Raw genomic sequence first — 57,671 nt, forward strand, 5'->3', positions numbered from 1 at the left:
ACTGACCAGGGTGAAAATCGCCCCGATTTTGACCAACTTTCGGACATTTCTTCTGCATTATGAAATTCGTACCGTTTGTGTTGTTTCGGTCAGTTTTCAAAGCACCTTGATCAGATGTTCCTTCAGGGCGTCGATCTTCACGTGCACCCGGGCGAAATCGTAAGCCTGCTGGGTCGTAATGGGGTCGGCCGATCGACGACCGTCAGAGCGGTCATGGGCTTGGTGCGGTCAACCGGCTCGGTGGTGTTCGACGGCGCCGAGATAAACGGAAAGAGGACCTATGAAATTGCTCTGCGGGGCTTGGGATACGTGCCGGAAAGCCGCGATATCTTCCCATCGCTGACCGTCGAGCAAAACTTGATACTGGGGCAGCAGCGCGGGAAACAGTCGCAATGGAGCATGGACGACATGTACGACATATTCCCGCGTCTGAAAGAGCGCAGACACACGCTGGCCGGGGTCATGTCGGGCGGCGAACAGCAAATGCTGACGCTGTGCCGTTCGTTGATTGGCGACCCCAAGCTCATCATGATCGACGAGCCTACGGAAGGGCTTGCGCCGCAGATTGTCGAGCAGGTTGCCCAGTACCTCGACACGCTTCGTCAGCGTGGCATTGCAGTTTTGCTAGTTGAACAAAAACTGGCTATAGCACTCGATATTTCCCAGAGGCTTTATGTCATGGGCCGCGGAACTATCGTATTTGAAGGAACTCCCGACGACCTGCGCGAGGCACAGCAAATACGCAGGGACTGGCTGGAGGTCTAGCACTGGCACTTGTAATCAATACAGGAGACATCATGAAGCACAAAGCACAACTCAAACTAAGCGCCTTGGCATTGACTATGAGCCTGTTCGCAGGCGTTGCTCATGCTGAAAACGTAAAAATCGCGGTGATAGATCCATTGTCTGGATCGTTCGCGGCATTGGGCGAGAACCAGCTCCGTACATGGCAGTTTGTGGGCGATTTGGCCAACGAAGAAAAATGGGCCGGCGAGCATACACTCGAATTCGTGGGCTTCGACAACAAGGCTGGGGTGCAGGACAGCCTCAGCCAGCTCAAGCGAGCCATAGACCAAGGCTACCGTTATGTTGCCCAGGCCAATGGTTCCGGGGTCGCGTTCGGTCTGGTAGACGCCGTCAACAAACACAACGCGCGCAATCCTGGCAAAGAGGTCTTGTATATCAACCATGGCGCAATAGACCCGGAGCTGACCAACGGGAAATGCAGCTTCTGGCAATTCAGCGTCGATTCCAACGTCGACATGAAAATGCAGGCGCTGGTCAATCACCTGGCCAAAAACAAGGACGTCAAGAAAGTCTACATAATCGGCCAGAACTATGCCTTTGGGCGTGCCGTCAGCAAAGCGGCCAAAGAAATGCTGGCGGAAAAGCGTCCCGACGTAGAAATCGTCGGCGATGACTTGCACCCGATAGGTGAAGTGAAGGATTTCTCGCCCTACGTAGCGAAAATCATAGCGTCCGGCGCCGATACCATCATCACCGGCAACTGGGGCTCCGACCTGGCGCTCCTGATCAAATCCGCGCGCGCTTCCGGGCTAGACGCGGATTTCTATACCTACTATGCCGTACTGAAAGGCTCGCCGACGGCCATGGGCGAAAGCGGCCTCGAGCGTGTCAAATACGTAGGTGTATGGAACGTCAACAACGAAGAGTACAAGGGCAAGGACCTGGTCGAAGGGTTCAAGCAAAAATATGACGATGATTTGACCTGGCTACAGGCTTATTCCGCTGTGGCGCTTCTTTCGAAAGCCATGAAAGAAACAGGTTCCGTAGATCCGACTGACGTTGCATTTGCCCTTGAAGGCATGGAGCTGGACAACCTCAACGGCAAAATAAAAATGCGCGCGTCGGACCACCAATTGCAGCAGGCTCTGTATGTGGCAACATGGTCCAAGACCAACGACACCACCGTCCAGCTTGAACAGGAAGGGACAGGCTTTGGCTGGCGCACGGAAGAGGTCATTCCGGCCTCCGAGGCAGAGTTGCCGACCATTTGCGAAATGAAACGGCCCAAACGCTGATATTCTGGCAGCACGACAGGCCCCGGGCCTGTCGTGCAACAGACCTCCGGTTAAATCGTGCGGAGAGAGCAAACCATGCCTGAGCCACACATCATTCGTCCCTGGTCGAGTATCATGCCGGTGCCGGCTCACGGGCCAAAACCATTTAGAGCACGCTTTACCGACGTATTGAGCTTGTTTCGATACGCGGTGCGAAACGCAGCGCACAAGCCCGCGATATATTATTTCGACCGCAGCATGAGCTACGCGGAGCTGGACGAATATGCCAACAAGTTCGCGCTGGAATTACTGAGATTGGGGGTCCAAAAGGGGGACAGAGTTGCCTTGTATATGCAAAGCATCCCTCAATTCATTATTTGCTCCCTGGGCATATGGAAGGCGGGAGCCGTCGGGGTAACCATCAACCCCATGAACCGCGCTCGGGAGCTGAAGCTGCTTTTGCAAGATAGTAAAAGCCGAGTGGTGGTGCTGCAAAATGGGCTTTACAACGGTGTTGCGCGCCATGTTCTACCAGAGTTGCCGGGCGTTGTTCCGATAGTCACCAGCGCGCGCGAATTCCAAGGCAGAAATGACAGCAGGGTCATGAACGCTGACGACGATGCCCCATGCGATGGCGCAATGTCACTATCCGACGCCTTGGGCCGTGATTTGCCCGACGGGTGCATCTCTTGCTTGCAAGACAGCGCACAGCCCGATGCTGCGGCGATGCTGGTCTACACGTCGGGCACCACTGGCGCTCCCAAAGGCGCGATCGTAACCCATGCGAACATGGCCATCGACGCCGAAATCTTCAGAGAATGGGCGGGCGTGAACGACGGTTGCGCCATCTTGGGAATCGCGCCGCTGTTTCATATTACCGGTCTGATCGGGCACGTGATTATTTCGTTTGCTTGTTTGGCGGCAGCCATATTGAGCTGCCGGTTCCACGCCGAGGTCGTCGCCGAGGCGGCCGACAAGCACAAGCCCGAGTTCGTCGTCGGCGCAATCACCGCATTTATCGCGCTTATGAACAATGACAATGTAAGCGCCAGCCAGCTTCAATCTCTTAAAAGAATATATACAGGCGGCGCCCCGGTTCCGGCTGCGGTCGCCGCGCAGTTTGAAGGAAGGTTTGGTCTGCCCATGCGCAATTGCTATGGTCTGACCGAAAGTACTGCCTTGGCTTTGGCCGTTCCGCCTGCCATGGCCACGCCGGTGGACGCCGACGGGGCGTTCTCAGTCGGTATCCCGGTATTCGATACGGACGCCTACATCGCGGATGATGACGGTTCAGTATTGCCACCGGGCGAAATTGGCGAAATCATGCTGCGTGGCCCGCAGATCGTGCCAGGCTACTGGGACAAGCCAGGGCACAGCGAAGCGGCTTTCCGAGACGGCTACCTTCGGACAGGCGACGTTGGATACATGGACGCGCAGGGGTGGTTTTTCCTGGTGGATCGCAAGAAAGACATGATCAATGCGTCAGGCTACAAGGTTTGGCCGAAAGAGGTCGAAGACGTTATATACAGCCATCCGGCCGTGCGTGAGGCCGCGGTCGTGGGCGTGCCAGATACGTACCGTGGAGAGACAGTCAAGGCGGTAGTAAGCCTGAAGCCGGGCTATGGTCTGAAAGGTACGGACCTGATTCTTTTCTGCAAAGAGCGCCTGGCGGCATACAAGTATCCGCGCATAGTAGAGATCGTGGATGAGTTGCCCAAAACCGCTACTGGAAAAATTTTGCGCAGATTCTTGCGCTAGCAGCTCGGCCACATACGACGCTCGCCGAGCTTCAGAGTATGGTCAGTACATGTGTTGGCCACCGTTCATGGCAACGTTGCTACCGGTCATGAAGGCCGCAGCATCGCTCACGATGAATGTCACCAGCGCGGCAATCTCATCGGGCTGTCCAAGGCGGCCGACTGGAATCGCGTTGATGATCTTCTGCCGTATATCCTCGCGCACTGCCATCACCATCTCGGTCGCCAGATAACCAGGTGAGACGGTGTTCACGGTCACGCCCTTGCGCGCCACTTCTTGTGCCAGCGCCTTGGTGAAGCCATGAACACCGGCCTTGGCAGCCGAATAATTGGTCTGTCCGAACTGGCCCTTGCTGCCATTGAACTTCGAGTCCAGATTGGTGCGCAGCACGGCGTCCCAGCTGACTTTGTCAAGCTTGCGCAGCGTGGCGTTGCCTGGTGTATGCGTAATGATCACACGATGGCCAGCGTCGTGCAGAGCGCGGGCGATGGCGGCACCCAACCCCCGATTGCCTCCTGTGATCAGTGCCGTTCGTCGAGGGGGATTCATGGTGTATTCCTCAGCAAGTCGGGAATCGCACCGGAGGCAAGTCCGGCATCGGGCTTATCAGGGGCAGTACCGTCCCGATCACGCCATAGGCGTTTGCTTGACGCTGATCTTGCGCAGCAGCGGCAGCCATGATCGGGCGTTGACGACCAGCAGGCCCGCCAGAACCAGTGTGGCCCCCACGAGGAACCCATACGTCAGCTGCTCGCCCAGCAATATCACGCCCAAGACGACGCCGATCAGCGGTGTCATGAACGACAGCACACCCAAGGGTGCGGCCAGATAGTGGCGCAGCAGCCAGAACCAGGTCAGGTAGCTGGCGAAGGACACCAGCAGCGCCTGGAATCCCAGGCTGGCCCAAACCAGCGGGGTGCTATGGAATTGTGTCTGCCCGGACACCAACATGACCGGCAGCAGCAACACGGCGGCGCCCGCCAGCTGGTAAAACAGGGTTTGCGTCGCCGGCGCTTCACTCAGGCGGCTGGTGCGCACGGCCACGGTGGTCAAGCCCCAACCCAGGCCCGCACACAAGCCCATCAGGTCGCCCAGCAGCCAGTTGGTGTCCGCGCCGGCCGGGTCACTTTTTTCCGGCGCCAGAAAAGTGACCAGGATACCGATGAAGGCCATGCCGATGCCTGTCCATTGCAGTCGGCTCAGGCGTTCCTCGGGCAGGCGCAGATGCAAGCCGACGGCTGCGAACATGGGGCCGGTGTAGAGGAAAACGGCCATGTGCGATGCGCTCGTCCAGCGCAGCCCTTCGGCCACGAACAGAAATTCGCCCGCGAACAGCGCGCCCACGACCAGTCCCGAACGCAATCCTACGCCCCGCAGCCAACGCTCGCGCAGGACGAGGTGACCGACCAGCCAAACGAGTAACGCCCCCACACCCGAGCGCAGCACGACTTGCAGCAAGGGCGGCACGTCGCCCGCCACGGCCTTGATGGCAACCTGCTGCATGCCCCATGCCAGGCACAGCGCCATCATGAACGCTGTGGCCTGGCCATCCACGGGTTTTCTCATCGAATAGCCTTCCAAAACATGATTCCGGTTCAAATCCACAGAGCGCAGAGGGCGATGCCGATGCCAGCCTCGCGACAGATCTCGACCATCATCGAGAAAGCCCTGAAATTCTAACTGCGATTGTCGACCGGATGGATTGGAACGGCGCCTGCGCACCTGCCCCCGCTTGCGCACCCGCCCGCTATCGTCGCCATGACCCGTGAGGCAATTCAACGTCGCGTTCGGCTGCGGCAAGTGCCGTCGCCAGGCCCGCGCGGTCGAGGGGAATGCAGTAGGCTGGCTTCGCCCGTTCGAAGCGCCAACTGTCCTTGAGGGGTCCGGCGTCTACCGTATCGAATCCGAACTCGTCCTGCAGTTTTTCGACCCAGCGCTTTGCGTTGGCGTCATCGCCCGCAATGGGCAATGCCCGCCGTTGCCCCGATGCGGGTTGCGCTGTGGGGGTTTTTAGATCTGTCGCCAGGATCGCATTGAACGCTTTGACGATCGTCGATCTAGAGAAGTGCTTCGCCACCATGCTGCTGGTCGTCGTCTGGTACGTGTCGAGCTCGGCGAACCGGCCATCCCGATCAGGATAATAGTTGTTGGTGTCGATGAGGATCTTTCCAGCCAACGGTTGGGGGTCGATTTGAAACAATTTTGCAAATGGAACGGTGACGACCACGACCGGGCCGAACCCTGCGGCCTCTTGCGCGGTGCCCGCTAAGCAGCCGATCTGCTCGACGATGTCGCTCAGCGTGTCTGGGGTGCGTGAGTTGCTGATTTTCACTTCATGGCCACAGCGTACGGCGAGGCGTGCGATTGCTTGGCCGATATGCCCCGCTCCGATGATGCCGATTTTCATCGCAATACTCCTGAATATGGAAATAAATTATTCTGAACTGGACAGATCGACCGCTTTAAGACCATTGTTCAGGCGGTTGATGAAATGCACAAACGAAACTTTGTCGTCGAACCGGAATCCTTTCATTGACTGCCGGTAGAATTCGTAGATTTTCGGTTGAAGGCCTGACCAGAATGCACTCCCCTGGGAAGTCAGCAATACGAGCTTGACCCTACGGTCGCAGGGGTCGGGAATCCGGCGTACGTGCTCGTCACGCTCCAGACGCTTGAGTACGCCATCCAGATTCTGCCGGCTGACGACGAGATATTCGGCAAGTTCCGAAAACGGCATCCCATTGCTGGCTTCGGCGCGTGATAGGGCGCCCAGTACGGACCATTGAATGGTGGTGATTCCTAATTCTTTGGCCGCCTGGCGTTCGAGTGTATTGGCAACCTGAAATACGCGGAAGAAGAGGCGGTTGTGCACGGCCGATACTTCTTGATCATATTCAGATAGAGAATGCGTATTCATGCCGCTACGTTGCGTTCGATTGTTTTATATGCGAGGAATGGGCTCATTGTACGTCAAGCCCGTAAATTGCCGACGTGGGCTCTGGAGGCGAAGCATGCAACGGATCGGTACCTCGGTGCCACGTCTCGCTCAGCCGGACTGCCTTTGGTTGCCGAGGCGCGAGGCGCGAGGCGCGAGGCGTACTAGTGCAAACCCTGATAACTATCTATCAGTTGATATATTAAGCTTGCTTAGCCTGGATCAATTCCATGAAATACATGATTTTTAATAATAATTATGTATCAATCAATTGATACGTAAGTCCATGTGATGCCGGTCCAAAGCGTCAATTGCACTTATGGGAGATCGATCTTGAAGACCTACCCCCATCTGCTTTCACCTTTAACCGTTGCCGGTGTCACGCTGCCAAACCGAATGGTAATGGGCGCCATGCACACCCGCATCGAAACCATGGATCGCCCGCTTGAGCGGCTGGCGGCATTCTATGCGCGCCGGGCTGAAGGTGAAATCAGCATGATCCTGACGGGGGGGTATTCGCCGACTCCCGAGGGCGTCCTGGAAGAAGGCGGGCTGTATCTGAACAGCGAAAATCAGCTCGCAGATCACGCGCCCATTATATCGGCCATCCGTAACGCGGGTGGGCGTATTGTTTTGCAGATTCTGCATGCCGGCCGATATGCCAGAATAAATACTTGTGTGGCGCCCTCTGCGGTCAAGGCGCGGATCAACCGGTTTACGCCGCGTGCGCTATTAATCGATGAAATCTGGAACCTGATCGAACACTATGCCCATACGGCCGAGCTGGCAAAAAAAGCGGGTTATTCCGGTGTCGAGATCATGGGTTCAGAAGGCTATTTGATCAATGAATTTACGTCGGCCATTACGAATCACCGGGAAGACGAGTTTGGCGGTCGCTATGAAAATAGAATCCGCTTTCCTGTCGAAATAGTGAAAGCGGTCAAGCATCGGGTCGGCGAAGAATTCATGGTGATCTACCGCATTTCAGCGATTGAGCTGATGGACGGCGGCATGACGGGCACCGAGGTGGCCGAACTGGCACGGCGCATCGAAGCGGCGGGTGCGGATCTGATCAATACCGGTATTGGCTGGCATGAATCCAGCGTGCCGACCATCGCCGCAAGCGTCCCACGTGCAGCATGGCGGCAGGCCATTGCCAACGTCAAACAGGCCGTATCCATCCCGGTGATGGCATCCAACCGCATCAACGTACCCGCTGTGGCCGAAGACATCATCGCCAGTGGCGTGGCAGATCTGGTGTCCATGGCGCGCCCATTGCTGGCGGATCCTGATTTTGCCCAAAAGGTGCGCCATGGCAATGTCGAGGAAATCATACCGTGCGTCGCCTGTAACCAGGCCTGCCTCGACCGGATTTTCACCGATAGCACGGCCAGCTGCATGACCAATCCGCGGGCGGGCCACGAAATCGAGTTTCCAAAGGGCAAGGCCGCATCCAGCAAAAAGGTGGCGGTCATTGGCGGCGGGCCGGCCGGGATGGCGTTTGCGGTCAGCGCCGCCGAACGGGGCCACCAGGTGATCCTGTATGAAGCAACGCCCATGCTGGGCGGGCAGATCAACCTGGCAAGACAGGTACCCGGAAAAAGTGAATTCAATGAATTGCTTCGCTATTTCCAAGTGATGCTAACGAAGCTGCAGGTCCCGACCCACCTGAACAAGGCGCCGTCCGTCGAAGAACTCAAGGCAGAAAAGTTCGACGACATCGTCGTCGCGACCGGTATCGTGCCTCGCCGGCCCGAGATCCCAGGGGTCGATCACGCCAAGGTCCTGAGCTACGTCGATGTGCTGAAGGGCAGCAAACCGGTCGGCCAGTCTGTGGCGATTCTAGGCGCGGGCGGTATCGGATTTGATGTGGCCGAATTTCTTGTAGGCGATACCGAAGAAGCATTGCAAACGGATGCATTCTATGACGCCTGGGGTGTCTCTACGGATCCAGGCGCATCCGGTGGCCTCACCGCCGCCGCTCGGCCGCATCCCGCACGTGCCGTACACATGTTTCAGCGGAAGAATGAACCCCTGGGAAGAAACCTGGGCAAAACAACAGGCTGGATCCTCAAGTCGAAATTGAAAAGAAACAACGTGTCCATGACGTCCGGCGTGACCTATGAGCGCATCGACGATCATGGCCTGCACTACAGCCTGGATGGTGAATCGCACGTGCTGGACGTGGACAACATCGTCCTCTGTACGGGTCAGATTTCCGAAAAGCGTTTGGCCGACGCGCTTTCGGAAGCAGGCCTGGCGTGCCACGTCATCGGTGGCGCAGATTATGCAGAAGAACTTGACGCCGTCCGTGCAATCGACCAGGCGACCCGTTTGGCGGTGAATATCTGAAGAGAGGCGGATATGAACATGTATAACGTCGATCTGGACAAGTGCGAGGCAAATTACCAGCCTTTGACACCGATCCAGTTTTTACATCGATCGGCGGATGTTTTTCCTGAGCGCACGGCCGTGATCTACAGAGATCGAAAATATACTTGGTCTGAGTACTCCGAACGGTGCCACAAGCTGGCAAGAGCACTGATTGCAACAGGGATCGGCCGTGGCGATACCGTATCGATCATGGCGGCCAATATCCCGGCGATGGCTGAGGCGGCATTTGGCGTTCCCATGAGCGGTGCGGTCCTGAATTGCATCAATATCCGCCTGGATGCAGCCAGCGTTGCATTCATCCTTAAACATTCAGAAGCCAAGGTGTTTTTTGTCGATCAACAGTTTGCCAGCGTTGCAAAAGCCGCGATTGCGCAAGCGGGCCTCGAGGACGTGCGCGTCATCGATATCGCAGACCCGTTGATTCAATGCCCCGAGATGGTTGGCGACATCGAATACGAAGACTACATTGCCGCTGCGCCTGGCGATATCGCCATTGTATATCCAGAGGACGAGTGGGATGCGATCGCGCTGAACTATACGTCGGGTACAACGGGCGATCCCAAGGGGGTCGTTTATCATCATCGTGGTGCCTATTTGAATGCACTGGGTCAAGTGATCAACGCGAACTTTCTGGGTAAAGTACCGGTATATCTCTGGACGTTGCCCTTGTTTCACTGCAATGGGTGGTGTTTTGCATGGGCGGTGGCGGCAATCGGCGGAACGAACGTCTGTCTTCGGAAAGCGGCGGCCGAAGACATCTTCGAGGCGATTGCCGCGCATCAGGTCACGCATTTTTGCTGTGCGCCAACGATCCTGGATTTTATGATCGCGGGCAAGCCCGACGGCTGGAAAAACCCCGCCGAGCCGGTCAAGGTGTTGTGTGCGGGGGCTTCGCCCCCTGTGGCCACCCTGAAAAAATCGATGGCGATCGGCCTCGACGTCGTGCACGTGTACGGCATGACAGAGCAGCATGGGGTTGCGACGATTTGCGAGCCGCAAGCGTCCTGGGCCGAGCTGGATCCTGAGCAACAGATCAGGCAAATCGGACGCCAGGGGGTGCGCTCTGTCGTGACGGATCAGATGGCCGTTTGCTCACCCGACACGTATGAAGAGGTCCCGCGGGATGGCTCGACCATCGGCGAGGTCATGATTCGCGGCAATATTGCCATGAAGGGATACCTCAAGAACCCGAAGGCCACGCAAGCGGCTTTCAGGAACGGCTGGTATCACACGGGCGATCTTGCGGTGGTTCATGAAGACGGCTATATCGAAATCAAGGACAGGTCGAAAGACTTGATCATTTCTGGCGGGGAGAATATTTCCTCGATCGAGGTAGAGGATGTCTTGTATGCCTATCCCGGGGTCGTTGGCGCTGCGGTGGTGGCCGTGCCCGATGAAAAATGGGGTGAAGTGCCATGCGCGGTGGTCGAACTGAGCCCCGCACACCAGGCTGTGGTCACCGAACAGGACATCATCGAGCATTGCCGGGCGCATCTGGCCGGTTTCAAAACGCCCAAGCACGTCATTTTCGAACCATTGATCCGGACTGCAACGGGGAAACTGCAGAAATTCAAGCTGCGCACCCATGCCACAGACGTCGTCAGCAGCAGAGGCAAACCAAGGTAACACAATAATTTAATGTGCCGACATGTCGGCGATTCCAGAGGAGACGTTCCAATGAAATCTCGTTGTATATCCATCGCGGTCTCGGCGCTGGCCGGGCTGATGATTACCGCCCCTGCTTTCGGAAACGAACGGGAAGTCAACATCGCCGGATTCGGTGCCAAGTCTGGCGTGATCCGGCTCTTTGGCATGAACAGCGAAGCGGCCATGAAGGCGGCTGTCAAGGCCATCAACGATAGCGGGGGGGTCAAGCTGGGCGACGGCGCGACAGGAAAGCTCAAGCTCACGTACTACGATGACCGTTGTAACGCAGAAGAGGGTATTTCAGTGGTCCGTCGGATTGCCACCACCGAGGCCATCGTCGGTGTGGGGCCCAGTTGCTCGAACGTGGGCGAGTCGGTGTTCGGGATCTTGCAGAAAAAAGTGGGCGACGACAGCGACAGCGGTCTTCAGTTTCCCATTTTTGGTGATGTGGCCGCAAAAGTCGGGCTCGCGAGTATTTCGGAATGGTCTTTCAGAAATATCCCGAATGAAATGGAGATGTACAAGGATTTATTCACCTGGGCGCAAAAAAACCATCCAGAGCTGAAGACCGTGTACGGTGGGGTCGAAGTGGACTTTGCCCACTCCAAATCCACATTCGAAGCCATGAAGGCACAAGCCAAGGCGCATGGCTACGAGCTTGTGGGGGAAAGCGAGTGGCTGCTGAACGACACGACTTTTTCCAACCAGGTACGCGACATGCGTCGGTCGAATGCGGACATTGTGCTCATCTCGGCGCATCCGGTAACGACATGCGGCGCACTGAATGAAATGGCGCGCCAGAATGTCAAACCCAAGCTTTTGATTGGCCTGACCAGTTCATCCACTGTTGAAACATTGAATGGCTGCGGGAAGCAGGCCGAGGGCATGATTATTCCGACAGGCTTTGCACCGATCAATGACCGGGCCCGGCAGGCGTCCGACCAGATCTCCGAACAGGGTGGAAGTGCGGACCTGCACAGTGCCGCGTCCTATGAGAACATTTTTATTCTTAAAGATGTGATCGAGTCGCAAGGCGTCATGGCCAAGCCGGACACTGTTTCCGAAGACCGTCAAAAAATCCGCCAGGGGCTTGCGCAGCTGCCAGAAACGGAAGGCTTGCTTGGCGTCGCGGCGCGTACGGATGATCGCGAGGCAGTAAAACCCTATGTGTTCGTGCAGGCCCAAAACGGCAGCTGGGAGATGATTTACAACCCGGCCGACGAAAAATAACGGGCTGAACACATTCGCATAGTTCACATAAGGGGGTGAAGCGTGGATCCGTATTTTCTGATCGATACGGCACAGTCTTTGATGAGCGGGATGCTCTATGGCTCGACGTATGCCTTGATTGGCCTCGGGTTCACCCTCATTTTCGGTGTCATGCACAAGATCGACCTCACGTACGCCGCAACATCGATTGGCGGTGCGTATGCCAGTATTCTAGTACTGCAGTCGGTATCCGCACCGGCCATCGTCGTTTTCTTGCTGGCGGCGTGTGCCGGCGGGCTGATTGGGCTTTTGGTCTATTTTGCGTGTTTTCACTTCATTTCGTCCAAGCACCCTTTGGCCATGCTGATGGCTACGCTGGGCATGCTCTTGTTCATCGAAGAGGTGATCATACAGGCGACCGACGGTGTGCCGATTTCCTTTCCAGTGCTTGTCGAACACTCGATCATGCTGGGTGAATTCTACATTCGCGGGGATCTGATCGCCGTATTCCTGGTTGCCTGCGTCTGCATGGCGGGGCTGCTGTGGCTGTTGCATCGGACCCGGCTGGGTCTGGGTACGCGTGCCGTGGCACAGCAGCCAACGGCCGCCATGCTGTGTGGCATCAATCTGGCCGTCGTGAATTCGCAGCTTTTCATCATTACCGGATTGTTGGGCGGCGTGGCAGGGGCCATGATAGGTTCGGCCGTGGGGGCATTGTCTCCTCTGCTGACTTTGCCGCTGACGGTCAAAGGCCTGGTCGTTACAGTGATTGGCGGGCTGGGCAGCATACCGGGCGCCATCATCGCCGGGTTGTTCGTGGGCGGGCTGGAAAACGTCTTCCAGCACCTGCGTGGCGTCAGCGAGCGCGATCTGTACGTGATGCTGTTGTTGTTCATATTCTTGGTCGTACGGCCCAATGGCCTGTTCGGCTCGGTTTCAGCACGGGATTGAGGCGGTCGCACCATGAATTTTTATTTCAGTCTGATCCAGGTTATCGGAATCCATACCTTGCTTGGCCTGTCGTCCTACTGGATCTTGCTGAGCGGGCAGGTCAGTCTTGCGCAGGCCGCCTTTTTTGGTATTGGGGCCTATCTGGCAGGGATGCTGACCACGCTGTGGGGTTGGCCACTGGTGCCCGCCATCCTGATGGCGGCCCTGGTGTCCGGTACGGTTGCGTTTGTAGTGGGGTTTCCGGCATTGCGTGTCCGGGGCCTGATTCTGGTGGTCGCCACGCTCGCATTTGGCGAGATGGTCAGGGTGGTCTTGTTCAACCTGAATTACCGCATTGTGGTGGATGGGGTCGAAGTGGGCCCTGCCGGTGGCCAAGGTTTTTCGCATATCCGGTATTTTCCGATCAACGGCTGGACAGTCTTCGACGTCATGATCTTCATCTGGGTGGTGGTGGCCATCGTCATGGCGGGGCTCTGGTGGCTGGATCGCTGTCGTATCGGCGCCGTATTGCGGGCGGTTGGCGAGGATGAGGTGGCGGCCCAGGCAACGGGCATCAACATCACCGCGATCAAGGTGCTGGCAATGACGGTCAGCGGCGCGCTCGCAGGCCTCGGAGGGGGGGTATTTGCGCATTACACGACCCACATCGAGCACGTCCAGTTTGGCATCGTGCTCGCTGCGTTTGCCATTTCTTATCCGATATTGGGGGGGCTTTCCAGCGTTTTTGGTACGCTGCTCGCGGTGATTTTCATCCAGGGGTTCTTGATCGAGGGGCTTCGTTTTATCGGCGACTGGCGCAGCCTGGTGTTCGGCTTGTTTATCGTCCTGGTCATGAATCTTCGCCCCGAAGGCTTGCTGCATCCGTTTTCCAAACGGCCGGTCGCCCGCTCGGGCAAGGCAGGAGGCTGACATGTTGCACGTTCGAGCCCTGAGCAAAAATTTCGGCGGCATTCGCGCGCTGGACGATCTTAGCTTTCATATCCAACCGGGCGAGATTCATGGCTTGATCGGCCCGAATGGTTCCGGAAAAAGCACGACCGTCAATCTCATATCGGGTCTGTATACGGCGTCGTCCGGCACGATCGAGTTCCTGGGGAAAGACATTACGTCATTGCCGCTGCATCATCGCCCGATGCTGGGCATCAGCCGTACTTTTCAGAACATACGCTTGTTTGGCAGGCTGAGCGTCTGGAAGAATCTCTGGATTGCGCAGCGGCAAAACGGCCAGAAACCCGTCGGCTTTCTCCATAAATGGATCGGTGGCGAAGGGGCCGCTCGGGATGAAATCGATGAGATTCTCGAGTTTTCTGCATTGCACCACAGGAAGGACGTGCTGGCCGCAAACCTTTCGTTTGGCGAGCAGCGGCGCCTGGAACTCGCGCGGGCCATTGCGTGCAAACCCAAGCTCATTTTGATGGACGAGCCTGCTGCGGGCATGAACCTCGAAGAAATCAGCAATCTCGAAGACCGGATCGTGAACCTGAAGCAGCGCGGCATGACCGTCTTGCTGATCGAGCATCACATGAATCTGGTCATGTCGGTCAGCGATCGCATCACCGTCTTGAATTTTGGACGAAAAATCGCAGAAGGGACGGCACAATCGGTTCAGTCGGACCCTGCTGTGCAAGAGGCCTATCTCGGAGTGCCTGCATGAGTGTTCTGTTACGTATATCCGACCTGGCAACCTCTTACGGCCGGATAGAAGTTCTTCGTGCCGTTTCCCTTCAGGCCGAGAAAGGCAAGATTACCTGCCTGTTGGGGCCCAACGGGGCAGGAAAGACGACGCTGATGATGACCGTGGCGGGGGTGCTCAAGCCCCAATCCGGGCATATTCATTTTCTCGATCGAGACATCGCGGGTACGTCACCCAGTACCATCGTGCGTTCAGGCATTGCGCTCGTGCCCGAGAACCGGCTGGTTTTCAAGGACATGAGCGTCCTGGATAACCTGAATGCGGGTGCCATTACGCGCAAGGACCATGAACAAATCCATAAAGACCGTGAACGGCTGCTGGATCGTTTTCCCCGCCTGCGCGAACGCTCGTCCCAGCTGGCCGGCACCTTGTCGGGGGGTGAACAGCAGATGCTGGCGATCGCACGCGCCTTGATGTCGAATCCGCGCCTGCTGCTGATGGACGAGCCCTCTGTGGGGCTTGCCCCGCTGGTCGTCCAAGAGATCTTCACGATTATCTCAGAGCTCAAGCAGGATGGCGTGTCGATTTTTCTTGTAGAACAGAATGTACGCATGTCATTGAAGATCGCAGACCATTTTTATCTGATGGATCATGGGCGTATCGTTTTTGACGGCGCCCCCGATGAGTTCGCGGAAGACGAAGTCATCAGTCGCGCCTACCTTGGAGAGCGCCGCTGACGTTTTACCGAACGCCGTGTTGGTTGATCCCCAGGCGGCGCGCCGGCGCATGGCCTATGCGTGTGGCGTATTTTTGAGGACACAATGTTTGTCGACATTGTTCAGAACACGATTGAAGGCCTGGCTCACGGCGCGGCATATGGGTTGATCGCCCTGGGTTTTACATTGATGTTCGGCGTGATGGGCCGGCTGAATCTGGCGTACGGTTCGATCATCATGATTGGCCTGTATGCGGGTATTTTTGTACAGTCACGCTGGCATGTGCATTGGATGGTCGTCGCAGGCACTGTCATGGCTTGTTCCGTCATTGCGGGGATTTACGTAGAACGTTTATGTTTTGCACCGATGCGTGACGGAGCGGCAATGGCCTCGCTGGTTGCCAGTTTTGCCATCTGGATGCAGCTCGAAGAAGCGGCGATGCTGGTGTTGCCGCGGCATTCCTATCCATTTCCGGCACCTACCGATCAGGTGGTCATCGAGCTGGGCCCGTTCTTGTTGAGGGGGGATCATCTCGTCACGCTGGGCACGGCTGCCCTGATCATGATCATCCTCGAGAGACTGGTGCAGAACAGCCGCTTTGGCCTGGGTTTGCGGGCGATTGCGGAAAGTCCGCGCGCAGCGGGCTTCGTCGGGCAGCATGTACGACGCTCGCTTTTTTTGGTTTTCATTATTGCGTCCATGGTGGGCGGTGTGGCGGGCTGGTTGATTGCTTCCACGAACCACCAGGTTTCCGCCATGTTTGGCATGTGGGCGACGTATAAAGGGCTGGTTGCCGCCATGCTGGGCGGGTTGGGTTCCATGCGTGGCGCGCTGGCCGGCGGTTTGCTGTTGGGTTTGGTTGAAGCGTACTCGCTCTGGGCGTTCGGGCCCCAGATCCGGGATCTATCAGCCAGTTTGATATTGTTCCTTTTGATTGTCATGCGTCCTGGTGGCCTTTTTGGCCAAAAGCAGGCCATGCTGGGTGCTGCTGCACGTACAAGGCTGTGATCGATCCTTTCTTAATCGGGGTGCTCTCCAATATTGGCATGATGTCCTTGCTGGCGCTGTCGGCCTATTTATTGCTTCTGGTCGGCGAAGTCTCTTTCGGGCAGCAGGCTTTTTTCGGCGTGGGCGCCTATGCGGGGGGTATTGCCACGGCGCTTTGGGGGTGTTCGCTGGGCGTCGCCCTGCTTTTCGCGGCGTTGATGGGGGCAGCCGCCCAATTGCTTGTTGCGTTGCCGACGCTGCGCCTGCGGGGCTTTTATTTTTCCGTCGCCACCCTGGCCTTTGCCGAGGCCGTGCGAATACTGTTTGGCCTGTTTCACTACAGGCGGGATGTGGATGGCCGGATGATGGGGCCGGATGGCGAGAATGGGTTTCGTGATGTACGGTACATCTATGACCACAATATGGGTGGGCAAGACTACATGTTGATCGTTTGGGCGCTGGTCGTGGCGGTACTGCTCATTTTCATGCTGCTCGAATTCAGCCGCTATGGCCCCCGCCTGCGCATGATCGGTGAAGACGACATCATGGCGGGGCTCAACGGCATCCATGTAACCCGCTATAAGCTCGCGACCTCAGTGGCCGCGGGCGCGCTGGCCGGGCTTTCTGGCGGGCTGTATATTCACGCCGTCACATATGTCGAGCCTGGGGTTTTTGGCATGATGCTGGGCGTGCATACCTTGGCGTATGGCCTGATAGGCGGGTTGGGGACGGCGTTGGGGCCCTTGATTGGGGTTTTGATCGATATTGGATTCCTGGAATCCTTCCATGGCCTGTCGCAATACCGTATGGTGATTTTCGGCGGAATCGTCGTGTTGCTTCTGATTTTCCGCCCAAGGGGGTTATTGGATGAGGTGTTGGTCAACCGCCTGAACCGGCTGTTCTGGAGGGGGCGGTGATGCTTGTGCTGGAAAATGCAAGCTTGCGCCTGGGCGGTGTGACGATACTGGACACGATCAATATGCGGGTCGGTCGCCGCGAAACGCTCGGCCTGATCGGCCCGAATGGCTCGGGAAAATCCAGCCTGCTGAACGTCATTACCGGTATTTACCCGCTGACCGAAGGGCGCATCCTGTTCTGCGGTCAAGATGTGGCCCATCTGGCGCCCCACCAGATTGTTGCAAGAGGCGTGGCGCGTACGGCGCAGACCACCCGTCTGTTCGAACGCTTGTCCGTCCTGGACAATGTCCGTGCAGTGCAAGGGGGTACCCGCGCCGCCGCCCAGGCTTTGCTTGAGCAGGTTGGTTTGCTTGAGCAGCGTTTTATGCTCGCCGGAGCGCTGAGCTTCGCACAGCGCCGCCGGCTGGATCTGGCCCGTGCGTTGATGCTGAATCCATCGTTGCTGTTGCTGGATGAGCCGGCCGCCTCTCTGACCGCCAGTGAGACAGAGGACATGGCCGAATTGTTGGCAGAGGTAGCAGTACCTGGGCGCGCGCTGGTCGTGATCGAGCACAAGATCCGTCTGATCGCCGCGCTATGTCCACGGGTCGTCGTCCTGCATATGGGGCGGCAGATCGCCGAGGGGTCGCCCGAGCAGGTCATCGCTCATGAAACGGTTCAATCCGTCTATTTTGGCGCAGAAGGAGCGGGGCGTGCTTGAGGTTCGTGACCTGACCGTGCGCTACGGGAAGGTCACCGCCGTTCGTGGCGTGTCATTCGAGCTTCGAGCGGGCCAGCTGGTGGCCTTGGTGGGGGCCAATGGAGCCGGTAAATCGTCCGTGCTGGAAGCCATTTCTGGGATGAAAAGGCCGGTTGAAGGACAAATCAGATTCCTCGGGGAGCGGATCGATTCATTGCCCGCACATCGAGTGATGGCGCGCGGCATTGCTCATGTACCGGAAGGCCGGCTGATTTTCAACCAGTTGACAGTCGCTGAGAACCTGGATGTCGTCATGCCTGCGGCTCGGAGCCGGTCTCGCGCCCGGGCGCGCCGCGACGCTGTTTTGCTCCGTCTGCCCGAGCTGGCCGATTGCCTGGACAAGCCGGCATCGGCCCTATCGGGCGGGCAGCAGCAATTGCTCGCCGTCGGGCGGGGCCTGATGGCCGCGCCCCGGTTGCTGATCCTGGACGAGCCGACGCTGGGGCTATCGCCTGTGGCGACGGCACGCATGTTCGGCTTGGTGGAGGCGCTTGCCGCCGATGGAATGACCATTCTTCTGGTCGATCAGAATGTGAATCGAGTTTTGCAGTGTGTCAATGAAGTGCACGTCATCGATCACGGTGAAATCATCCTGGCTGGACCGGCCAGCACCGTATCGACAGATGCACGTATAACCGAAGCCTTTCTTGGTCGTGCAGGATAGGCGCTCTCTAGAGGGGGAATATCGTGAGGAAATCGATTATGGCCTTATTGCTGGCATCGGCGCTGCCGTTTATGGCGGCACCGGCTTTGGCGGGTGGCAGCCTGGCTGCCCAGCTGGCTTGCGTGCCGGCGCAAGCGCGGCTGGCCTATGATTGCCTGATCCACGTAACGGACCAGCCGTCGGGCGATCCCGTTGATGGCCTTGCCATACAGGCCAAGGCAGACATGCCTTCCATGCCGTTGGCGCATAACATACCGCCGGTCAGGGCACAATCTACAGGCGAGCCCGGTGTTTATCAATTTTCGATTACGCTGGACATGTATGGCCGTTGGGCATTTTCCATGACCATCATGGGGGCTCGACAGGATATGCTGGTCGAGGTGCTGGACTTTGTGGCGCCGGATGGCGAAGACGATGCGCATGGGCATCATCATGATCAGGATCATGATGACCATTCGCATGGCCATGATGCTCACGCATCACACTAACCCGATGGGCCCGGATCCGATAGGCCCGATCCGATAGGCCCGATCCGATAGGCCCGATCCGATAGGCCCGATCCGATAGGCCCGGATCATTTGCTGAATGGGGCTCCCGGCCCATGGTTCATTAAAAGGGCCGGGATGTGGCCCGGCCCTGAAGCGCGTTGGTGCTGGTTTTTGTTTCAGCTTATGTTGCGCAGATCGACCCGCCGGATTTTCCCACTGGGCGTTTTGGGCAGGCTGTCGACAATGTGAATGTGCCGCGGATAGCCGTGCCGGCCATATCGCACGCGCACGAGGTCTTGCAATCGCTCTACCAGGCCGTCGGTGGCCGCATCCGAAGCCAGTGTAATGAAGGCTTCGATCACTTCGCCGCTGACGGAGTCTGCATATCGCCGCCCGACGACTGCCGCTTCGGATACCGCGGGGTCGAGCGCCAGGATGCTTTCGATGTCGAATGGTGAAATGCGATAGCCTGACGCGATGATGACGTCATCTGCACGTGCGGCAAAGAATACGTCGGTACCATCGTGACGGCCGGCATCGCCGCTTAAATACCAGAGTTTGTCTTTTGTGTAGCGCTCTTGTGTCTGGCGGGCATCGTTTGCGTAACCAGTGAACCACATCAATGGGCTATTGGGAACGGACAGCGCGATGGTATCGCCAACGGTTCCGACGACGAACCCCGGCATGGCCTGGCCCATGGAACCCGCCTTGGGTTCACGTAGCAGACGGGGGTCCCAGGCGTTGATGACGCCCATGCCTTGCTCGGTCTGGCCCCAGTGGTCTCGGACGAGACAGCCGAGTGCTTTGGGGGCCCAGTCGGTGATTTCGGGGGTGAGCGGTTCGCCGGCGGATGAGGCGACCCGCAAGGGCGTGTTGAACCGAATGCCATCTTTTCTGAGCGCCCGGTATACGGTGGGCGCTGAAGCGAAATTGGTGACACGCAGCGCGTCGACCACTTGCTTTGTGATGGCGGTGGTGAATGGCGCGGCCAGCAAGACATTGGCTCGCCCGGTCGCCATGGGGCCGACGACAGAGTAAAAAAGGCCATAGGCCCAGCCGGGATCGGCGCCGTTCCATAATACGTCGTTGGCCTGTAGATCGAAGCCATAGCGCATATAGGCGATGAAGGACGCAATGGCGTAGGCAGGCACGCGTACGCCTTTCGGCGCCCCGGTTGTCCCGGATGTATAGAGCTCGATGAACGTGCCGCTTTGGCCAATGCGTTCATTATGTTCGAGAGGGGGGTGTGATTCGATCAGGGTGTCCAGGTTTGCCCCGGTTTTCAGGACCGGGATGTCGATGCCCACAAGTTTTGGACATTGATCTGGGTCGGCTATGATCAGGCGCGCCTGTGCCGCATTGACGCGCGAGGCGATGGCTTCATTGCCGAACGCAGTGAACAGCGGGACATGGACTGCACCTAAACGCCACAGCGCAAGCAGCACGATAGGCAGTTGCCGGGTTTTGGCCATGAGGACGCCGACGCGCGAACCGACCCCTATGCCTTGTTCGGACAGCGCGCTGGCCAGGCATTTTGAACGCTGCGCCAGTTCGCCGAAAGAGAGGCGTTCGATATCGAGATTTCCGTTGACCAGTATGAATGCGGTGTCGTCTGCGGGCTTGCTGTCACACAGAATGTCGGCGACACAAAGATCGGCAGCGGAAAATCTGTTTTTCAGTTCCTGTACTTCGGCCACGATGTCCGGGATGTCCAGCCAGGGGGCATGGGCAACGGATACGACGTCTGATTCCTGATTTTGTTGGCTTGGATCTTGTGCGGTCATCGCGTCTCCTCCTGTGTGGCTGTCTGGAATACTGTGACAGGCACCTGTCTGATTGGCCGAACCCCTCTGTTGGAGGTTGTCCGTTCAATAGTAACGCGGTTTGATTATTTTGCAATGTGTGACACAGTCGACGATGGGGTTGTACGCGGGTGGTGAACCCGCCGCAACCCCAGCGGAAACAGGGTGGAACGTCGGTTGGCGCTTCAGGGGTCGGACTTCGATGGCGCGTGCGCCCACGCGGGGATAGTCTCCCAGGCCGTGCGCAGGCGCTGGCGCAGTGAGTCGCTGTGCGGCTGGACGCGCCGCAAAAGCTGCCAGAAGCGCGCTGAATGGTTCAGCTCGTGCAGGTGGCACAATTCGTGCCAAAGTACATAATCGACCAAGTCAGGCGGCAGGAACAGCAGCTTGCAGTTCAGGCTGATGTGTCCGCGGGCGGAGCAGCTGCCCCAGCGGCTCCGCTGGTTGCGGATTGCCACCTGCGCATAGGACCATCCCGCCGAAGCGGCCAGGCGATCCAGCCAGGGTGGCAGGGTTTTTCGGGCGCGTTCGACCAACCAGCCCCGCAAGGCTGCGTGCGCGCCGGCGGCCGGTTCTTTGGGCCCGAGAACAAGAATCTGAGCCGTTCCGCTGGTGCGGGCCCGCACCGTGTGGCTACTTGAGGGCAGGTACTGGACGCGCCACGATTCCCCCAGCGCGGGCAGCCTGATCGAGCCTGGATGGCACGCCCGTTCTGCAACGGACTGGGCATGCCGTGTGGCTTGCCGCGCCATGTGCCGTGCGACCCACGACGCCTTGCCGGCCACCAGGGCTGTCACAGCGTCCAGACTGACCCCTTGGGGCGCCACGACCATCAGCCCGTCTCGGGGGCCCAGGGTCAGGCGTATGTTGCGGGCGCGCGCCGAGCGCCGGATGGCGTAGCGGACCACCTCGCCATTGGGCAATTCCAGCTGCTGTTTCATCATGTGTTGCCAGGACCCCGCTGACGCATGACAGTATTGACATGGTGTAGGCCGACAGTGATGCCCAGCGCGAGCAAGCCTGCAAGCAGCACGCTGCCGGCGCTGGCATCCAGGCGTTCAAACCATTGCGTATATAGATTCAGGGCGGCGAAAACGGCCACGGCATTCAGGGCCCAGCGGTGGTTGCGGCGCCAGGCCCAGACACCGGTGGCCAATAGCGCCAGGGCCCAGGCGATGGCGAAGACGGGGGCGCTGAGGTAGGGGCTGGCCAGGTACTGAAAGAGGCCCTGGCCGTGACGGCTGGGGTCGTCTTCCCACAGAGACCCCACCCAAAAGGCGAAGTTCACCAGGAAGAGGGCGGTTCTGGCCGCCGCCGCTGCCGGCCTTGCGTAGCGCTCGGGCAGCCGGATCGCGGCATGGTGCAGCCCGGCCGCGGCCAATGACAGCAAGAGAATGATGTAGACGGGGTTTTCGATCGTGAAGGCGTAGCTGACGTGCGGCTGTGTCGTGTCGACGCAAATGCTGCCACCCAGCAGCAAGGTGGCCAGCACCGCCATCAGGCTGCTGCGGGTCAGTGCCGCGACGCCGGCGCAGCCCGCGGTCGCCACGAGCAAGGAAACCCGGTTGCCTTCGCCAAGCGCAACGATGCCGCCGGCAGCGAGCAGGGCCCCGATCAGGGTGCAGATATTGGCGAGCAGGCGCCATTGTGTCGGCCGCGATGGGTTCAGGATCAGCCCGGCCAGGAGGACGACGGCGCCTATGAGGATTGCGCTGAGCGCTGTGGGAACCAGAGCCAGCGCGGCCAGCGCGACAGTCACGACGCCAAAGCCGATGAACAGGCTGAATGCCAGGGCGTCCGTCGAGGATGCCGCCAGGCGCCTGAGCTTTTCGTACTCGGCGTCGGTGATGTCTTTGTTGCGCAGCAGCGACTCTAGATCCAGCGTGACCTTCACCGTGCTCCCCTTGATACGGTTGTACCGGAATGGTGATCTTACCGTGATTGCTTGTAAATATTATTTAGAAATAAAGATATGGTAATTTAATATTTAAAGTTATAAGACTTGGGCCCTAGAATGGCAACTCTGCCGTCGTCGCTGACGGTCATCGTATTACTGGAACGAGGCAATTGTGAAAGCTTCTACTCTTGAACGTCGTAGGGTCGTCATCGTCGGTGCGGGTACGGCCGGTATTGCGGTCGCGGCGGGTCTGAAACGCAGTGGGCCAAGTCTCGACGTTGTGCTCATCGATCCCGCACAATACCACTACTACCAGCCTGCCTGGACGCTGGTGGGTGGTGGGGCCTATCGCGTGTCCCGGACCCGCCGGGTGCTGGCGCGCTGCGTGCCCAAAGGGGTGCGGCTGATCTCGCAGGCCGTTCGTGCGTTGGATCCCGAGGCCGGACACGTCGAACTGGATGATGGCCAGCACGTGGCCTACGACTGCCTGGTGGTGGCTGCGGGAATCCAGCTCAACTGGGGCCAGATCAAGGGCCTGGAACAGGCCTTGGGCAAGAATGGCGTCTGCAGCAATTATCGCTACGATCTCGCCCCGTATACCTGGGAGCTCGTGCGCGAGTTCCGTGGCGGGACCGCGATCTTCACCCAGCCGGCCGGCGCGGTGAAATGCCCCGGCGCGCCGCAGAAGGCGCTGTATCTGGCAGCTGATCGCTTCAGGCGCCAGGGGGTGCACGCCGACAGCCTGCAGTTTCGCAGCGGCGCGGCTTCGATCTTCGGGGTGGGCTACTATGCCGAACCGCTGGGTCGGATCATGGATTCCTATCAGGCGCAGGCCCATTACGACAATCATCTGGTCGAGGTGCGGGGCGAAGACCGCGTGGCCGTGTTCGAATCTTCCCGCAACGGCCAGGTGACGCGCGAAGAGGTCGCCTACGACCTGTTGCACGTGGTGCCGCCGCAAGGCGCGCCAGACTTCATCCGCTCCAGCCCGCTCGCCAATGAGGCGGGTTGGCTGGATGTGGATAAGAATACGCTGCGCCACACCCGTCATGCCAACGTGTTCGGGCTGGGGGATTGCATATCGGCGCCCAACAGCAAAACCGCTGCAGCCGTCAAGAACCAGACGCCAGTGGTCGTTGCCAATGTGCTGAGCACGCTCGAGGGTCTGGCGTCCACCCACACATATGACGGCTATGCCGGATGCCCGGTGACCACGTCGGTAGGCAAGGTGTTGCTGGCCGAGTTCACGTACGGCGGTGTGCCAACGCCCACTTTTCCGTTGGATCCCCGGGTGCCGCGCCGCAGTTTCTGGTGGCTGAAGCGCAGTTTTCTACCATGGTTCTATTGGAATATGCTGCTCAAAGGTCGGAACCTGCCGCAGTGGCACAAAAAGCGTGATTTTCCGGCCGGTGTGCCGTCGGTGCAGCGGTGAGCTTGGCACGTTCTTCGGGCTGACCCAGGCGTTTTTGGGGATTGATCGCTTTCAGGGCAGTTCATCGACGAAACGCGTAAATTCGTGGACGGGTTCGCGTTCGGTCGGGAAATTGTTTTCGGGCGCCGTCATGTCTGCATAGCCAAGTGCTATCGCCATGATCAGCTGGCGGTGCGCTGGGATCCCCAACCGTTGGCTGATCAGTCGGTGATAGCGGCAGAACGCGGCCTGAGGGCAGGTATCCAACCCCAGGCCGCGCGCTGCAATCATGATGTTCTGCGCAAACATGCCCAGATCGAGCCAACTGCCTTGTTCCATGTCGCGATCCATTGTCAAGAACAGGCCGACCGGCGCATCGAAGAAGCAATAATTGCGCCGATGCTGTGCCGCCATGCGGTCAGATTGGCCGCGCTGGATCCCCAGACTGCCGTATAGTGCCCAGCCTACGGTGCGCCGGCGCGCCAGGTAGGGCTCGCGCCATTGACGCGGATAATAGGCATATTCAGCCTCGCCCGCATCGCCAGACAGGGCGGCGGCCTCGATTTCCTGGCTGAGAGCTTGGCGTGCGCTGCCAGTCAAGACGACCACCTGCCAGGGCTGGATGTTGGAGCCTGATGGCGCGCGCGCGGCGGTCTCGAGGATCTGTTCAATGGTGCATTGCGGTACTGGATTGGGTAAAAAGGCTCGAATCGAGCGGCGTGAACGGATTGCCTCCGATGCGGGCATGCAGGGCTCGGTGATGTGCGTCGTGGTGTCCATTGGCTTGATGTTCCAGGCAATTTTGCCGGTGATCTCCTATCTAGATTGGCCAGTGTCACCGGCGCGTCGATGCGTATCGTGGCCTATTGGTGGCTGATTGGCAAGGGAGGCGTGCTACCCGATGGCGCTGGCTTGGCCTGCTGCTTCATAGCCAGAGCGCTGCAGTGGCAAACTACGCTTCTATACTGGCACGGCTATGAGAATATGCTACGGTTACGCTCTGATTCTGGTTCAGGAGACGAAACGTGGACGAAGCGGTGGCCCGGCAGGCGTTTGATCAGGCAATCAAGACACACAAGCCGGTATTCGAGGAATTTTTCCTGGCGCGCCTGATGGGGCTCGAGTTCGAGTATCCCGATGGCCAGTGTGTCGTCACCTTCGAGCCCAAGGACTTCATGTTCAACCCCCAGGGGTCCTTGCATGGCGGCATCATCGCCAGCGTCATGGACATCTCGATGGGGCATTTGCTCAAGCGCGTCCAGGGCCCTGGCACCACGCTCGAGATCAAGGTTCAGTACGTCAAGGCCGCCCGCCATGGGCGCCTGCGGTCAGTGGGCGAATTCATCCGGCAAGGGCGTGGGATCTCATATATGCGCTCGACCATGACCGATGCGCAAGGTGACGTCGTCGCTTTTGCCACCGCAACCTGGAAGCGGCTGAAGCCGGCGGCCCCCTGAGATCCGATCGGGCCGCGGTTTGGGGGGCCGGCCCATGGGGCCGGCTGGCTCAGGCCGGCTGTCGGCTGCAGCGGCATGCCAGGCGCCACCCGGCCACGGTGTAGAACAGAATGGCCGTCCCTACCAGGCCCAGGAAAAACACCAGCGCAATCAGCAGCCAGTCGATGGGGCCGCCTGCATCGGCAAACCCCGAGGATGACACCTGAGCCATCAGCACCAGGGCCAGTATGCCGCCCAGGACACCGATGGCTTGCGCCCATACCAGGCGGTTGGCCACCAGGCGCCGCTCGCGCACGAGCAGCGCTGCGAAAGCCAGCGTGCCCAGGAGCACGACGGCCAGCAAGACCCACAGCAGGGGCCCGAGCATTTCCTGGAAGACAGCCAGCAAGACCAGAGGATCGAGTTCATTCATGGGGGTTCTCCTTAGGCGCGACCGCGCAGCATGCTGAGATAGGTGGGTTTGAGCCCCATGGTTTCCATGACCCAAGTCACCCACAATTCTTCGAGCGGGGCGATGACGCCGGGAAACGATGGGACCAGATTGTTCTCGTAGTCGAATTCAACCAACATGGCCCGCCCCAGGCGGGTGATCATGGGGCACGATGTATATCCTGTGTACACGGCATCCGACGTCGTGCCCGCCAGTTCCGCGAGCAGGTGTTCGACGGCGATGGGCACCTGCCATTTCACGCTGGCGGCCGTCTTGCCTTTTGGTACCCCGGCGATGTCACCGACCGCGAACACATTCGGGTAACGGGGATGGCGCAAGGTGGCCTTGTCGGCCTCGACCCAGCCCTCGGCCACCCACGGCCCGCTTTGCCAGGGCAAGGGGCTGTTGAGGATGGCCGTCGGCGCCTGCATGGGCGGGATGACGTGAATGAAGTCGTAGCCCTGTTCCTCGGTGCCTTCCGGGGTACGGAAGGTCGCTATCCGGCGACCCGGATCGATCGCCTGAAGCACCCGGTCGTACCGTGTCTGTATGCCGCGGTCGTGGAACAGCATGCGCACTTTCTCGGACACGATAGGCACCCCGAACAACGTGTTGTTGTGCGCGTTGTAGACGAGTTCTGCCTTGCCCCGGTTGCCGCGCCGCCTGAGGTAGTCGTCCGTGATGAAAGCGTATTTAAGGGGCGCCCCGGCGCATTTCATTTCTGTGGGCGGACGCAGGAAGAGGCCACGGCCGCCCTGGTCGGCGAAGGCCGACATCGCCTGCCAGGTGGCCAGGGCGGCTTCAGGGCCCTGGTAGATGCTGCCGATGCCTTCCTTGCCGATCAGATGGGTGTCCATGCCTTCGATCTGCCCATACCGCAACGCCATGCCTGTGGCGACGATGAGAAAATCGTAGGGGATGGCCTGGCCGGTGCCGGTCACCACCTTGTTGGCTTCAGGATCGAATTCCGCCACTTCGGCCTGGATCCATTCGACCCCGGCGGGGATGTATTCCGTCGTCTCGGAGATGACATAGTTGGCGGGCTCGATGCCGGCGCCGATCAAGGTGTAGCCCGGCTGGTAGTAGTGTTGCCGGCGTGCATCGATCAGGGTGATCTTGGCGCCGTCCAGCGCTCGGGCCAGACGCGACGCAGCGGTCAGCCCGGCCGCACCCGCCCCGGCGATGACGATGTGCGCCGGGCTGCGCAGCGGCTGCCGGGCCTGCGCGGCGTTTGGATGCCAGGCCGCGGCCGCGACCGAGGCGGCGCCCAGTGCCAGAAACTGCCGGCGACTCAGCGGGCTGCGCAAGGTGGCGTCGATCTGGGTGGATCGTCGGTGGATGGATAGTCGGCGGTCGTCTTTCATAGGTAGGCCCCCTGGGTCAATGAAGAGGACAATCAATGCGGATACATGCAGGCTGCAGTGGGCTGCGGTTCCTGCAGGAGCCGCTCATGCCAGGCTTTCAGGCGCCAGCGCCTGGATGGCCTGATAATGCGTCAAGAACACCCGGCCGCTCAGCTGCCGGAAGAATGCGGTGCCACAGAGGCGGTCCATGACCGGCCCCTTGACTTCCGAAAGATGCAGTTTGATGCCAGCCCCCGCCAGCCTGGCTTCGATGGCCTCGAGGCTTTCGAGTGCGCTGGCGTCGATATGGTTGACCGCCGAGCACAGCAGCACCACATGATGCAAGGCGGGCCGGGCTGCCACGGCCTGGTTGATGCAGTCTTCGAGGTAGCGGGCGTTGGCGAAATAGAGGCTCTCATCCACACGCAGCCCCAGTACGTGGGGGCTGGTTTGTACCGGATGGCGCTGCTCGTTGCGAAAGTGCTCGGTGCCGGGCACCTGGCCGATGACGGCGATGTGCGGGCGGCTGCTGCGGTACAGATACAGGGCGATGGACAGGCCGATGCCGGCGATCAGCCCGGTCTCGACGCCCGCGAGCAAGGTCAGCGCCAGGGTGGCTGCGACAACTGAAAAGTCGAAGCGCGAGTAGTGCCACGTGCGCTTCAATATGCCGAAGTCGACCAGCGACAGCACAGCCACGATGATGGTGGCCGCCAGGGTGGCTTGGGGAAGATAGTGCAGAAAAGGCGTGAGCAGCAGCGTGGCGACGGCGATCCCGCCTGCCGTGTATACGCCTGCGGCCGGCGTCTGTGCGCCGGCGTCGAAATTGACGATCGAACGCGAGAAGCCCCCCGTGACGGGCAGGCCGCTGCTCAGGGCCGCGGTGATGTTGCTGGCGCCCAGCGCGAGCAGTTCTTGGTTGGGTTCCACGCGCTGCCGGCGCATGGCTGCAAGTGTCTGGCCCACGGAGATGGACTCGACGAACCCGACCACACTCAGCAGCAGGGCCGGCACGGCCAGTTCAGCCCACAACGATGGGTTCCAGCCGGGCAGCGTCAGTGCTGGCAGGCCTTGTGGGATGTCACCGATCACATGAACCCCATGGCGGGTCAGATCCCCCAGCCATACGGCAACCGTGGTGACGACAATGGCGGTGACTGGGCCGGCCTTGGCCAGGCCGTCGGCCAGGCGGGGCCCGAGCCCCAGCCGCAGGAGCAGCGGCTTGAGCCGGCGGCGTGACCACCACAGGAACGCCAGTGCAAACAGCCCCAGGGCGAGCGTAATCAGGTTGGTGTGCGGCAGGCCGCGCCATAAAGAAGGAAGCAGGTCGGGCAGGGTGTCGCCGCTGGCCGCGATGCCCAATACGTGTTTTGCCTGGCTGAGCGCGATCAGCAGGCCGGAGGCCGAGATAAAGCCCGAAATGACGGGATGGCTCAGGAAATTGGCCAGGAACCCCAGCCTGAATACGCCCATGACCGCCAGCATGAGGCCAGACAGGAGCGTGAGCACCAGCGTGGCGTCCCAGAAAGCGCTGGGATCGGCGGCCACCACCTGTCCGACTGCGGCAGCGCTCATGAGGGATGTGATGGCTGCCGGCCCAACGGCCAGCGTACGGCTGCTGCCGAATACGGCGTAGGCGAGCAGCGGCAGCATGCTGGCGTACAGGCCCGCCTGTGGCGGCACGCCCGCCAACAAGGCATAGGCCAGGCTTTGCGGTATGAGCATCAATGTCACGATGCCGGCGGCGAGCAGGTCGCCCGTGAGCTGCTGGGTGTCGTAGGCACGACCCCAGCCCAGGACCGGAAACCAGTGCGAAAGGCCAGCGGGCTTGTTCAATGGATGGCAACCCGAATCACATGCGTTGTTTATATTTTATAATAATTTTAATTGATAGTCCAAACAGAAAGAACGTGTGTCGGCGATATGCACACATGAAGCAATGCATGAAGCAATGCACGAAGCAAGGCACCGAAGGGTGGCGGCAGGCCCGGGATTGCCATCCAGACGACGGGGCGGCTTCAGGCGCCTTCGGGTGATGATGGTGGCGGGGTATTCAGGGGGCGGGGCGCAGCAGGATCTGGGTGATTTCTGACGGCCGCCCCAGGCGCAGCGCCAGCCCGTTCCACAGGCCGGCGCCGTTGCTGACATACAGGGTCATGTCGCCCACGTGGTACAGGCCGGAAACGAACCCGGCGTTGGCCAGCTGCGTGAGCCAGTGGCCGCCCAGGATCTGGCCGCCATGCGTGTGTCCGGACAGCTGCACGGCCACGCCCGCTTCGGCGTGTTCCCGCGCTTTCTCGGGGCGGTGGTCGAGCAGGATGACCGGCACGCCTTTGGGAATGCCTTGCAGCGCGGCCTGCAGATCGGGGGCGGGTTGGCCGAACTGGATGGCCTGGCGGTCGGTCAGGCCCGCAATGGCCAGGGTGTCGTCGCCCCGCCGGATCAGTACGTGCTCGTTTTCAAGCATGTTCAGCCCCAGCGCCTTGTATGCCGCCATCCAATCGACGTAGTCGGAATAGTACTCGTGGTTGCCAGGGATGGACAGCACGCCATCGGGCGCGTGCAGTTCCTGCAAGGGGGCGACATCCCGCGCCCTTGCGGTGGTGGAGCCATCGGCCAGGTCTCCCGTGATGACGATCAGGTCCGGGTGCAGTGAATTGGCGCGGCGTACGACCGCTTCTTGCCAGTATTCAGGCAGCAGGCGGCTGGCGTGCGTGTCGGTCAGTTGCACGATGCGATAGCGGTCGAAGCTGGCAGGCAAGCCGGGGACCGTGATCGCCAGGGTTTCGATGTGCGGGATGCGGATGGCGTTCCACACGCCGATCGCCGACAGTACGACGGCCGCGAGCCCGATCAGCACGGTGAGCGGTGGGCTCGTCAGCAGCATCCGGCCGCCCCAGCGCCAGGGAAGGTACAGCAACAGGCCCAGCACGTCGCGCACCAGGGACAGCATGGCCAGCAGCAAAAGCACCCCGAATGCCCAGGCCAGTGCGATAAGGGCTTCTTGGGGCAGTTCGGGTGATGCAATCGAACCAAAGAACGCGCGCACCAGCCAGTGGTACTGGGCGATCAGCAGAAGCAGCAGTGCCAGCCCGATCCGGGTGCCCGCCGCAAGGGGCAAAGGCCATACGAAGCGCCACAGAACGAACAGCCAGATGGTTCCGGTGATGAGCGGCAGAAAGAATCCCATGATTTGAGTTGGACAGATCCAGCAAGAAATTGATTGCGGTTGGCGGCCTGTTCTGGCGCGCCGGCGCAAGTGAACCGGTACGGTGCCGCACGGGCTGCTGACCTGTATCTTAACAAGCCGGCGCGTACGGCGCGGCGCATCGCGCCGCAGCCCGGAAGCGTGTGGGCGGATGAACCGCCTGAACGGAAGATGAACGAGGCCTTCAGAAAGGATTCAGTGGCGGGTCCGCATACTGCGTGCATGGCTGAATGTAGCCCTTTCCAAGGTAGGACAAGATCATGAAGACACGCCATTTCCTTATTCTTTTTCTCGGGTTGATTGGCCTGGCCTGGGCCTGGGATGCGCTCGTCGTGCATCCCATGGCCGGCGATGCGGCGTGGGTGGTCCGCAAGCAGCTGATTTATTTTACGGGCGTCGCGTCCATGGGGCTGATGTCCTTGGTGATGGTGCTGGCCACCCGGCCGGTCTGGCTGGAATCATGGCTCGGGGGGATGGACCGGATCTTCCAACTGCACAAGAGGGCAGGCATTCTGGCTATCAGCCTGGGGGTTGCCCACTGGCTCGTCAAGATCAGCAAGGGCGCCCTGATCAGCGTGTTGGGCGCCATCGTGGACAAGCCGGCCTCCCTGCCTTTGCTGGAGGCGTTTCAGTCCAGCAAGGGCTTGGCCAAAGACGTGGGCGAGTGGGTGATCTACGCCCTGATCCTCACCCTCGTGCTCACCCTGTGGAAGGTCGTGCCATACAAGGCCTGGCGCCTGGTGCACAAGGTCATGCCGGTGCTGTATCTGGCGCTGGTGTTTCATGCCGTGGTGCTTATGCCGGCCGTCTGGTGGACGCAGCCTCTGGGCCTGCTGATGGGGGGCCTTCTGGTTGCAGGCAGTCTGGCCGCCGTATCCGCCTTGCGTCAACGTATCGGTCATCGCCGGCGCCATGCGGGTGTCGTCGAATCGGTGACCCGGCAGGCTTCGGGGGTGACCGAGGTGCGCTGCGTCATGGCGGCCGACTGGCCCGGCCACGTGGCCGGTCAGTTTGCCTTCGTGCAGTTTGATCGCTCCGAGGGGTTTCACCCCTTCACGATCGCCGACGCCGATCGGGGCGCCGCACGGCGCCTGACCTTCCAGATCAAGGCGCTGGGCGACTATACGAGTCGCCTGGCGCAACAGCTGCATCCGGGGCAGCATGTGCTGGTCGAAGGACCTTATGGCCGCTTCGATCATACGCGGGGCGACCGGGAACAGATCTGGGTGGCTGGCGGCATCGGCATCACACCGTTTGTGGCCTGGCTGGAATCCCTGCAGGATACGCCAGACAAGGCGCCGCAGGCCCATCTGCACTATTGCATACGCGACGCGGCGCAGGATCCATTCGTTCCCAGGTTGCGCGCACTGTGTGCCCGGCTGCCGCAGATTCGGCTGCAGATCCATGAGGCCCGGGCGGGCCAGCGGCTTGATGCCGGTACGTTGCGGGCCGATTGGAAGGCGGGCGGGGGCGTCATGCCCGAGATCTGGTTCTGCGGGCCGGTCGGACTGGCGCGCCACCTTGAAGACGGATTGCGCGCACTGGGCCTGGACAGGGTGCGTTGGCACCGTGAGGCCTTCGACATGCGCTGATTCATGCAGCTGATATCGTATATAATGGCGAGCTTGGCCGGGTTGTCCGGCCATCGACGTCACCGGCGCAATGGCAGAGTGGTGATGCAGCGGACTGCAAATCCGTGTACGTCGGTTCGATTCCGGCTTGCGCCTCCAGATGGATCATGCAAACCTTCCAACCCGATTTGTTCTCAGGTCGATACGCTCTGGTGGCGGGCGGTACGCGCGGCATCGGCGCCGCAGTGGCCAATCACCTGGCTGCCCTGGGGGCCACGGTCGTGGCGGGGGGGCTCGACGACACCGACGGCTCGCTGGCCAGCGGCATACGGGTCGTGCACCTCGATGTGGCCGATGGCGCGTCGGTGCAAAAGGCATTTTCCTCTCTGGATCGCCTCGATATCCTGGTCAATTGTGCCGGCATCATACGGCGCAGCGACGAACACCAACCCGAAGTCTTCGAGCGCGTACTGGCCATCAATCTTACCGGCAGCATGCGCACCTGCACGGCAGCGCGTGCGCTACTGAAGGAAACCGGCGGGTCCATCGTCAACACGGCATCGATGCTCAGTTTCTTTGGGGGCGGCCTGGTGCCGGGCTATGCCGCCAGCAAGGGCGGGGTGGCCCAACTCACCAAGTCTTTGGCCCTGGCCTATGCGGCCGACGGCATACGGGTCAATGCCATTGCCCCGGGCTGGATCGCAACCGCGCTGACCCAAAACCTCCAGGACGACGACGCGCGCTCGCAGGCGATTCTCGCCCGCACGCCGCTGGGCCGCTGGGGCTCGCCCGCCGATCTCGGCGGGGCCGTGGCCTTTCTGTGTTCACCGGCTGCGTCTTTCATGACCGGCGTCATCCTGCCGGTCGATGGCGGCTATCTGATCGCCTGACTGCCCGGGCCCGGCGCGCTGCCAGCCAGGCCGGCAGCGGCGCGATGATCTAGCCCGCCTGGCGGGCATCCTCGAGAATCATCTCTGACGCCTTTTCGGCCACCATCATCACGGCGCCCTGGATATTGCCCGACACCATCGAGGGCATGACCGAGGCGTCTGCCACACGCAGGCCCGGCAGCCCGTGCATGCGCAGGCGCGGATCCACCACTGCCGTGGCGTCGGTGCCCATGCGGCAGGTCCCGATGGGATGATAGATGGTTTGCCCGACCTGCCGGACGTAGTCCAGCCATTGTTCACGCCCTTGCACGTCTTGCCCCGGGTTTTTTTCGTGGTCGACGTAGCGCGCCATGGCGGGCTGCGCCATGATGTTCCGGGCCACCTGCATGCCGCCGATGAGGCTGTCCTGGTCGGCCGTACTGGCCAGGTAGTTGGGATGGATGGCCGGTGGATCATCGGGGTTGGCGCTGCGGATGTGGATGCTGCCCCTGGATTCGGGCCGCATCTGTGAAATGGCCAGCGTCATGCCGGGCGGATGTTCGAGTTCGCGCGCCACCTGGTTGGCGTAGCTGGCATTCATGAAGAAATATTGCACGTCGGCGCTGGGCAGATCGGGGCGGCTTTTGACGAAACCGAACGCCAGGCCGGTACCCAGCGTGAGGATGCCCGTACGGCGGGCGAAGTATTGTGCAACGGCCAGTGCCAGGCGCCAGCCGTAGCGCTGCTGGTTGACCGACAGCGCCCCCTTGACCCGCCAGTCCATCCGGGCGCAGTAGTGGTCGATGTAGTTTTCACCCAGGCCCTGCAAGGCATGCCGCACGGCGATGCCGGCGTCTTGCAGGACGTCGGGGCGCCCGATGCCGGAGAGTTCGAGGATCTGCGGTGTCTGGATGGCCCCCGCGGCCATGATGACTTCGCCGGCGCGCGCCTGATGGGTTTGGTTGCCCCTGCGGTAGGTGACCCCGACACAGCGTCCGCCGTCGATGTCGGCCTTGAGCACATGGGCGTTGGCCAGCACGTGCAGGTTGGCGCGTGAGCGCGCCGGCTTGAGGTAGCCGTCGACGACGCTCCAGCGCCGCCCGCGGTGTTGAAGCACTTGATAATAGCCAAAACCATCCTGGATCGGCCCGTTGTAATCCGGGTTGAGCGCGTGCCCCGCCTCTTGGGCTGCGGCCAGCAGGGCATCGGACAGCACGTAGCGCTCGGTGACTTCGTGCACGTGCATGGGGCCATCATGGCCGCGGCTGCTGTCGCCTTTGGGATAGCACTCGAGCTTGCGAAACTGGGGCGCCACGTCGGCCCAGCCCCAGCCTTCGGCCCCGAGCGCTGCCCAGCGATCATAATCTGCCGCCTGGCCGCGCACGTAGATCATGCCGTTGATCAGGGTCGAGCCACCCAGCCCCTTGCCGCGCGGCACGGCGATTTTGCGCCCACGGGTCATGTCTTCGGGTTCGGTCTGGAACAGCCAGTTGTAGCGCGGATCCGTGATGAGTTTGCCAAAGCCTGCAGGGATCGGAATCCAGATGCTGCGTCCTTCGTCTCCGGCCTCGAGCAGCAGGACGGAATGCCGCCCCGAAGCCGTCAGCCGATTGGCCAGGATGCAACCGGCCGCGCCTGCACCGACGATGATGTAGTCGTAGTGGTCTTTCATCAGGCACCTGCGGCTTCGCCCAGCATGAAACGCGCCATTTGATCGATCTGCGCCTGCAGCATGTGGCGTCCGATGTGAATGCGGCAGCCCCGGTTGCGGGCCTGCTCGAGCCAGGGTGTGATTTCGGGTTTGGTGATGATCTCGATCGCCGTCATGGCGGGTTCGAGCAGGGTGGTGTCGAGCGGCAGCGTATCGCCGGGCTTCATGCCCTGCGAGGTGGCATTGACGACCATGTCGTGGCCGCGCGGGTCGGGCTGGCCGACCTCGATCCGGACCTCGGGGTGGGCCGCCTGCACACAGGCTTTGAGTGCGTCGGCCTTGCTGCGCGTGCGGTTGGCCACGGTGAGTGCGCCAGCCCCCGATTCTGCCAGCGCCAGCGCGATGGCAGTGGCGGCGCCGCCCGCACCCAACAGCAGGATGCGCTGCCCGCGGGGGTCGATGCCTTGGCTTTTCAGGCCAGCCACGAAGCCATGGCCGTCGAACATGTCGCCGACCAGCCGCCCGTCGGGCGTGCGCCGTACCGTATTGACCGAACCGATGGCGCGCGCAGCTGGGCCGATGTCGTCGCACAGGGCCGCCATGGCCGTCTTGTGGGGCATGGTGATGACCAGACCGTCCAGATTGTGCAGGGCTCGCAGCCCCTGCACGACGGCGTCGAGGTCGTCGAGGTGGACGTGCAAGGGCACGAACACCCCATCGACATCGTGCGCTTCGAACCACGCGTTGAGCATCTGGGGGGCCTGGACATGGCCAACCGGGTCGGCCAGTATGGCAAATAAGCGGGTAGTGCCTGTGATCATGGTGTACTCCAAACTGAAACGGACCGGTCGCATGGGGCCGACTGGCCACATCGTTATTCTGCCAGCATCTGCAACATCTCGCGCGCGTGGGCCCGGGTGGCCTGGGTCAGGCGCAGCCCCCCCAGCATGCGGGCGATTTCCTCGACGCGCTGGCGGGCCCCGAGTATCTGAAGCTGCGAAAGCGTCTGGCCGTCGCCGGAATGTTTGGTCACCAGCCAGTGCTGGCGTGCGCACGCAGCGACTTGCGGCAGGTGCGTCACGCACAGGACCTGGTGGCGTTCGCCCAGCTGATGCAGCAGGCGGCCCACGACTTCGGCCACCGCGCCGCCAATGCCGGCATCGACTTCATCGAAGATCAAGGTCGGGACCCGTGCGGCCTGGCTCGCGATGACCGATAGGGCCAGCGCGATGCGGGCCAGCTCGCCCCCCGACGCCACTTTGGCCAGCGGGCGCAAGGCGACGCCATCGTGCCCGGCCACCAGAAATTCGACCGAGTCCAGGCCGTGCGGCCCGGGTTTTGCCGCCTGCACTTGCACACTGAACCGGCCGCCCTCCATGGCCAGGCCCTGCATGGCCTGGGTGACCTGGTCCGACAACTGTACGGCTGTGTCACGCCGCGCCTGCCCGAGGGTGCGGGCCTGTTGGTGGTAGTGTGCTTCGGCTTGTTGGCAGGCGGTTTCCAGGGCTTCGATATCGTGCCCGGCCTGCGTCTGGTGCAGGCGTTCGAGCAGGGCCGCGTGGTGCTGCGCCAGTGCTTCCGGGTCCACGGAAAAGCGGCGGCCGGCCTCGAACAGCCGGCTCATGCGCGCTTCGACCTGGGCGAGCGCATCGGGGTCGGGCTCGATGCGGTCCGCATAGGCATTGAGGGCCGAAACCGCTTCTGTACACAGGATGCGCGCCGATTCGAGGGTCTGGGCGTGCGGTTCGAGCGATGGGTCGTGGCGCATCATGCCCTGCAACGCGTGCAGGGCGGTGTGCAGGGCCTGCAAGGCCGATCCGGATTCCCCATCGAGCGCTTCGACGGTCTGCCCGGCACCCATCAGCAGGGTCTGGGCATGCGCCAGGCGGGATTGCCGGGCGCAGAGCCCGGGCCATTCGCCTTCAGTGGGGGCAAGCTCATCGAGCCAGGCCACTTGCGCCCTGAGGGTGTCGAGCTCGGCTGCGCGCGCCTGGGCGTCTTGTTGCGCAGCCAGCAGCGCCATATGCGCGCTGCGCCATTGGTTCCAGGCTTGTGAGACGCCCGCTGCCAGCGCGGCATGGCCGCCGTGCGCATCGAGGAGGTCGCGTTGCCGGGCGGGCTGCAGGAGGCTCTGGTGGGCGTGCTGGCCGTGGATGTCCACCAACAGGGCGCCCAGTTCGCGCAGCTGGCCGAGTGGGGCCGGAATGCCGTTGATGTAGGCTTTGCTGCGGCCTTGGGCATCGATGACCCGGCGCACGATGAGTTCGGTGGCATCCATGGACTGGCGGGTGAGCCAATCGCATGCGGTGCCGGGCGGCTCGAACACCGCGGTGATGTCGGTGCGCGGGCAGCCTTCGCGTACCAGTGAGGCTTCGCCGCGCCCGCCCAACGCCAGAGAGAGGGCGTCGATCAGGATGGATTTGCCTGCCCCGGTTTCGCCGGAAAACACCGTGAAACCCGCTTCGAAGGAAAGTTCGGCCTGCTCCACGATGACGAAGTCCCGGATGTGGAGGGCGCGCAGCATCAGTCGGCCTCGTCCCAGGGGTGCACCATGCGGTTCCAGTTGAGCTTGCTGCGCAAGGTGGAAAAATAACTGTAGCCCTTGGGGTGCAGGAAACGCACCCGGTGTGGGCTGCGCCGCACGTCGATGCGATCGCCTTCCTGGCAATCGGACAGCGCCTGCATGTCGAAGTGCACGCTCGCGCCGGACTCTACCCGGCCGAGGGCCGTGATGGTGATGGTCAGCACGCTGTCTTCGGGCAGGGCGATCGGACGGTTCGAGAGGGTTTGCGGCGCGACGGGCACCAGCACCAGCGCACTGACCTGCGGGTGCAGGATGGGCCCGCCCGCCGACAGTGCATACGCCGTGGACCCAGTGGGGGTGGCGATGATCAGGCCGTCGGCCCGCTGGCTGTGCATGAATTTGCCGTTGCATTCGACCCGCAGTTCGATCATGCCGCCGCGCCCGGCCCGGTTGATGATCACGTCGTTCAGGGCCAGGCCGGAAAACATGGGCTGGTTGCCGCGCATGACGCGGCCTTCGAGCAGCAGGCGTTCGTCTTGTACGTAGGCGCCGTTGAGAATGGCCGTGATGGCCTGGTCGGCGTTGCCCAGCGGGATGTCGGTGATGAAGCCCAGGCGCCCGTGGTTGATGCCGATGAGCGGCACGCCGGTGGTGGCCAGTTCGCGGGCCGCCGCGAGCATGGTGCCGTCGCCCCCCATGATGATGGCCAGGTTCGCCTGGGCCCCGATTTCAGCGAAGGAGGCCCGCGTGAATTCATCCACCCCTGTATTGCGCCCGGTTTCGGCTTCGATCAGGACCGAGCAGCCAGCGCCCTGCAGTACCCGACCCAGGCGGCGCAAGGGCGTATCCAGCCCGCTGTCCTGATAACGGCCCACCAGGGCCACTGTCTTGAAGTCCATGGGCAGCACACCCCGATTTGATGAAATAATGCAAGTATCCGATTATAGGAGGACAGGGCACTATTGCCGAAGCTTCCGTGTCAGGAAAATCTCTCATGCAGGGTCAGAATACCAAAATGGATGAACGGGCCAGGTCTTTGCTCAAGGCACTGGTCGAGCGCTACATCGCCGAGGGCCAGCCTGTCGGCTCCCGGACGCTGTCCAAGGTCTTCGATCTCTCGCCGGCCACCATACGCAATGTCATGGCAGACCTCGAAGATCTGGGCCTCATCCACAGTCCACATACCTCGGCGGGCCGCGTGCCCACGCCACGGGGTTATCGCATCTTCGTCGACAGCCTGATCGCGGCCCAGCCCTACGAGCCGGTGCTGGATCTGCACATCGTCGACCACCTGCCGGCGGCCGAGCCGGGTCGTGCCGTCAATGCGGCCGCCACGCTGTTGTCCAATCTGTCGCGTTTTGCCGGGGTGGTGCTGGCACCCAAGCGCACCCAAGTGTTTCGCCACATCGAGTTCATCCGGCTGTCCGATCGTCGCGTCCTGCTGATCATCGTCACGCCGCAGGGCGACGTCCAGAACCGCATCCTGTTCGTCCCGCGCGAGTACTCCGAGGCCGAGCTCCTCGAGGCCTCCAATTTCTTCAACCATCATTTTTCCGGCAAGTCCTTCCACGAGGTGCGCCAGTCGTTGGCCCGCGAACTGGCCACCCTGCGCAGCGACATCTCGCGCCTGATGCAGCAGGCGGTCGAGGCCGGGTTCGACAACCCCGACACGATCGACGACGCCGTGGTGATCTCGGGCGAAGGCAAGCTGCTCGATGTCACCGAAATGACGGCCGACATGGATCGCCTGCGGCGCCTGTTCGAACTGTTCGAACAGAAAACCGACCTGCTGCACTTGCTGGATGTCTCCAGCCGGGCCCAGGGCGTGCAGATCTACATCGGCGGAGACTCGCATCTGGTGCCACTCGAAGACGTGTCCATCATCACCGCGCCGTATGGGGTCGACGGCGAAGTCATCGGTACGTTGGGGGTCATCGGGCCCAGCCGCATGGCCTACGACAGGGTGATTCCAATCGTCGACATCACGGCGCGCATGCTGTCCAACGCACTGGGCCAGGCCCATGCCTGAGGCGCCCGCCCCCAAGGGCGGTGCGGTCGGCATATTGCTCATCAATCTGGGTACGCCGGATGCGCCCACGCCCGCGGCGATACGGCGCTATCTGCGCGAGTTCCTGTCCGATCCCCGGGTAGTCGAACTGCCGGCCGCGCTCTGGCAGCCGATTCTGCGGCTCTTCGTGCTCACCCGCCGGCCCGCCGCCATCGCCCCCAAATATGCGCAAGTCTGGCTCGAGCGCGGCTCGCCCCTGCTGGTCTACGGCCAAGATCTGGCCGCCGGGGTACAGCACACCCTGCAGGCCCGTGGCCTGCCGGTGCAGGTCGCCCTGGCCATGCGCTATGGCAACCCAGGGCTGGATCCGGCGCTCGAAGCCTTGCGGGCCGCCAGCTGCCGGCGCATCCTGGTGGCGCCGCTGTATCCGCAGTATGCCGCCAGCACGACGGCGACCGCGGTGGATGCCGTCAATGACCGGCTGGCCCGCTGGCGGCATCAACCGACGCTGCGCTACCTGGACCGCTTCCATGACGCGCCTGCCTACCTCGATGCCCTGCAGGCGGCCGTGCTCGGCCATTGGGCCCGGGCCGGCAAGGCGGATCGCCTGCTGCTCAGCTTCCATGGCCTGCCCAGTCGGCCGTGGATCGGGGCGATCCTTACCAAGACGATTGCCACCGGACCGCGCAGGCGCTGCGCGGGCGCCTCGGAGCCGATGGCGAGCGGGTGCACGTCGCCTTCCAGAGCCGCTTCGGGGCGGCCCCATGGTTGCAGCCGTATACCCAACCCACGCTCGAATCCTGGGCGCGCGAAGGGGTGCGCAGCGTGGATGTCTTGTGTCCGGGCTTCGTCGCGGATTGTCTTGAAACCCTCGAAGAAATCAACCTGGGGTGTCGCGAGGCCTTTTTGCAGGCCGGTGGGCAGGACTTCCGCTATATCCCCTGCCTGAATGCCGAGGTTGGCTGGGTGCAGGGCTTTGCCGATCTGCTGGCCGCGAATCTGTCCGGCTGGGTCTGATGGGCGGGCCGGCAAAAATTTTCGCAAGATGGTCTTGAATTCAAACGGGTGCGCCCTCAGCTAGTTCACGTCCCCGTATTCATCGTTTTTGGAGATTCAACATGTCGGCACCCCAGGAAGACCAGGCCCCGCATCCGGGGCCTCATGACCAGGGCGAAGACCTGGCCCAGCCCGCTGCCCGGGCCGCTTCCGAAGACCCCGCCCAGTGGGCCGGCGAGGCCGGTGGCGAGGACCTGGCCACCCTGCTGGCCGAAGCCCAGGAAAAGATCGGCGATTATCACGATCAGCTCCTGCGGGCGCACGCCGAGGTTGAAAACGTGCGCCGCCGGGCCCAGGAAGACGTCGCCAAGGCGCGCAAATTCGGTACCGAGGCCTTCGCAGAAAGCCTGATCCCGGTCCGCGACAGCCTGGAAGCGGCCCTGGCCCAGGAAAACCAGACGGCCGAGCACTGGCGGGCAGGGGTCGAATCCACCCTGCGTCAGCTCAATACGGCGTTCGAGCGCAACCAGATGCATGAAATCGCCCCGCAGCCGGGCGATGTCTTCGATCCGCACCGCCATCAGGCCATTTCCAGCGTGCCATCCGAATACCCCCAGGGTGCGGTGGCGCAGACCCTGCAGAAAGGCTACCTGATTGCCGACCGGGTATTGCGTCCGGCGCTGGTCATGGTCTCTGGCGGGCCGGCGGCATAGGTCTCGGCCGGGGGCTTGAAAAGCACCGGCCTGGCCCAATATTCAATGCATTGGCGGTCGCATGCCGCCCTCCTGTCACCAACCTGGAAACAATCATGAGCAAGATTATCGGGATCGACCTGGGTACCACCAACAGCTGCGTTGCCGTGCTGGATGGCACCAAGGTCAAGATCATTGAAAATGCCGAGGGCACCCGCACCACGCCGTCCATCGTGGCCTACATGCAGGATGGCGAGATTCTGGTGGGCGCGCCGGCCAAACGCCAGGCAGTCACCAACCCCAAGAACACCATTTTTGCCGTCAAGCGCCTGATCGGCCGCAAGTTCGATGAAAAAGCCGTGCAAAAAGACATCGATCTGATGCCCTATAAGATCATCAAGGCCGACAACGGCGACGCCTGGGTCGAGGCGCAAGACAAAAAGCTCGCGCCGCCCCAAGTGTCGGCCGACATCCTGCGCAAGATGAAAAAGACCGCCGAAGACTACCTGGGCGAAGAGGTCACCGAGGCCGTCATCACCGTGCCCGCATATTTCAACGACAGCCAGCGCCAGGCCACCAAGGATGCCGGGCGCATTGCCGGGCTCGAAGTCAAGCGCATCATCAACGAGCCCACGGCGGCCGCTCTGGCGTTCGGGCTGGACAAGTCCGAACGCGGGGATCGCAAGATCGTGGTCTATGACCTGGGCGGCGGTACCTTCGACGTCTCCATCATCGAAATCGCCGACGTCGATGGCGAAAAGCAGTTCGAGGTGCTGTCCACCAACGGCGATACCTTCCTGGGGGGCGAAGACTTCGATCAGCGCATCATCGGCTACGTGATCGATGAATTCAAGAAGGAATCGGGCGTCGATCTGTCCAAGGACGTACTGGCCCTGCAGCGGCTCAAGGAAGCCGCGGAAAAGGCCAAGATCGAGCTTTCCTCGACCCAGCAGACCGAAATCAACCTGCCGTACATCACGGCCGATGCCTCCGGGCCCAAGCACCTGAATCTGAAGATCACCCGCTCCAAGCTCGAGGCGCTGGTCGAAGAACTGATCGAACGCACCATGGAGCCGTGTCGCACCGCCATCAAGGATGCCGGCATCAAGGCCTCCGATATCGACGACGTGATCCTGGTGGGCGGCATGACGCGCATGCCCAAGGTCCAGGAGAAGGTGCAGGAATTCTTCGGCCGCGATCCGCGCAAGGACGTCAACCCCGACGAAGCCGTGGCGGCGGGCGCGGCCATCCAGGGTTCGGTGCTGTCGGGCGACCGCAAAGACGTCCTGCTGCTGGACGTCACGCCGCTGTCCCTGGGCATCGAGACCCTGGGTGGCGTGATGACCAAGATGATTAAAAAGAACACGACGATCCCGACGCGTTTCTCGCAGGTGTTCTCCACGGCCGACGACAATCAGCCGGCGGTGACCATCAAGGTCTATCAGGGCGAACGCGAAGTCGCGGCCGGCAACAAGGCGCTGGGCGAATTCAACCTCGAGGGCATTCCACCCGCAGCGCGCGGTCTGCCGCAGATCGAAGTCACTTTCGACATCGATGCCAACGGCATCCTGCACGTGTCGGCCAAAGACAAGGGCACCGGCAAGGAAAACAAGATCACGATCAAGGCCAGCTCGGGGCTGACCGAAGACGAGATCGAACGCATGGTGAAAGACGCCGAGCTCAATGCCGAAGAAGACCACCGCATTGCCGAACTTGCCCAGGCCCGCAACCAGGCGGATGGCCTGGTGCATGCCACGCGCAAGTCGCTGGCCGAGCATGGCGACAAGCTCGAGGCCTCTGAAAAAGAAGCCATCGAGGCGGCCATCAAGACGCTCGAAGATGCGGTCAAGGGTGACGACAAGGCGGCCATCGATGCGGGAACCGAAGCGTTGGCCACGGCCTCGCAGAAGCTGGGCGAGAAAATGTACGCCGACATGCAGGCCGGGCAGGCCGCCGCAGAGGCCGAAGAGGCCAGGCCGGGCGCCGATGACGTGGTGGATGCGGACTTCAAGGAAGTCAAGCGCGACTGATCACTCGAGCGCCGCGGTATTTCCGTGTTGACCCGGTGGCCGCCTCAGGGCGGCCCCGGGCATTGTTTCTGACACCGGTACCCGGTGCTGCAGGCAGGACTCATGGCAAAACGAGACTATTACGAAGTATTGGGGGTGGCCAAGAACGCCTCGGATGACGAAATCCGCAAGGCATATCGCAAGTTGGCCATGAAATACCACCCGGACCGCAATCCGGACAGCAAAGAGGCCGAAGACAAGTTCAAAGAAGTCAAGGAAGCCTACGAGATTCTGTCCGAGCCCGAAAAGCGCGGCGCCTATGATCGCTTTGGCCACGCGGGGGTCGACCCCAATGCGGCCGGTGGCATGGGTGGGGCCGGCGGCTTCGCGGATGCCTTCGGCGACATATTCGGCGAAATATTCGGCGGCGGGGGCGGGCGGCGCGGTGGGCCGCAGGTATACCGCGGTTCAGACCTTCAGTACAACCTGGAGATCACGCTCGAGCAGGCGGCCAACGGCTTCGATACCGAAATCCGCATCCCCAGCTGGGATCCCTGCGAGACGTGCGATGGCTCGGGCGCCAAGCCGGGTACGGCGCCGCGCACCTGTCACACCTGTGGCGGCAATGGCGCCGTGCGCATGCAGCAAGGGTTTTTCAGCGTCCAGCAAACGTGCCCGACCTGCCACGGCAGCGGCAAGGAAATCACAGACCCATGCCCCGCGTGCGACGGCGTAGGCCGCATCCGGCGACACAAGACGCTGCAGGTGGGCATCCCGGCAGGGATCGACGATGGCATGCGCATCCGCTCATCGGGCAATGGCGAACCAGGCCTCAACGGCGGGCCGCCGGGCGACCTGTATGTGCAGATCCACCTCAAGAAGCACGGCATCTTCCAGCGCGATGGCGAAGACCTGCACTGCGAACTCACCATCCCCTTCACCAAGGCCGCACTGGGCGGCGATCTCGAAGTGCCCACGCTCAATGGCCGGGGCGAGATCACCATCCCCGAAGGCACCCAAACCGGCAAGACCTTCCGTCTGCGCGGCAAGGGCATCAAGGGGCTGCGTTCCAGCTATCCGGGCGACCTCTATTGCCATGTGGTGGTCGAGACCCCGGTGCGCCTGAACGACGAGCAAAAAGAATTGCTGCGCCAGTTCGAGGCCTCGCTCAGCAATGGCGGCGATCGCCACTCGCCCAAGAGCGAGTCCTGGACCGACAAGGTCAAGAGCTTCTTTTCTTGAACTGGCGACTCAACTCATTGGGCGGGCTTTGTTTTAAGCGCGCGGCCTCTACGGAAGTCGCGAGTTCTGCATGCGCACCTGGTCATTCGACCCCCTCGCCGGCCAGCGCCTGGCTGAACGCGGCGGGGTCCAATGTATCGCGCAGCGCCGCGTTGACCTCATCGGCCGTCAGCGCCTGCAGGCGGTCGATGAAGTCCTGCTGCCAGGCAAAGCTGCGGCCCGTCGCCAGGTAACGCTGCCATTGCACGGCCAGCCAGGCATCGCTCGAACGGCCCAGCACCAGGAACTGGCTCAATGAGCGCGCGCCGCGCGCCACTTCTTCAGGGCTGAAGCCCGTCTCCAACGTGTCTTCCAGCGTATGCCGGATTGCGGCCAGCAATGCGTCGGCATTGCTGGCGGCCGCGCTGGCATAGAGCGTCCAGGATCCGCTGGGTTCGTAGGCGGATGCCCGCAGCGCGCTGCCCACGCCATACGACAGGCCCTGCTGCACGCGGATGGCCTGCCACAGGCGTGAATCTTCCGACCCCCCCAGCAGGTAATTGGCCAGCACCAGTGCCGGCCAGCGCGGGTCGGTGTCCTGCAGCGGCAGGGGCAGGGTCGCCAGGTATTCGGCATTGACCTTGCCGGGCGTCTCGATGCGGAAGGTGTCCGGCGCCACGGCGTGCCAGGGGTCGGGAATGCGCTCGTAAGCGGGCGCTTGCTGCCACCCGGCCAATTGCTGCTGTAGAGTTTCGGTGAGTTCGGCGGGATCGAAGTCTCCAACGACGCTCACCAGGATATTGCCCGCGCCGATGAAGCGACGATGGAACTGCTGCAGGTCGGCGCGCGAAACGTCATGCGCCCAGGCCAGCCATTCGGCGGCGGTCGGCGTGTAGCGGATGTCGTCGACCGGCCAGCGTTGATCGTGGCGCAGCAGCGCGTTGCGGACTTGCCAACCCGGGCTGGCCACCTGGTCTTCAATACGGCTGATCAGGCTGCGGCGGATCTGGCCCAGCTCCTGCTCGGGGAAATCCGGATGCTTGAGCAATTCGAAGCCCAATGCCAGTAGTTCGGCCAAGTGCTCACGCGGGGCTTCGGCCGACAGGCCGAGCTGGTTGCCGCTCAGGTCGAAATCCAGGCTGGCGTCCAGCTCATTGAGGCGATCTTCGATTTGCTGCCGGCTCAAGGTGGGTGTGCCGCGCAGCAGCATGGCGCTGGTCATCTGGGGGATCAGTTTCAGGCCGCGCAATTCATCGGCACTGGCAAAGCGCAGGGTCAGTGCAAATTGCACGCGTGAGGCGGCGGTCGGCTTGGGCAGCAAGGCCAGCTGCACCCGGCCATTGGGCAGTTCCAGGGTGCTGAGCTGGGTGGCGGCATCCAGCGCGCCGGCGCTGGTGTCGAAGGCGGCAACGCGGGGCCGGCCGGTGCCGGTCTGCAGCTGCTCGAGCCAGTTCGTCCATGGGGCTGCGCCATTGGCTGCACTCGGATCTGGCGCATAATGGGGATCGGCCACCGGCAGGTACAGGCCGCTGGTGCGGTTGCTGGCGACCAGCCAGTGATGCAATTCGGCCTGGATGTGCTCGAGCGTCAACGCCTCGAGTTGCAGTGGCTCGACAAAAAAGAGCCGCCAGTCGCCGCGCCCCACTGCGTCGGACAGGGCGGCGGCCAGGGCGGAGGACTGATTCCAGACCTGCTTCCAGTGATTCAGGCTGGCGGTGCGCACGCGCGTCAGGCTGGCTTCGTCCAGGCGTTCGATGGCGCCGCGTTCGATCGTGTCATACAGCGTGGCCAGCACGGCTTGGGCATCGGCGCCGGGGTCCATCCGGGCGCCGAACAAGGCGTGCCCAGGTTGGTTGAGGCCGCGGGCAAAGCCGAAAACAGTGTTCGCCAGGCCGCTGTCCACCAGCGACTGGTACAGGGGGCCCGCCGGGCTGTCGGCCAGCATGGCCACGCCCACCGCCAGGGGCGTGTAGCGTTCGTCATTCGAGGCCGGCAGATGATACATGGCCAGGGCAATGGGGCTGCCGCCCGTACGCTCCACGACGACCGAACGGGCGCCCTGCTGGACCGGCTCCACCGTGTACTCTGCCGGCAGTATGCGCGATGGCCTGGGAATGGCGTCGAACGCGTCGGCGATCCACTGCAGGGTTTCATGGGGGTCGAACTGCCCCGTGACGATCAGCGTGGCGTTGTCGGGCTGGTAGTAGCGCTCGTAGAACGCCCGCAAAGAGCCTACATCCACGTTTTCCACATCCGAGCGCGCGCCGATCACGCTGCGTCCATAAGGGTGCCAGACGTAGGCGGCTGACGTGGTCTGCTGCAGCAGGACCCCGAAGGGGCTGTTTTCGCCGCGCTCCATTTCGTTGCGCACCACGGTCATCTCTGCGTCCAGGTCCTCCTGGAGAATGCGCGCATGCTGCATGGCATCGGCCTGCCAGTTGAGGTACCAGTGCAGATTCTCGGGATCGGCACTGAAGGTGGCATAGTAATTGGTCAGATCGACCGAGGTGGATCCATTGGCGGCCAGCCCACGGCGCGAGAATTCCGCCAGGGCATCCGGAAACTGCGGGCTGCCGCGAAACATCAAATGTTCGAGCAAGTGGGCCATGCCGGTCTCGCCCGGGCCTTCATGGCGCGAGCCGACCCGGTAGCTCATGTTGACCGTGGTGCGGGCGCGCGCATCGTCGGGCGCGAGCAGAATCTGCAGGCCGTTGGCCAGCCGATATTCGGCCACCCCCTGAATCAGGGTGACGGCTTCGATGCCCGGCGGCAGGTCGTGCAGGGGGGGTGCGAGCTCGGCGTCGGTGGCCAGTGCGCTGCGGGCCAGGGCCAGCGCCAGGATGAGGGCGCAGACATGGATCAGGCGGCGTGCGCCGTCATGGAGAATCGAATGCCAGTGGGTCATGGTTATTTCGACAGGTGGTGCATGGCCTGTTCCAGGCCCTCCAGTGTCATGGGATACATGCGCTCATGCAGAAGTTCCCGCACGATGGCGATGGATTGGCGATAGGGCCAGGATGCCGAGGGTTCGGGGTTCAACCAGACCGAGTGCGGCCAGTGGCTGACCATGCGCTGCAGCCAGGCCGCGCCGGTTTCCTTGTTGTGGTGCTCGATGGCGCCGCCCGGATAGAGCAGTTCGTAGGGGCTCATGGTCGCGTCGCCCACCAGGATCAGACGCCAGTCTTCGCCAAAGCCGCGCAGCAGGTCCCAGGTGTCGATGCGCTCGTCGTGCCTGCGCCGATTGTGGCGCCAGACCGATTCGTACGGGCAGTTATGGAAATAAAACACTTCCAGGTTCTTGAATTCGCTGCGCGCAGCCGAAAACAGCTTTTCGATGAGCGCTACGTGGTCGTCCATGCTGCCGCCCACGTCGAGCAGCATCAGCACCTTGATGGTGTTGTGGCGTTCGGGCTGCCAGCGCAGGTCCAGCAGCCCGGCCTGTTCGGCCGTGCCGCGGATGGTGCCGGGCAGGTCGAGCTCTTCTATGGCCCCCTCGCGGGCAAAACGGCGCAGGCGCCGCAGCGCCATCTTGAAGTTGCGCGTGCCCAGGGACTGCTGATCGTCGTAGTCGCGGTAGTGGCGCTGCTCCCAGACTTTGACGGCGGTGCGGTTGCCGGCCGAGGGCCCGCCGATGCGGATGCCTTCGGGATGATAGCCGCCGTGCCCGAAGGGCGAGGAGCCGCCGGTACCGATCCATTTGCTGCCGCCGGCATGCCGCCCCTTTTGCTCATTGAGACGCTCGCGGAACATCTCCATCAGGCGATCCCAGCCATGTTTCTCGAGCGCCGCCTTCTCGGCGTCGCTCAGGTGCTTGCGCATGGTCTGGATGAGCCAGTCCAGCGGGATGTCCTTCTGGCTGATCTCGGCCTGCCGGCGGCCTATCCAGGTTGCAAAGACCCGGTCGAAGCGGTCGTAGCGGGTTTCATCCTTGACCAGCGCCAGCCGTGCCAAGTGGTAGAAGCCTTCGGTGTCGACGGGCGCGGCCGGGCTCGCGAGCAGTTCGAGCAGGCTGAGATATTCGCGAATCGAGACCGGCACGCCGGCGCTGCGCAACTGCTGGAAGAATTCGGCCAGCATGACGCGACCCTAGCGGCTGCCCCGCTGGGCCATCAGGGCCAGGCGCTGCAGCAATTTGAGATCTTGTTCGTTTTTCAGCAGGGCGCCGGCCAGCGGCGGAATGTCCTCACTGGCCGCCAGCGTTGCACGTGAGATGGACTCGGCCAGCAGCAGGCGCAGCCAGTCGAGGAATTCGGAGGTGGACGGCCGCTTCTTCAGGCCGGGCACTTCACGCAGCCTGAAGAAGGCGTCCAGGGCAGCGCCCAAGATGTCGCTGCGCAGGTCCGGGAAGTGCACGGCGACGATGGCGGCCAAGGTGTCGCGGTCGGGGAACTCGATGTAATGGAAGAAGCAGCGGCGCAGAAACGCGTCGGGCAGGTCTTTTTCGTTATTGGACGTGATGAGGATGAGCGGCCGGTGTCGTGCCTGGATGGTCTGGCGGGTCTCGTGCACGTGGAATTCCATGCGGTCGAGCTCGCGCAGGAGATCGTTGGGGAACTCGATGTCGGCCTTGTCGATTTCGTCGATCAGGACCACGCTGGGCTCGGGCGATTCAAACGCCTGCCAGAGCACCCCCTGGATGATGTAGTGGGCGATGTCGTGCACCCGCGCATCGCCCAGCTGCGAGTCGCGCAGGCGCGAGACGGCGTCATATTCGTACAGCCCATGCTGGGCCTTGGTGGTGGACTTGATGTGCCATTGGTACAGGGGTCGGCCCAGGGCACGCGCCACCTCTTCGGCCAGCAGGGTCTTGCCGGTGCCGGGCTCGCCCTTGACGAGCAGCGGGCGCTGCAGGATGAGCGCCGCATTGACCGCTTGCTTGAGCGGTTCGGTGGCCACGTAATGGTCGGTACCCGTGAAGCGGGCTGCAGAGGGGGTATGATTCTCGGACATGGGAAGAAACGCTGTGCGCCAGCATGGCGCGATGGTGAAAGGGCGGGGTGTCGCGCAGGCGATGTGCCTGAGGCACCCGATTCAATGCATGGGCCAATGAACGGTTGTACCATGGCGCGGCGCGGCGTGCCTGGAATCAGCGGTCATGCGTCGCATGGCGGCGAATCAGCTCGAGGTAGTGTGCGTTGTCGAATGGGGTGCCCATGCGCTGGGCTTCCCAGACGACCTCGCCCAGCGCCTCCATGATAATGTGCTCGGCATCATGCTCGCCCAGACGGGTGCGCAGCAAGGTCCAGGCCGCGCGAATCCCGGGTGGATGATCGATGGAGACCTGTTCGCGGATCGCCAGGTGCATGGACAGGTGCAGGAACGGATTGGTACGCCCCGCTTCCACGGGGTAATCGCGTGCCGCAGCCTCGGGATCCTGGAGGTCGGCATGGTACTCGGGATGCTGCTCGACCAGCTCGACGGCCATGGTCTCGAGCGGCGTCAGAACGCCGCCCGTGCAGCGCTTGCGCCAGGCCTCGGTGAAGAAGCTGCGTACCTGTTCTTTGGAGGGGTTGAACATGGAATGGGATGCCCAATTGGGTTAAACTCTTATATAAGACTGAAATGTACCCTTTTTTCAGAACCCCATCCCCAGCAACACTGGAGTATCTATGGCTTATCAGCACATCAAGGTCCCGGCAGGCGGGCAGAAAATCACGGTCAATGCCGATTTTTCGCTTCATGTTCCCAACGAACCCATCATCCCGTACATCGAAGGGGATGGTACCGGCCAGGATATCACCCCGGTGATGCTCAAGGTGGTGGATGCCGCAGTGGCCAAGGCGTATGACGGCCAGCGCAAGATCCACTGGATGGAAGTCTACGCGGGTGAAAAGTCCACCACGATCTACGGCCCGGATGTCTGGCTGCCCGACGAAACCATGGACGCCGTGCGCGACTACGTCGTATCCATCAAAGGCCCGCTGACCACGCCGGTGGGTGGTGGCATCCGGTCGCTGAACGTGGCCTTGCGCCAGCAGCTCGACCTCTACGTATGCCTGCGCCCGGTGCGGTATTTCAAGGGGGTGCCTTCGCCCGTGCGCGAACCGCAAAAGACCAACATGGTCATTTTCCGCGAAAATTCCGAGGACATCTACGCCGGCATCGAATTCGAAGCCGAGTCCGACAAGGCCCGCCAGTTGATCGAGTTCCTGCAGAACCAGCTGGGTGTCGACAAGATCCGCTTTCCGGCCACGTCCGGCATCGGCGTCAAGCCGGTCTCGCGCGAAGGTACCGAACGCCTGGTGCGCAAAGCGATCCAGTACGCCATCGACAACGATCGCGCCTCGGTCACGCTGGTGCACAAGGGCAACATCATGAAGTTCACCGAAGGCGCCTTCCGCGACTGGGGCTATGCACTGGCCCAGAACGAATTCGGCGCCCAGCCGATCGATGGCGGCCCCTGGTGCAAGTTCCAGAACCCCAAGACGGGGCGCGACATCATCGTCAAAGATTCCATCGCCGATGCCTTTCTGCAGCAGATCCTGCTGCGCCCGGCCGAATACGACGTCATCGCTACCCTGAACCTGAATGGCGACTACATCTCCGACGCCCTGGCGGCCCAGGTGGGTGGCATCGGCATCGCACCGGGTGCCAATATGTCAGACTCGGTCGCCATGTTCGAGGCCACGCACGGCACGGCGCCCAAGTACGCGGGTAAAGACTACGTCAACCCCGGTTCTGAAATCCTCTCGGCCGAAATGATGCTGCGCCACATGGGCTGGGTCGAAGCCGCCGATCTCATCATCAGCAGCATGGAAAAGTCCATTCTTTCCAAGAAGGTCACCTATGACTTCGCCCGTCTGCTCGAAGGCGCCACGCAGGTGTCCTGTTCGGGCTTTGGCCAGGTGATGATCGACAATATGTAATCGGTTTTCGACTGATTCACTAAGGTCTGGAAAAGCCCCGTTCTCATAGGAGAACGGGGCTTTTTACTGTCCGGTGGGGTAGGGCTGAATCCGGGGCCATCGGATGCGTTTGGGGCCATAATTTGGGGCCATATTTGCTATCATGGCCCCAAAATTTCAGGACCATGGCCCCATGTCTCGCTCTTTCGCTTATGCGCTGCGCCCCGTCGTCATCAATGCCGCCAAACCGAAGGACAAGCCCTATGCCTTGACGGATGGAGGTGGGCTGTATCTGGAGATACTGCCCACGGGTACGAAAGTCTGGCGCTACAAATTTCATTTTGAAGGTCGCCGGGACAAGATCACCATCGGGCGTTACCCAGCAGTTTCGTTAAAGGATGCCCGACAGGTCCATGCCGAACTGATGGACAAAGTGCTGAAGGGCGAGAACCCCAAGGCAGGTCGCCAAAGTCGGGCTGGGGGTCAATCTGCAACCCCTGAACAGCTGACGTTCGAGGCCTATGCCAGGCAGTGGGTTGAAGAAACGCTGTTCTACCGTTCTGCCGCCTATCGGGCGCAGCAACTGCGTTGGCTGGAAAGCCATGTATTTCCAGCAATCGGCGGCCGCCCGCTGGCTGCTGTAGCGCCCCGTGAGGTGCTGGATGTGTTGGAGCCCTTGCGTACCACAGCGGTCACAGCAGAAGGGGTGCGCTCGCTGATTCAACGCATCTACAACTACGCGATCCGCAATCTGGTGGCCGACTCAAACCCGGCACTGATGGTGCGCGGTGCGATCAGCGTGCCCAAGCGCACTCATCACAAACATTTGCTGGAGACAGAGGTCGGTCGGCTGTGGCGGCAGATTCCGCGCCAGGGTGCTCATTTTACGACCCTGGTGGCGGTGCAGATGCTGTTCTACACCATGGTCCGCAAAGGTGAGTTGATTCGCAGCCGTTGGATAGAATTTGATCTGACTGCTGGAATCTGGGACATCCCCGCCGAGCGCATGAAGATGCGCAAGCGCCACCGGGTTTATCTGCCCCGCCAGGCGGTGGTCTTGCTGCAGGCGCTGCAGCCCATGACGGGGCATCAGGATTACGTCTTTCCAACCATCTATGCCAGTAGTGGGCGTGTCGCCCCCATGGGCGAAGCCACCCTGAATCACTTTTTCAAGCGGATCGATTTTGGTGTCCAGGGGTTTGCTCCCCATGGCGTGCGTGGCACAGCGGCCACGCTGTTGCGGGAGCACGGCATTCGGTCCGAGGTGGTTGAACTGCTGTTATCTCATGCGCCCAGGGGGCAGGTAGAGGCTGCATACAACCACGCCGAGCTGGGTCAGGAACGTCGGGAAGCCCTGCAGTTTCTGGCAGATCACCTGGATCGACTGGCTCAGCAGTCCGATTGAGGTTTTGCCATTGCCTGGATATCGGATAGGCGCCACACGACGGTGCGACCGCCAATCCGCATGCCTGGCGGTGCGATACCCTGCTTGACCCATTCGTACCAGGTGGATCGGCTGATCGGCAGAATGCCGGGCTGGCCGGTCTTGGGGTCCCGGCAGATGTCGGGTACGCGCACCAGGGCGTTGGAAGCGAAGAATGGCCGGGTGTTTGTAGGAGCGTGTGGCGGTGTGTCCATGGATCGATCCTTCTGTCGTGCGTGGGTGGTTGCGAGTGGGAGAGCATGGCAACCAACGCTTTATGGAAGTGGGATGCAGTGCGAGATTGGCTGGCGTGATGTCAGGCGGGTTCCCTGCAGCGCTCGATGAGTGCATCCAGGCTGACTGCCGTAATGCGGCTGGACCGTTTGCCGATCTTGACCAGTTCCAGCTGGCCCTCGTTGACCAGCCGATAGATGGTGGAGCGAGATACGCCCAGCTTGCGTTCTGCCACGCAGATGCGATAGAGCAGGGTGGTGCTGGTGGGTGGTTGGGGAAATTGAGCCGTCAAGGTGCTTGTCATCGTCATGCGTCGATCCTTCTGATGCTGGTGAACGTGCCAGGCTGAGTGATGAGGTGAATTTGTGTGCTTTGGTCGATGCCCTGTGCCGGACATCGGCCAAAGCGGGCTCGTTGGAGCCCTGGGGGCCGTCCCGCCAAGATGCCACGATGGGGGCCGGGTGCTTTGATCATCCCCGGCAGGGCCAGACGCTGGCCCGCCTGTGGCGGCTCGTCTGGATGCTGGGGACTGCAGTCTTTCCTGCTGTCGTCAAAGGATTACGTCGCCATCCCTGATGGTGGGCATTCAGATGAATGCACCGGGCGCTTCCGCTGGGGAAGTCCCCACCGCACGCCGCCATCCATGCCCCACGCGAGGGGCTGGCTACGGTTGGTGGATTTCATCGGTTTTGCTTCAACCCCGATGCCTGGCAGGTTGCTGCGCAGTCGCGTGCCGCGTGATCGGGCAGGGCGCAGTATTCATCGATTGTGGCTTGTTAAAGAGCAGGTCTGCGGAAAGCAGATAATGTCATTGTCAGCAAGATGCTAAGTTATGTCAATAGGCATTCAGCTGATTGATTTTTTAAGTGATTCAAGGTTTTACTAGTGGGTGATTGAGATTAGCGGATACCTACGTGGCCTAGGGATACGGCACCAGGGCAAATTGTTTGTGCCTGTGACTATCCCGTACGCGTTGGAAGGGCATAAAATCGCCGATCCCTCTAGGGGGGGTCTGAAAAAAGTTTGGTTCAGGTCGGTTCAGCTTGTTTCATGCCGCTCGGCCCGCCATTTGACTGGCTGTTACAACTTGGCTGATTGAAGCTGAACTTTTGCGGCGCAAAACGGCACAAAACGGCAGGGCCTCGTCACATCCAAATAACAGATTTATCTTATAAAATCCATGTTGTTAACATGGTTATGGAAGCATATGCCCGATTTTCAACCTGTCCGAGAAGCCTGTACTGTGATGGGCGGGATGACCCCATTGGCCAAGAAGCTGGGGTTGCCTGTACAGGTCGTCAGCAGCTGGGCGGCGGGTACTCGCCCGGTGCCCATCATTCGCTGTGTGGAGATCGAGGAAATTACAGGGGGGGAGGTCACCCGGAAGCAGCTGCGTCCGGATGACTGGTGGCAGATCTGGCCGGAATTGCGGGGGGAGGATTGACGTTATACCAGCGCATCATACTGCTACTGATCAGGTAGCTCCGCGGTGCGAGACAGACCATCCTGATGACAACGCCTCAGCCTGCTGCAATACCGTTTGCACTGCAATGTCCTGGAGATCGGGCGGGTAGCCGTACTTGCGCAGGATACGCTTTACCAGAACGCGCATTCGGGCGCGGGCAGAGTCACGGCGTGCCCAGTCGACCGACACGTTTTCGCGCAGACTCATCAGCAGTTCGTGGGCGATCAGCTTGAGCTTGTCGTCGCCCATCATCTGCACAGCACTTTCGTTTTCAGCCAGGGCGTCGTAAAAGGCGATTTCCTCATCTGACAGCCCTGACTCCTCGCCACGCTGCCGTGCCGCACGGATGTCCTTGGCCAGTTCAATCAGTTCTTGCAGCACTTCGGCAGTGGTAATGGCATTGGCATGGTAGCGCGCCACCGCGTTTTCCAATCTCTCAGAGAAGGCCTTGGTTTGCACGACATTGGCCTTGCTGCGTGAACGGATGCCATCGCTCAACAGTTTGCGCAAGGCTTCCAGTGCAAGATTCTTCTTTTCCATCTGCTGCACTTCGGCGAGGAACTCGTCGGAAAGGATGGAGATGTCCGGGCTCTTGATGCCCGCAGCGGCCAGGATGTCTACAATCTCGGTCGAGACCACGGCACGGCTGACGATCTGCTGGATCGCCAGTTCACGCTCTTGCTGGGTCACTCCGGAGCCGGTGCTGCTCTTGAGCAGCGCCGCACGGATCGCCTGGAAGAAACCGACTTCCTCTCGGATATCGCGTGCCTCATCAGAGGCGGAAGCCAAGGCGAACGCCTTGGACAGCGCCAGCACTGCGTCCTGATAGCGTCGATGAGCGTTCTTCTTGCCGTCCTTGGTATTCTCTTTTGCCGCCAACCTTTGTTGCAGGTCGAGAATCCACTCGATGGCCCCCGCCATCATCGCTAGGCGCTCCTGCGGCGTTCCGTTCATCGCCGATGCATAGTCGAAGCCGTGGTACATGTCTCGCACGACCTCGTACTTCTCCATCATTACCGCGATGGCCTGCGCTTCGTCGACGCCTGTGTTTTCCTGATCGTTCTTCGAGTATTGCTGCAGCGCAGACTTCAAGTTTTGCGCAATGCCAATGTAGTCGACGATCAGCCCGGCCGGTTTGTCGCGGAACACACGGTTTACGCGGGCAATTGCTTGCATCAGTCCGTGGCCTTGCATCGGCTTGTCTACATACATCGTGTGCATGCATGGTGCGTCAAAACCGGTTAGCCACATATCTCGCACAATCACTAGCTTGAGCGGGTCTTTGGGATCGCGGGCCCGCTTGGCCAGCAGATCGCGTCGGGCCTTGTTGCCGATGTGCTGCTGCCACGCCGCAGGGTCGCTCGCTGTGCCGGTCATCACAATCTTGACCGTGCCCGCGCTGTTATCCGCACTGTGCCAATCCGGACGCAGCTTAACGATCTCATCGTAGAGCTTCACGCAGATGCGTCGGCTCATGCATACCACCATCGCCTTGCCGTCCAGCGCTGCCACGCGATCCTCGAAGTGGGTGACCATGTCCTTGGCTACCAACGCCAGGCGCTTGTCGCTGCCAACCAGAGCCTCGACCGTTGACCACTTCTTCTTTAAGCGTTCCTGATCGGCCTCGGAATCGTCTTCGGTCAGCTCGTCTACATCGGCGTCGATCTTCGGTTTTTCGTCCTCATTGAGTTCGATGCGTGCCAGCCGCGACTCGTAGTAAATCGGCACAGTTGCGCCATCCTCGACCGCGCGGCTGATATCGTAGACATCAATGTAGTTGCCGAATACCGCCGGGGTGTTGACATCGTCCGCTTCGATGGGCGTGCCGGTAAAGCCGATGAAGGACGCGTTGGGCAGTGCATCGCGCATGTATTTGGCGAAGCCGTAGGAGATTTCGCCGGTCCTTGCGTCCACCTTGGCCTTAAAGCCGTATTGGCTGCGGTGCGCCTCATCCGCGATGACGACCACGTTGCGGCGCGTGGTGAGCGGCTCCGCGATCTCACCGAACTTTTGCAAGGTCGTGAAAATCACGCCGCCTGATGCCCGGCTCAAGACCTTCTGAAGATCTTCGCGACTCTCGGCCTGCACCGGCGTCTGCCGGATCAGGTCGCGGCACATCGAGAAGGTCGAGAAGAGCTGATCGTCGAGGTCGTTGCGGTCAGTCAGCACCACCAGCGTTGGGTTGGCCATTGCTGGGTGTTTGACCAGTTGTCCGGCGTAGAACGCCATCAGCAGGCTTTTTCCGGAGCCCTGGGTGTGCCAGATCACGCCCGCGCGTTTATCGCCTTGTCGTTGAGTCTTCACACTCGGCAAGCCGTAGTCAGCGGGGTCTTCGGCCACACCTTGCAACGCCACCGAAGCACGAACAGTCGATGCCACCGCATGTCGCACTGCGTGGAACTGGTGGTAGCCCGCGATGATCTTGGCTAGCCCCGAACCGGTTTCTCCGAAGACCGTGAAGTGACAGAGCAGATCGAGCAGGCGGCGATGCTCGAACACACCTTCAATCAGTGTCGAGAGTTCCGGCGCACCTTTCGGGGCAACGTCCGTGCCGTCGGTGGTGCGCCACGGCATGAAGCGCTCAAGGTCTGCCGACAGTGACCCTACGCGAGCTGCAATGCCGTCTGAAGTGACCAGCAGCGCGTTGGTGTTGAACAGCGCCGGAATCTGCTTCTTGTAGGTCTGCAGTTGGTTGAATGCACCCAGCAGATGCGCGCCCGCGCTGCCCGGCGCTTTCAGCTCGATCACGCCCAGGGGCAAGCCGTTCACGAACACCACCACATCGGGCCGCCGGTTGTTCTGGCCGTTGATCACAACGAACTGGCTCACTGCCAACCAGTCGTTCTGCTCTGGGTGTTCGAAGTCGATGAGCGCCACCTTGCCCGCCGTCAGCGTGCCATCGTCCGCGTAATACTCGACGTCCACGCCTTCCGTCATTAGCTTGTGGAGGCGGCGGTTCTCTTCAAGCAGCGATGGCAGCTCGGATTGCATCACCCGCCGCACGGCATCCTGACGCGCCTCCAACGGAAGGCCAGGATTCAGACGCGCGACGGCGTCTTCAAACCGCTTCTTGAGCACAACCTCATCGTGACTTTCGCGCTCCGGTCGGTGTCCATCGGGGCCGATGTCCTCCTCGCGTTCGACGCTGTATCCCAGCCCTTCCAACTGTTCCAGTAATGCCAGCTCGACGGCGGCCTCCGACAGAAACGCCATTACGGTTCTCCTAGTTCTTCGATGGGCTGAACCGCCACCAGCTTCAATAGCCCGTCGTAATGCTCACGGTCGACAGCCATCATCATTTCGAGTGTGTCGCGCAACACGGGTTGGGTTTCTGCGAGCAAAGAAAGATCGTGCCCTGGATCAGCGATTGCGCCAGCATGTGAATAAGTGTTGAGCAGACGGAGGATTCGCGTCTTTTTCGCTTTGTCGAAATCCACGCGCTCAAGTCGTGGACCGAGGTCCCCGCTCATCTCGGGGAAACGAAACGCGAGGAATGCCTCGATCAGTCTGCGTGCGACATTGGGCAACCCGTAGTGGTGCTCCAGTTCGACAACG

The 57,671-nt window shown here is 61.3% G+C and carries 50 protein-coding genes, 1 tRNA gene and 1 pseudogene (1 of these 52 running past the window's edge); 28 read left to right on the forward strand and 24 right to left on the reverse strand.

Translation table 11 applies throughout. The annotated features are described in order from the left end of the window. The first annotated feature begins 114 nt into the window (after positions 1-114). The 3 genes from WCZ84_RS02300 (at position 115) to WCZ84_RS02310 (ending at position 3,779) form a co-directional block, all read left to right on the forward strand. Complete coding sequence (locus WCZ84_RS02300) at positions 115-765, forward strand: ABC transporter ATP-binding protein (protein WP_372684640.1); 651 nt, start codon at positions 115-117, stop codon at positions 763-765. Between the two features lie 32 nt (positions 766-797). Further along, entirely contained in the window at positions 798-2,042 is a 1,245-nt protein-coding gene (locus tag WCZ84_RS02305; RefSeq protein WP_372684641.1) for a branched-chain amino acid ABC transporter substrate-binding protein, read from the forward strand. Between the two features lie 75 nt (positions 2,043-2,117). Continuing rightward, a complete protein-coding gene (locus tag WCZ84_RS02310) occupies positions 2,118-3,779 on the forward strand; it encodes an AMP-binding protein (RefSeq protein WP_372684642.1) in 1,662 nt (553 codons plus the stop codon). Between the two features lie 42 nt (positions 3,780-3,821). On the opposite strand, the gene WCZ84_RS02315 is transcribed toward WCZ84_RS02310, so the two are convergent. From WCZ84_RS02315 to WCZ84_RS02330, 4 genes are all read right to left on the reverse strand, one after another. After that, positions 3,822-4,328 carry an SDR family oxidoreductase gene (locus tag WCZ84_RS02315; RefSeq protein ID WP_372684643.1) on the reverse strand — a complete coding sequence of 169 codons (507 nt, stop codon included), beginning with the start codon at positions 4,326-4,328 and terminating at the stop codon, positions 3,822-3,824. A 78-nt stretch (positions 4,329-4,406) separates the two neighbouring features. Continuing rightward, positions 4,407-5,345 carry a DMT family transporter gene (locus tag WCZ84_RS02320; RefSeq protein WP_372684644.1) on the reverse strand — a complete coding sequence of 313 codons (939 nt, stop codon included), beginning with the start codon at positions 5,343-5,345 and terminating at the stop codon, positions 4,407-4,409. Positions 5,346-5,526: 181 nt separating this feature from the next. Next, on the reverse strand, positions 5,527-6,186 hold the full coding sequence (locus WCZ84_RS02325; protein ID WP_372684645.1) for an NADPH-dependent F420 reductase: 660 nt from the start codon (positions 6,184-6,186) through the stop codon (positions 5,527-5,529). A 27-nt stretch (positions 6,187-6,213) separates the two neighbouring features. Further along, entirely contained in the window at positions 6,214-6,696 is a 483-nt protein-coding gene (locus tag WCZ84_RS02330; protein ID WP_372684646.1) for a MarR family winged helix-turn-helix transcriptional regulator, read from the reverse strand. Positions 6,697-7,047: 351 nt separating this feature from the next. Here WCZ84_RS02330 and WCZ84_RS02335 point away from each other — a divergent pair, with 351 nt between their 5' ends. From WCZ84_RS02335 to WCZ84_RS02390, 12 genes are all read left to right on the forward strand, one after another. Further along, entirely contained in the window at positions 7,048-9,066 is a 2,019-nt protein-coding gene (locus WCZ84_RS02335) for an FAD-dependent oxidoreductase (protein ID WP_372684647.1), read from the forward strand. 18 nt (positions 9,067-9,084) lie between these two features. Continuing rightward, entirely contained in the window at positions 9,085-10,734 is a 1,650-nt protein-coding gene (locus WCZ84_RS02340; RefSeq protein ID WP_372684648.1) for an AMP-binding protein, read from the forward strand. A gap of 51 nt (positions 10,735-10,785) precedes the next feature. Beyond that, positions 10,786-11,985 carry an ABC transporter substrate-binding protein gene (locus WCZ84_RS02345; protein ID WP_372684649.1) on the forward strand — a complete coding sequence of 400 codons (1,200 nt, stop codon included), beginning with the start codon at positions 10,786-10,788 and terminating at the stop codon, positions 11,983-11,985. A gap of 42 nt (positions 11,986-12,027) precedes the next feature. Beyond that, positions 12,028-12,915: a branched-chain amino acid ABC transporter permease gene (locus WCZ84_RS02350; protein ID WP_372684650.1), complete on the forward strand. Its 888-nt coding sequence runs from the start codon at positions 12,028-12,030 to the stop codon at positions 12,913-12,915. A gap of 12 nt (positions 12,916-12,927) precedes the next feature. Next, positions 12,928-13,824 (forward strand): branched-chain amino acid ABC transporter permease, encoded by an 897-nt coding sequence (locus WCZ84_RS02355; protein ID WP_372684651.1) that lies wholly within the window; start codon positions 12,928-12,930, stop codon positions 13,822-13,824. A gap of 1 nt (position 13,825) precedes the next feature. After that, positions 13,826-14,569: an ABC transporter ATP-binding protein gene (locus WCZ84_RS02360; RefSeq protein WP_372684652.1), complete on the forward strand. Its 744-nt coding sequence runs from the start codon at positions 13,826-13,828 to the stop codon at positions 14,567-14,569. Then, the gene (locus WCZ84_RS02365; protein ID WP_372684653.1) at positions 14,566-15,285 is read left to right on the forward strand and encodes an ABC transporter ATP-binding protein; all 720 of its coding nucleotides are present in this window, start codon (positions 14,566-14,568) and stop codon (positions 15,283-15,285) included. Before WCZ84_RS02360 ends, WCZ84_RS02365 begins: the two co-directional genes overlap by 4 nt. A gap of 84 nt (positions 15,286-15,369) precedes the next feature. Then, the gene (locus WCZ84_RS02370) at positions 15,370-16,272 is read left to right on the forward strand and encodes a branched-chain amino acid ABC transporter permease (protein WP_372684654.1); all 903 of its coding nucleotides are present in this window, start codon (positions 15,370-15,372) and stop codon (positions 16,270-16,272) included. A gap of 20 nt (positions 16,273-16,292) precedes the next feature. Then, the gene (locus tag WCZ84_RS02375) at positions 16,293-17,168 is read left to right on the forward strand and encodes a branched-chain amino acid ABC transporter permease (protein WP_372684692.1); all 876 of its coding nucleotides are present in this window, start codon (positions 16,293-16,295) and stop codon (positions 17,166-17,168) included. Between the two features lie 23 nt (positions 17,169-17,191). Then, positions 17,192-17,869, forward strand: coding sequence for an ABC transporter ATP-binding protein (locus WCZ84_RS02380; protein ID WP_372684655.1), 678 nt, complete (start codon positions 17,192-17,194; stop codon positions 17,867-17,869). Beyond that, positions 17,817-18,572, forward strand: coding sequence for an ABC transporter ATP-binding protein (locus tag WCZ84_RS02385; protein WP_372684656.1), 756 nt, complete (start codon positions 17,817-17,819; stop codon positions 18,570-18,572). Before WCZ84_RS02380 ends, WCZ84_RS02385 begins: the two co-directional genes overlap by 53 nt. 38 nt (positions 18,573-18,610) lie before the next feature. Next, complete coding sequence (locus WCZ84_RS02390; RefSeq protein WP_372684657.1) at positions 18,611-19,060, forward strand: FixH family protein; 450 nt, start codon at positions 18,611-18,613, stop codon at positions 19,058-19,060. 176 nt (positions 19,061-19,236) lie between these two features. On the opposite strand, the gene WCZ84_RS02395 is transcribed toward WCZ84_RS02390, so the two are convergent. The 3 genes from WCZ84_RS02395 to WCZ84_RS02405 form a co-directional block, all read right to left on the reverse strand. Continuing rightward, complete coding sequence (locus tag WCZ84_RS02395; protein ID WP_372684658.1) at positions 19,237-20,844, reverse strand: AMP-binding protein; 1,608 nt, start codon at positions 20,842-20,844, stop codon at positions 19,237-19,239. Positions 20,845-21,047: 203 nt separating this feature from the next. Beyond that, positions 21,048-21,806: a M48 family metallopeptidase gene (locus WCZ84_RS02400; protein ID WP_372684659.1), complete on the reverse strand. Its 759-nt coding sequence runs from the start codon at positions 21,804-21,806 to the stop codon at positions 21,048-21,050. Then, positions 21,803-22,756 (reverse strand): hypothetical protein, encoded by a 954-nt coding sequence (locus tag WCZ84_RS02405; RefSeq protein WP_372684660.1) that lies wholly within the window; start codon positions 22,754-22,756, stop codon positions 21,803-21,805. The genes WCZ84_RS02400 and WCZ84_RS02405 overlap by 4 nt, the downstream gene beginning before the upstream one ends. A gap of 175 nt (positions 22,757-22,931) precedes the next feature. Here WCZ84_RS02405 and WCZ84_RS02410 point away from each other — a divergent pair, with 175 nt between their 5' ends. After that, complete coding sequence (locus WCZ84_RS02410; protein ID WP_372684661.1) at positions 22,932-24,191, forward strand: FAD/NAD(P)-binding oxidoreductase; 1,260 nt, start codon at positions 22,932-22,934, stop codon at positions 24,189-24,191. 51 nt (positions 24,192-24,242) lie between these two features. On the opposite strand, the gene WCZ84_RS02415 is transcribed toward WCZ84_RS02410, so the two are convergent. Continuing rightward, a complete protein-coding gene (locus tag WCZ84_RS02415; RefSeq protein WP_372684662.1) occupies positions 24,243-24,950 on the reverse strand; it encodes a nitroreductase in 708 nt (235 codons plus the stop codon). Positions 24,951-25,195: 245 nt separating this feature from the next. Here WCZ84_RS02415 and WCZ84_RS02420 point away from each other — a divergent pair, with 245 nt between their 5' ends. Beyond that, positions 25,196-25,627 (forward strand): PaaI family thioesterase, encoded by a 432-nt coding sequence (locus WCZ84_RS02420; protein ID WP_372684663.1) that lies wholly within the window; start codon positions 25,196-25,198, stop codon positions 25,625-25,627. A 49-nt stretch (positions 25,628-25,676) separates the two neighbouring features. Here the strand turns inward: WCZ84_RS02420 and WCZ84_RS02425 are convergent, their stop codons facing one another. From WCZ84_RS02425 to WCZ84_RS02440, 4 genes are all read right to left on the reverse strand, one after another. Continuing rightward, a complete protein-coding gene (locus tag WCZ84_RS02425) occupies positions 25,677-26,039 on the reverse strand; it encodes a DUF5368 domain-containing protein (protein WP_372684664.1) in 363 nt (120 codons plus the stop codon). A gap of 11 nt (positions 26,040-26,050) precedes the next feature. Continuing rightward, positions 26,051-27,421: an FAD/NAD(P)-binding oxidoreductase gene (locus tag WCZ84_RS02430; protein WP_372684665.1), complete on the reverse strand. Its 1,371-nt coding sequence runs from the start codon at positions 27,419-27,421 to the stop codon at positions 26,051-26,053. Positions 27,422-27,505: 84 nt separating this feature from the next. Beyond that, entirely contained in the window at positions 27,506-29,236 is a 1,731-nt protein-coding gene (locus tag WCZ84_RS02435; RefSeq protein ID WP_372684666.1) for a SulP family inorganic anion transporter, read from the reverse strand. A gap of 217 nt (positions 29,237-29,453) precedes the next feature. Then, the gene (locus WCZ84_RS02440; protein WP_372684667.1) at positions 29,454-30,590 is read right to left on the reverse strand and encodes a metallophosphoesterase; all 1,137 of its coding nucleotides are present in this window, start codon (positions 30,588-30,590) and stop codon (positions 29,454-29,456) included. A gap of 278 nt (positions 30,591-30,868) precedes the next feature. Here WCZ84_RS02440 and WCZ84_RS02445 point away from each other — a divergent pair, with 278 nt between their 5' ends. The 3 genes from WCZ84_RS02445 to WCZ84_RS02455 all read left to right on the forward strand — a co-directional run bounded on the left by WCZ84_RS02445 (position 30,869) and on the right by WCZ84_RS02455 (position 33,069). Next, positions 30,869-32,200 carry a ferric reductase-like transmembrane domain-containing protein gene (locus WCZ84_RS02445; protein WP_372684668.1) on the forward strand — a complete coding sequence of 444 codons (1,332 nt, stop codon included), beginning with the start codon at positions 30,869-30,871 and terminating at the stop codon, positions 32,198-32,200. 64 nt (positions 32,201-32,264) lie between these two features. Beyond that, positions 32,265-32,338: transfer RNA gene (locus WCZ84_RS02450), tRNA-Cys, on the forward strand. Positions 32,339-32,346: 8 nt separating this feature from the next. Beyond that, a complete protein-coding gene (locus WCZ84_RS02455; protein WP_372684669.1) occupies positions 32,347-33,069 on the forward strand; it encodes an SDR family NAD(P)-dependent oxidoreductase in 723 nt (240 codons plus the stop codon). A gap of 49 nt (positions 33,070-33,118) precedes the next feature. Here WCZ84_RS02455 and WCZ84_RS02460 read toward each other — a convergent pair whose 3' ends face one another. The 4 genes from WCZ84_RS02460 to WCZ84_RS02475 are packed head-to-tail and all read right to left on the reverse strand — an operon-like array spanning position 33,119 to position 38,122. Continuing rightward, positions 33,119-34,720, reverse strand: a complete 1,602-nt coding sequence (locus WCZ84_RS02460; protein ID WP_372684670.1) for a GMC family oxidoreductase — start codon at positions 34,718-34,720, stop codon at positions 33,119-33,121. Next, on the reverse strand, positions 34,720-35,520 hold the full coding sequence (locus tag WCZ84_RS02465; protein ID WP_372684671.1) for a shikimate dehydrogenase: 801 nt from the start codon (positions 35,518-35,520) through the stop codon (positions 34,720-34,722). The genes WCZ84_RS02460 and WCZ84_RS02465 overlap by 1 nt, the downstream gene beginning before the upstream one ends. A 53-nt stretch (positions 35,521-35,573) precedes the next feature. Then, entirely contained in the window at positions 35,574-37,223 is a 1,650-nt protein-coding gene (gene recN / locus WCZ84_RS02470) for a DNA repair protein RecN (RefSeq protein ID WP_372684672.1), read from the reverse strand. Beyond that, positions 37,223-38,122, reverse strand: a complete 900-nt coding sequence (locus WCZ84_RS02475; RefSeq protein ID WP_372684673.1) for an NAD kinase — start codon at positions 38,120-38,122, stop codon at positions 37,223-37,225. Before WCZ84_RS02475 ends, recN begins: the two co-directional genes overlap by 1 nt. Before the next feature lie 116 nt (positions 38,123-38,238). Between WCZ84_RS02475 and hrcA the strand changes: the two genes are divergently transcribed. From hrcA to dnaJ, 5 genes and pseudogenes are all read left to right on the forward strand, one after another. Continuing rightward, the gene (gene hrcA, locus WCZ84_RS02480) at positions 38,239-39,252 is read left to right on the forward strand and encodes a heat-inducible transcriptional repressor HrcA (RefSeq protein WP_372684693.1); all 1,014 of its coding nucleotides are present in this window, start codon (positions 38,239-38,241) and stop codon (positions 39,250-39,252) included. Next, positions 39,245-40,248 (forward strand): annotated as a pseudogene (gene hemH / locus WCZ84_RS02485) (ferrochelatase). Before hrcA ends, hemH begins: the two are co-directional and overlap by 8 nt. A gap of 101 nt (positions 40,249-40,349) precedes the next feature. Continuing rightward, positions 40,350-40,940 carry a nucleotide exchange factor GrpE gene (grpE, locus tag WCZ84_RS02490; protein ID WP_372684674.1) on the forward strand — a complete coding sequence of 197 codons (591 nt, stop codon included), beginning with the start codon at positions 40,350-40,352 and terminating at the stop codon, positions 40,938-40,940. Between the two features lie 95 nt (positions 40,941-41,035). Continuing rightward, the gene (dnaK, locus tag WCZ84_RS02495; RefSeq protein ID WP_372684675.1) at positions 41,036-42,949 is read left to right on the forward strand and encodes a molecular chaperone DnaK; all 1,914 of its coding nucleotides are present in this window, start codon (positions 41,036-41,038) and stop codon (positions 42,947-42,949) included. A gap of 102 nt (positions 42,950-43,051) precedes the next feature. Further along, positions 43,052-44,170, forward strand: a complete 1,119-nt coding sequence (gene dnaJ / locus WCZ84_RS02500; RefSeq protein WP_372684676.1) for a molecular chaperone DnaJ — start codon at positions 43,052-43,054, stop codon at positions 44,168-44,170. Positions 44,171-44,252: 82 nt separating this feature from the next. Here dnaJ and WCZ84_RS02505 read toward each other — a convergent pair whose 3' ends face one another. The 4 genes from WCZ84_RS02505 to WCZ84_RS02520 form a co-directional block, all read right to left on the reverse strand. Beyond that, on the reverse strand, positions 44,253-47,054 hold the full coding sequence (locus tag WCZ84_RS02505) for a M16 family metallopeptidase (RefSeq protein ID WP_372684677.1): 2,802 nt from the start codon (positions 47,052-47,054) through the stop codon (positions 44,253-44,255). Positions 47,055-47,056: 2 nt separating this feature from the next. Beyond that, positions 47,057-48,226 (reverse strand): VWA domain-containing protein, encoded by a 1,170-nt coding sequence (locus WCZ84_RS02510; RefSeq protein WP_372684678.1) that lies wholly within the window; start codon positions 48,224-48,226, stop codon positions 47,057-47,059. A 9-nt stretch (positions 48,227-48,235) separates the two neighbouring features. Further along, the gene (locus tag WCZ84_RS02515; protein ID WP_372684679.1) at positions 48,236-49,099 is read right to left on the reverse strand and encodes an AAA family ATPase; all 864 of its coding nucleotides are present in this window, start codon (positions 49,097-49,099) and stop codon (positions 48,236-48,238) included. 136 nt (positions 49,100-49,235) lie between these two features. Further along, the gene (locus tag WCZ84_RS02520; RefSeq protein WP_372684680.1) at positions 49,236-49,667 is read right to left on the reverse strand and encodes a DUF1841 family protein; all 432 of its coding nucleotides are present in this window, start codon (positions 49,665-49,667) and stop codon (positions 49,236-49,238) included. A gap of 91 nt (positions 49,668-49,758) precedes the next feature. On the opposite strand from WCZ84_RS02520, the gene icd reads away from it, so the two are divergent. Further along, complete coding sequence (icd, locus tag WCZ84_RS02525; protein WP_372684681.1) at positions 49,759-51,015, forward strand: NADP-dependent isocitrate dehydrogenase; 1,257 nt, start codon at positions 49,759-49,761, stop codon at positions 51,013-51,015. A gap of 172 nt (positions 51,016-51,187) precedes the next feature. After that, positions 51,188-52,399, forward strand: coding sequence for a tyrosine-type recombinase/integrase (locus tag WCZ84_RS02530; RefSeq protein WP_372684682.1), 1,212 nt, complete (start codon positions 51,188-51,190; stop codon positions 52,397-52,399). Here WCZ84_RS02530 and WCZ84_RS02535 read toward each other — a convergent pair. Together WCZ84_RS02535 and WCZ84_RS02540 are read right to left on the reverse strand one after the other, a co-directional pair. Then, positions 52,384-52,632, reverse strand: a complete 249-nt coding sequence (locus tag WCZ84_RS02535; protein WP_372684683.1) for a helix-turn-helix transcriptional regulator — start codon at positions 52,630-52,632, stop codon at positions 52,384-52,386. The genes WCZ84_RS02530 and WCZ84_RS02535 overlap by 16 nt on opposite strands. A 101-nt stretch (positions 52,633-52,733) precedes the next feature. Continuing rightward, positions 52,734-52,961 (reverse strand): helix-turn-helix transcriptional regulator, encoded by a 228-nt coding sequence (locus WCZ84_RS02540; RefSeq protein WP_372684684.1) that lies wholly within the window; start codon positions 52,959-52,961, stop codon positions 52,734-52,736. Positions 52,962-53,858: 897 nt separating this feature from the next. Here WCZ84_RS02540 and WCZ84_RS02545 point away from each other — a divergent pair. After that, positions 53,859-54,095, forward strand: coding sequence for a transcriptional regulator (locus WCZ84_RS02545; RefSeq protein ID WP_372684685.1), 237 nt, complete (start codon positions 53,859-53,861; stop codon positions 54,093-54,095). A gap of 30 nt (positions 54,096-54,125) precedes the next feature. Here the strand turns inward: WCZ84_RS02545 and WCZ84_RS02550 are convergent, their stop codons facing one another. After that, positions 54,126-57,329, reverse strand: a complete 3,204-nt coding sequence (locus WCZ84_RS02550) for a type I restriction endonuclease subunit R (protein WP_372684686.1) — start codon at positions 57,327-57,329, stop codon at positions 54,126-54,128. Next, positions 57,329-57,671: the final stretch of an AAA family ATPase gene (locus WCZ84_RS02555; protein ID WP_372684687.1), read on the reverse strand. Its footprint extends 1,949 nt past the window's final position; 343 of the gene's 2,292 nt are visible here — the last part of the coding sequence; its start codon lies beyond the right edge, outside the window; its stop codon occupies positions 57,329-57,331. Before WCZ84_RS02555 ends, WCZ84_RS02550 begins: the two co-directional genes overlap by 1 nt.

The organism is Castellaniella sp. (assembly GCF_041675725.1).
Lineage (GTDB): Bacteria > Pseudomonadota > Gammaproteobacteria > Burkholderiales > Burkholderiaceae_B > Castellaniella.

Bases quoted from the DNA above. Each gene is read 5' to 3' on its own strand.
- WCZ84_RS02320 (WP_372684644.1), bottom strand. From the start codon at position 5,345: ATGAGAAAACCCGTGGATGGCCAGGCCACAGCGTTCATGATGGCGCTG.
- WCZ84_RS02510 (WP_372684678.1), bottom strand. From the start codon at position 48,226: ATGCTGGCCGAATTCTTCCAGCAGTTGCGCAGCGCCGGCGTGCCGGTC.
- WCZ84_RS02345 (WP_372684649.1), top strand. From the start codon at position 10,786: ATGAAATCTCGTTGTATATCCATCGCGGTCTCGGCGCTGGCCGGGCTG.
- WCZ84_RS02330 (WP_372684646.1), bottom strand. From the start codon at position 6,696: ATGAATACGCATTCTCTATCTGAATATGATCAAGAAGTATCGGCCGTG.
- WCZ84_RS02355 (WP_372684651.1), top strand. From the start codon at position 12,928: ATGAATTTTTATTTCAGTCTGATCCAGGTTATCGGAATCCATACCTTG.
- WCZ84_RS02305 (WP_372684641.1), top strand. From the start codon at position 798: ATGAAGCACAAAGCACAACTCAAACTAAGCGCCTTGGCATTGACTATG.
- WCZ84_RS02465 (WP_372684671.1), bottom strand. From the start codon at position 35,520: ATGATCACAGGCACTACCCGCTTATTTGCCATACTGGCCGACCCGGTT.
- grpE (WP_372684674.1), top strand. From the start codon at position 40,350: ATGTCGGCACCCCAGGAAGACCAGGCCCCGCATCCGGGGCCTCATGAC.
- dnaJ (WP_372684676.1), top strand. From the start codon at position 43,052: ATGGCAAAACGAGACTATTACGAAGTATTGGGGGTGGCCAAGAACGCC.
- dnaK (WP_372684675.1), top strand. From the start codon at position 41,036: ATGAGCAAGATTATCGGGATCGACCTGGGTACCACCAACAGCTGCGTT.
- WCZ84_RS02515 (WP_372684679.1), bottom strand. From the start codon at position 49,099: ATGTCCGAGAATCATACCCCCTCTGCAGCCCGCTTCACGGGTACCGAC.
- WCZ84_RS02370 (WP_372684654.1), top strand. From the start codon at position 15,370: ATGTTTGTCGACATTGTTCAGAACACGATTGAAGGCCTGGCTCACGGC.
- WCZ84_RS02440 (WP_372684667.1), bottom strand. From the start codon at position 30,590: ATGGGATTCTTTCTGCCGCTCATCACCGGAACCATCTGGCTGTTCGTT.
- WCZ84_RS02425 (WP_372684664.1), bottom strand. From the start codon at position 26,039: ATGAATGAACTCGATCCTCTGGTCTTGCTGGCTGTCTTCCAGGAAATG.
- WCZ84_RS02535 (WP_372684683.1), bottom strand. From the start codon at position 52,632: ATGGACACACCGCCACACGCTCCTACAAACACCCGGCCATTCTTCGCT.
- hrcA (WP_372684693.1), top strand. From the start codon at position 38,239: ATGGATGAACGGGCCAGGTCTTTGCTCAAGGCACTGGTCGAGCGCTAC.
- WCZ84_RS02550 (WP_372684686.1), bottom strand. From the start codon at position 57,329: ATGGCGTTTCTGTCGGAGGCCGCCGTCGAGCTGGCATTACTGGAACAG.
- recN (WP_372684672.1), bottom strand. From the start codon at position 37,223: ATGCTGCGCGCCCTCCACATCCGGGACTTCGTCATCGTGGAGCAGGCC.
- WCZ84_RS02430 (WP_372684665.1), bottom strand. From the start codon at position 27,421: ATGAAAGACGACCGCCGACTATCCATCCACCGACGATCCACCCAGATC.
- WCZ84_RS02325 (WP_372684645.1), bottom strand. From the start codon at position 6,186: ATGAAAATCGGCATCATCGGAGCGGGGCATATCGGCCAAGCAATCGCA.
- WCZ84_RS02460 (WP_372684670.1), bottom strand. From the start codon at position 34,720: ATGAAAGACCACTACGACTACATCATCGTCGGTGCAGGCGCGGCCGGT.
- WCZ84_RS02545 (WP_372684685.1), top strand. From the start codon at position 53,859: ATGCCCGATTTTCAACCTGTCCGAGAAGCCTGTACTGTGATGGGCGGG.
- WCZ84_RS02475 (WP_372684673.1), bottom strand. From the start codon at position 38,122: ATGGACTTCAAGACAGTGGCCCTGGTGGGCCGTTATCAGGACAGCGGG.
- WCZ84_RS02365 (WP_372684653.1), top strand. From the start codon at position 14,566: ATGAGTGTTCTGTTACGTATATCCGACCTGGCAACCTCTTACGGCCGG.
- WCZ84_RS02400 (WP_372684659.1), bottom strand. From the start codon at position 21,806: ATGATGAAACAGCAGCTGGAATTGCCCAATGGCGAGGTGGTCCGCTAC.
- WCZ84_RS02505 (WP_372684677.1), bottom strand. From the start codon at position 47,054: ATGACCCACTGGCATTCGATTCTCCATGACGGCGCACGCCGCCTGATC.
- WCZ84_RS02300 (WP_372684640.1), top strand. From the start codon at position 115: ATGTTCCTTCAGGGCGTCGATCTTCACGTGCACCCGGGCGAAATCGTA.
- WCZ84_RS02530 (WP_372684682.1), top strand. From the start codon at position 51,188: ATGTCTCGCTCTTTCGCTTATGCGCTGCGCCCCGTCGTCATCAATGCC.
- WCZ84_RS02315 (WP_372684643.1), bottom strand. From the start codon at position 4,328: ATGAATCCCCCTCGACGAACGGCACTGATCACAGGAGGCAATCGGGGG.
- icd (WP_372684681.1), top strand. From the start codon at position 49,759: ATGGCTTATCAGCACATCAAGGTCCCGGCAGGCGGGCAGAAAATCACG.
- WCZ84_RS02540 (WP_372684684.1), bottom strand. From the start codon at position 52,961: ATGACGATGACAAGCACCTTGACGGCTCAATTTCCCCAACCACCCACC.
- WCZ84_RS02415 (WP_372684662.1), bottom strand. From the start codon at position 24,950: ATGGACACCACGACGCACATCACCGAGCCCTGCATGCCCGCATCGGAG.
- WCZ84_RS02390 (WP_372684657.1), top strand. From the start codon at position 18,611: ATGGCCTTATTGCTGGCATCGGCGCTGCCGTTTATGGCGGCACCGGCT.
- WCZ84_RS02360 (WP_372684652.1), top strand. From the start codon at position 13,826: ATGTTGCACGTTCGAGCCCTGAGCAAAAATTTCGGCGGCATTCGCGCG.
- WCZ84_RS02445 (WP_372684668.1), top strand. From the start codon at position 30,869: ATGAAGACACGCCATTTCCTTATTCTTTTTCTCGGGTTGATTGGCCTG.
- WCZ84_RS02455 (WP_372684669.1), top strand. From the start codon at position 32,347: ATGCAAACCTTCCAACCCGATTTGTTCTCAGGTCGATACGCTCTGGTG.
- WCZ84_RS02520 (WP_372684680.1), bottom strand. From the start codon at position 49,667: ATGTTCAACCCCTCCAAAGAACAGGTACGCAGCTTCTTCACCGAGGCC.
- WCZ84_RS02395 (WP_372684658.1), bottom strand. From the start codon at position 20,844: ATGACCGCACAAGATCCAAGCCAACAAAATCAGGAATCAGACGTCGTA.
- WCZ84_RS02340 (WP_372684648.1), top strand. From the start codon at position 9,085: ATGTATAACGTCGATCTGGACAAGTGCGAGGCAAATTACCAGCCTTTG.
- WCZ84_RS02310 (WP_372684642.1), top strand. From the start codon at position 2,118: ATGCCTGAGCCACACATCATTCGTCCCTGGTCGAGTATCATGCCGGTG.
- WCZ84_RS02385 (WP_372684656.1), top strand. From the start codon at position 17,817: ATGAAACGGTTCAATCCGTCTATTTTGGCGCAGAAGGAGCGGGGCGTG.